The organism is Candidatus Methylobacter oryzae, assembly GCF_003994235.2.
In the GTDB taxonomy this organism is placed as follows: domain Bacteria; phylum Pseudomonadota; class Gammaproteobacteria; order Methylococcales; family Methylomonadaceae; genus Methylobacter_A; species Methylobacter_A oryzae.
Genome location: NZ_RYFG02000010.1, coordinates 57,935 through 115,605 on the forward strand (window position 1 = coordinate 57,935; position 57,671 = coordinate 115,605).

The 57,671-nt window shown below is 50.4% G+C and carries 46 protein-coding genes (2 of these 46 running past the window's edge); 28 read left to right on the forward strand and 18 right to left on the reverse strand.

From position 1 onward, the window contains the following. The 4 genes from EKO24_RS02155 to EKO24_RS02170 all read left to right on the forward strand — a co-directional run. Positions 1-484: the 3' end of a hypothetical protein gene (locus EKO24_RS02155; RefSeq protein ID WP_127027065.1), read on the forward strand. The gene continues 521 nt to the left of window position 1, outside the view; 484 of the gene's 1,005 nt are visible here — the last part of the coding sequence; the start codon falls outside the window, past its left edge; its stop codon occupies positions 482-484. Continuing rightward, positions 481-1,518: a virulence RhuM family protein gene (locus EKO24_RS02160; RefSeq protein WP_127027066.1), complete on the forward strand. Its 1,038-nt coding sequence runs from the start codon at positions 481-483 to the stop codon at positions 1,516-1,518. The genes EKO24_RS02155 and EKO24_RS02160 overlap by 4 nt, the downstream gene beginning before the upstream one ends. Next, a complete protein-coding gene (locus EKO24_RS02165; protein WP_127027067.1) occupies positions 1,515-4,532 on the forward strand; it encodes a type I restriction endonuclease subunit R in 3,018 nt (1,005 codons plus the stop codon). The genes EKO24_RS02160 and EKO24_RS02165 overlap by 4 nt, the downstream gene beginning before the upstream one ends. A 325-nt stretch (positions 4,533-4,857) precedes the next feature. Beyond that, positions 4,858-5,061, forward strand: a complete 204-nt coding sequence (locus EKO24_RS02170; RefSeq protein ID WP_127027068.1) for a hypothetical protein — start codon at positions 4,858-4,860, stop codon at positions 5,059-5,061. Here EKO24_RS02170 and EKO24_RS02175 read toward each other — a convergent pair. Both EKO24_RS02175 and EKO24_RS02180 read right to left on the reverse strand, forming a co-directional pair. Further along, positions 5,058-7,295, reverse strand: a complete 2,238-nt coding sequence (locus tag EKO24_RS02175; RefSeq protein WP_127027069.1) for a heavy metal translocating P-type ATPase — start codon at positions 7,293-7,295, stop codon at positions 5,058-5,060. The genes EKO24_RS02170 and EKO24_RS02175 overlap by 4 nt on opposite strands. Before the next feature lie 12 nt (positions 7,296-7,307). Beyond that, entirely contained in the window at positions 7,308-7,523 is a 216-nt protein-coding gene (locus EKO24_RS02180; protein ID WP_127027070.1) for a heavy-metal-associated domain-containing protein, read from the reverse strand. A 201-nt stretch (positions 7,524-7,724) separates the two neighbouring features. Between EKO24_RS02180 and EKO24_RS02185 the strand changes: the two genes are divergently transcribed. The 5 genes from EKO24_RS02185 (at position 7,725) to EKO24_RS02205 (ending at position 12,783) form a co-directional block, all read left to right on the forward strand. Continuing rightward, a complete protein-coding gene (locus tag EKO24_RS02185; protein WP_127027071.1) occupies positions 7,725-8,924 on the forward strand; it encodes an EAL and HDOD domain-containing protein in 1,200 nt (399 codons plus the stop codon). A 2-nt stretch (positions 8,925-8,926) separates the two neighbouring features. Further along, on the forward strand, positions 8,927-9,550 hold the full coding sequence (gene hflD, locus EKO24_RS02190) for a high frequency lysogenization protein HflD (RefSeq protein ID WP_127027072.1): 624 nt from the start codon (positions 8,927-8,929) through the stop codon (positions 9,548-9,550). An 8-nt stretch (positions 9,551-9,558) separates the two neighbouring features. Further along, positions 9,559-10,488 (forward strand): ABC transporter ATP-binding protein, encoded by a 930-nt coding sequence (locus tag EKO24_RS02195; protein WP_127027073.1) that lies wholly within the window; start codon positions 9,559-9,561, stop codon positions 10,486-10,488. Between the two features lie 190 nt (positions 10,489-10,678). Beyond that, entirely contained in the window at positions 10,679-11,431 is a 753-nt protein-coding gene (locus EKO24_RS02200; RefSeq protein WP_196239985.1) for an ABC transporter permease, read from the forward strand. Continuing rightward, on the forward strand, positions 11,428-12,783 hold the full coding sequence (locus EKO24_RS02205) for a GldG family protein (protein ID WP_127027075.1): 1,356 nt from the start codon (positions 11,428-11,430) through the stop codon (positions 12,781-12,783). Before EKO24_RS02200 ends, EKO24_RS02205 begins: the two co-directional genes overlap by 4 nt. Before the next feature lie 138 nt (positions 12,784-12,921). Here the strand turns inward: EKO24_RS02205 and EKO24_RS02210 are convergent, their stop codons facing one another. The 9 genes from EKO24_RS02210 to EKO24_RS02245 all read right to left on the reverse strand — a co-directional run bounded on the left by EKO24_RS02210 (position 12,922) and on the right by EKO24_RS02245 (position 20,472). Next, a complete protein-coding gene (locus tag EKO24_RS02210; protein WP_127027076.1) occupies positions 12,922-13,509 on the reverse strand; it encodes a hypothetical protein in 588 nt (195 codons plus the stop codon). Positions 13,510-14,347: 838 nt separating this feature from the next. Continuing rightward, entirely contained in the window at positions 14,348-14,638 is a 291-nt protein-coding gene (locus EKO24_RS02215) for a cupin domain-containing protein (RefSeq protein ID WP_127027077.1), read from the reverse strand. Positions 14,639-14,756: 118 nt separating this feature from the next. Beyond that, positions 14,757-15,878: a toxic anion resistance protein gene (locus EKO24_RS02220; RefSeq protein WP_127027078.1), complete on the reverse strand. Its 1,122-nt coding sequence runs from the start codon at positions 15,876-15,878 to the stop codon at positions 14,757-14,759. 27 nt (positions 15,879-15,905) lie between these two features. Continuing rightward, positions 15,906-16,754 carry a 5-bromo-4-chloroindolyl phosphate hydrolysis family protein gene (locus EKO24_RS02225; RefSeq protein ID WP_127027079.1) on the reverse strand — a complete coding sequence of 283 codons (849 nt, stop codon included), beginning with the start codon at positions 16,752-16,754 and terminating at the stop codon, positions 15,906-15,908. Continuing rightward, positions 16,751-16,879, reverse strand: coding sequence for a hypothetical protein (locus tag EKO24_RS23375; RefSeq protein ID WP_277752482.1), 129 nt, complete (start codon positions 16,877-16,879; stop codon positions 16,751-16,753). Before EKO24_RS23375 ends, EKO24_RS02225 begins: the two co-directional genes overlap by 4 nt. 276 nt (positions 16,880-17,155) lie before the next feature. Then, positions 17,156-18,505 carry a glutathione-disulfide reductase gene (gene gorA, locus EKO24_RS02230; protein WP_127027080.1) on the reverse strand — a complete coding sequence of 450 codons (1,350 nt, stop codon included), beginning with the start codon at positions 18,503-18,505 and terminating at the stop codon, positions 17,156-17,158. Between the two features lie 27 nt (positions 18,506-18,532). Continuing rightward, complete coding sequence (locus EKO24_RS02235; protein WP_127027081.1) at positions 18,533-19,060, reverse strand: peroxiredoxin; 528 nt, start codon at positions 19,058-19,060, stop codon at positions 18,533-18,535. A 194-nt stretch (positions 19,061-19,254) separates the two neighbouring features. Beyond that, positions 19,255-19,701 carry a DUF2383 domain-containing protein gene (locus tag EKO24_RS02240; protein ID WP_127027082.1) on the reverse strand — a complete coding sequence of 149 codons (447 nt, stop codon included), beginning with the start codon at positions 19,699-19,701 and terminating at the stop codon, positions 19,255-19,257. A 249-nt stretch (positions 19,702-19,950) separates the two neighbouring features. Further along, positions 19,951-20,472 (reverse strand): hypothetical protein, encoded by a 522-nt coding sequence (locus EKO24_RS02245; protein ID WP_127027083.1) that lies wholly within the window; start codon positions 20,470-20,472, stop codon positions 19,951-19,953. Positions 20,473-21,250: 778 nt separating this feature from the next. Between EKO24_RS02245 and EKO24_RS02250 the strand changes: the two genes are divergently transcribed. From EKO24_RS02250 to EKO24_RS02330, 15 genes are all read left to right on the forward strand, one after another. Continuing rightward, positions 21,251-23,146, forward strand: coding sequence for a sigma-54-dependent Fis family transcriptional regulator (locus tag EKO24_RS02250; RefSeq protein WP_127027084.1), 1,896 nt, complete (start codon positions 21,251-21,253; stop codon positions 23,144-23,146). 42 nt (positions 23,147-23,188) lie between these two features. Beyond that, positions 23,189-24,601 (forward strand): aldehyde dehydrogenase family protein, encoded by a 1,413-nt coding sequence (locus EKO24_RS02255; protein WP_127027085.1) that lies wholly within the window; start codon positions 23,189-23,191, stop codon positions 24,599-24,601. A gap of 240 nt (positions 24,602-24,841) precedes the next feature. After that, positions 24,842-25,057, forward strand: a complete 216-nt coding sequence (locus tag EKO24_RS02260; protein WP_127027086.1) for a zinc ribbon domain-containing protein — start codon at positions 24,842-24,844, stop codon at positions 25,055-25,057. A gap of 140 nt (positions 25,058-25,197) precedes the next feature. Continuing rightward, positions 25,198-26,301, forward strand: a complete 1,104-nt coding sequence (locus EKO24_RS02265; RefSeq protein WP_277752483.1) for a cobalamin-independent methionine synthase II family protein — start codon at positions 25,198-25,200, stop codon at positions 26,299-26,301. A gap of 158 nt (positions 26,302-26,459) precedes the next feature. Beyond that, positions 26,460-28,025, forward strand: a complete 1,566-nt coding sequence (locus tag EKO24_RS02270; RefSeq protein WP_127027087.1) for an FAD-dependent oxidoreductase — start codon at positions 26,460-26,462, stop codon at positions 28,023-28,025. A 10-nt stretch (positions 28,026-28,035) separates the two neighbouring features. Beyond that, the gene (locus EKO24_RS02275; protein WP_241674368.1) at positions 28,036-28,803 is read left to right on the forward strand and encodes an SDR family NAD(P)-dependent oxidoreductase; all 768 of its coding nucleotides are present in this window, start codon (positions 28,036-28,038) and stop codon (positions 28,801-28,803) included. Positions 28,804-28,814: 11 nt separating this feature from the next. Then, complete coding sequence (locus EKO24_RS02280; protein ID WP_127027088.1) at positions 28,815-29,735, forward strand: CoA transferase subunit A; 921 nt, start codon at positions 28,815-28,817, stop codon at positions 29,733-29,735. Beyond that, complete coding sequence (locus EKO24_RS02285) at positions 29,728-30,591, forward strand: CoA transferase (protein WP_127027089.1); 864 nt, start codon at positions 29,728-29,730, stop codon at positions 30,589-30,591. Before EKO24_RS02280 ends, EKO24_RS02285 begins: the two co-directional genes overlap by 8 nt. Before the next feature lie 3 nt (positions 30,592-30,594). After that, on the forward strand, positions 30,595-31,509 hold the full coding sequence (locus tag EKO24_RS02290; protein ID WP_127027090.1) for an XcbA family protein: 915 nt from the start codon (positions 30,595-30,597) through the stop codon (positions 31,507-31,509). After that, positions 31,502-32,371: a phosphosulfolactate synthase gene (comA, locus tag EKO24_RS02295; RefSeq protein WP_479680435.1), complete on the forward strand. Its 870-nt coding sequence runs from the start codon at positions 31,502-31,504 to the stop codon at positions 32,369-32,371. The genes EKO24_RS02290 and comA overlap by 8 nt, the downstream gene beginning before the upstream one ends. Beyond that, entirely contained in the window at positions 32,371-33,885 is a 1,515-nt protein-coding gene (xcbC, locus tag EKO24_RS02300) for a 2-phosphosulfolactate phosphatase XcbC (protein ID WP_127027091.1), read from the forward strand. Before comA ends, xcbC begins: the two co-directional genes overlap by 1 nt. 638 nt (positions 33,886-34,523) lie before the next feature. Continuing rightward, positions 34,524-36,113, forward strand: coding sequence for a GMC family oxidoreductase (locus EKO24_RS02310; protein ID WP_127027092.1), 1,590 nt, complete (start codon positions 34,524-34,526; stop codon positions 36,111-36,113). Between the two features lie 328 nt (positions 36,114-36,441). Further along, entirely contained in the window at positions 36,442-37,809 is a 1,368-nt protein-coding gene (gene xcbD, locus EKO24_RS02320) for a 3-sulfopropionylcysteine synthase XcbD (protein ID WP_127027093.1), read from the forward strand. A gap of 14 nt (positions 37,810-37,823) precedes the next feature. Next, positions 37,824-38,870: a coenzyme M biosynthesis enzyme XcbE gene (gene xcbE, locus EKO24_RS02325; RefSeq protein ID WP_127027094.1), complete on the forward strand. Its 1,047-nt coding sequence runs from the start codon at positions 37,824-37,826 to the stop codon at positions 38,868-38,870. Between the two features lie 178 nt (positions 38,871-39,048). Continuing rightward, positions 39,049-40,404 carry an FAD-dependent oxidoreductase gene (locus EKO24_RS02330; RefSeq protein WP_127027095.1) on the forward strand — a complete coding sequence of 452 codons (1,356 nt, stop codon included), beginning with the start codon at positions 39,049-39,051 and terminating at the stop codon, positions 40,402-40,404. A gap of 159 nt (positions 40,405-40,563) precedes the next feature. Here EKO24_RS02330 and EKO24_RS02335 read toward each other — a convergent pair whose 3' ends face one another. From EKO24_RS02335 to EKO24_RS02350, 4 genes are all read right to left on the reverse strand, one after another. Beyond that, positions 40,564-41,730: a response regulator gene (locus tag EKO24_RS02335; protein ID WP_143733140.1), complete on the reverse strand. Its 1,167-nt coding sequence runs from the start codon at positions 41,728-41,730 to the stop codon at positions 40,564-40,566. Between the two features lie 9 nt (positions 41,731-41,739). Beyond that, positions 41,740-47,277 (reverse strand): PAS domain S-box protein, encoded by a 5,538-nt coding sequence (locus EKO24_RS02340; RefSeq protein ID WP_127027097.1) that lies wholly within the window; start codon positions 47,275-47,277, stop codon positions 41,740-41,742. Between the two features lie 360 nt (positions 47,278-47,637). Then, positions 47,638-49,068, reverse strand: coding sequence for a chemotaxis protein CheB (locus EKO24_RS02345; protein ID WP_127027098.1), 1,431 nt, complete (start codon positions 49,066-49,068; stop codon positions 47,638-47,640). A 206-nt stretch (positions 49,069-49,274) separates the two neighbouring features. Continuing rightward, a complete protein-coding gene (locus EKO24_RS02350; RefSeq protein WP_143733141.1) occupies positions 49,275-50,267 on the reverse strand; it encodes an alpha/beta hydrolase in 993 nt (330 codons plus the stop codon). A 215-nt stretch (positions 50,268-50,482) separates the two neighbouring features. Between EKO24_RS02350 and mtgA the strand changes: the two genes are divergently transcribed. From mtgA to mepA, 3 genes are all read left to right on the forward strand, one after another. Continuing rightward, positions 50,483-51,196: a monofunctional biosynthetic peptidoglycan transglycosylase gene (gene mtgA, locus EKO24_RS02355; RefSeq protein ID WP_241674369.1), complete on the forward strand. Its 714-nt coding sequence runs from the start codon at positions 50,483-50,485 to the stop codon at positions 51,194-51,196. 98 nt (positions 51,197-51,294) lie between these two features. Further along, the gene (locus EKO24_RS02360; RefSeq protein WP_127027100.1) at positions 51,295-52,188 is read left to right on the forward strand and encodes an MlaA family lipoprotein; all 894 of its coding nucleotides are present in this window, start codon (positions 51,295-51,297) and stop codon (positions 52,186-52,188) included. 53 nt (positions 52,189-52,241) lie between these two features. Next, positions 52,242-53,081 (forward strand): penicillin-insensitive murein endopeptidase, encoded by an 840-nt coding sequence (gene mepA / locus EKO24_RS02365; protein WP_127027101.1) that lies wholly within the window; start codon positions 52,242-52,244, stop codon positions 53,079-53,081. A gap of 15 nt (positions 53,082-53,096) precedes the next feature. On the opposite strand, the gene EKO24_RS02370 is transcribed toward mepA, so the two are convergent. Both EKO24_RS02370 and yfbR read right to left on the reverse strand, forming a co-directional pair. Then, positions 53,097-53,312, reverse strand: a complete 216-nt coding sequence (locus EKO24_RS02370) for a hypothetical protein (protein ID WP_127027102.1) — start codon at positions 53,310-53,312, stop codon at positions 53,097-53,099. A gap of 236 nt (positions 53,313-53,548) precedes the next feature. Then, positions 53,549-54,148: a 5'-deoxynucleotidase gene (yfbR, locus tag EKO24_RS02375; protein WP_127027141.1), complete on the reverse strand. Its 600-nt coding sequence runs from the start codon at positions 54,146-54,148 to the stop codon at positions 53,549-53,551. Positions 54,149-54,394: 246 nt separating this feature from the next. On the opposite strand from yfbR, the gene ylqF reads away from it, so the two are divergent. Then, the gene (gene ylqF / locus EKO24_RS02380; protein ID WP_127027103.1) at positions 54,395-55,315 is read left to right on the forward strand and encodes a ribosome biogenesis GTPase YlqF; all 921 of its coding nucleotides are present in this window, start codon (positions 54,395-54,397) and stop codon (positions 55,313-55,315) included. 1 nt (position 55,316) lies between these two features. Here ylqF and EKO24_RS02385 read toward each other — a convergent pair whose 3' ends face one another. Beyond that, positions 55,317-57,671, reverse strand: partial view of a CHASE domain-containing protein gene (locus EKO24_RS02385; RefSeq protein WP_127027104.1) — the 3' portion only. 3 nt of this gene lie beyond the right edge of the window; the window shows 2,355 of its 2,358 coding nt (coding positions 4-2,358); the start codon falls outside the window, past its right edge; it ends in the stop codon at positions 55,317-55,319.

The following is a 57,671-nucleotide window of genomic DNA, read 5'->3' on the forward strand; positions in this document are numbered from 1 at the left end:
GCGCTTTCAACAACTATTGATAGACGAAGACAAATTGGATTCCAAGCTGGATATGGAACCGTTGAAGTTACTGCGGGAGATTGCTTTAGATTCGAGTATTCGCGCAGTTGGAGGAAGCTTGCAAATAGCTAAAGTTTACAAATCCAGCCGCACCGAATTTTTTGGTATTACTTGGCCTTCCAGCGATTCACCACCCTATTTTCAAGGCAGAAAATATAATCAAGCCTCTAAACCACCCGTGCGTTACCTAAATCCGGACACTTTTGAAATTATGGACATGGATTTGCCTCGCACGATCAAGCTTGATGATGAGGAAATTTATGGTTCCCACATAGATTTTGTACGCGAATGCTATCCAAACGGCGAAGTAAGCGAAACTATATCGGAACGGGACAGGCTCAGGATAAAGAGCATTCTAAAAGAAGTTGCTTACACCCAGTTTCTGCAACGTCAACAAAGTATTGGAGAGGAGCTTGAAGAATGAGCGAACTAACGCCAAACAATGCCTCCCAATTCATCATTTATCAAACCGAAGGCGGCCAAACCAAAATTGAGGTGCGGCTGGAAAACGAAACGGTTTGGCTGACGCAACAGTTAATGGCCGATCTTTTCCAAACCAGTAAACAGAACATTAGCCACCACATTAATCGTATTTACGAAGAAGGCGAGTTAGCGCCGGAAGCAACTGTCAAAAATTATTTGACAGTTCGACAGGAAGGCAAGCGCCAAGTGAATCGGCCTCTCGATTATTACAATCTGGATATGATTATTTCCGTGGGCTATCGAGTGAAAAGCCATGTCGCAACCAAATTCCGTATCTGGGCGACACAGCACTTGCAAGAATACATCATCAAAGGCTTTGTATTGGATGACGAACGCCTAAAAAATCCGGATCAGCCGTTCGATTATTTCGACGAACTGCTTAAACGCATTCAGGATATTCGCACTTCGGAAAAGCGTTTTTACCAAAAGATTACCGATATTTACGCAACCAGCGTCGATTACGATCCCACCCTGGACGCCAGCATTACTTTTTTTAAAACGGTACAAAACAAATTGCATTGGGCAATTACCGGCCAGACCGCAGCCGAAATCATTAAAGCGCGGGCCAATGCCGAATCTCCGAATATGGGACTGACTAATTTTCGCGGCGAAAAAGTCCGTAAACAAGACGTCGTCATAGCCAAAAACTATCTGGATGGAAACGAATTATCGGCATTGAACAACCTAGTGGAACAATATCTGGTCTTTGCCGAAGGCCAGGCAATGCGCCGTATCCCTATGACCATGCAAGACTGGACCAAAAAGCTGGACGGTTTTTTAGGACTGAATGACCGGGAAATTTTAACCCATGCCGGAAAAGTCTCTCAGCAGTTGGCTAAACAGATTGCCGAGCAGGAATATGATAAGTTTCATCAATGGCGGATACAGCAAACCAACCAACAAGATGGCGCTTTCGAAAAACTCATCAATCAATTAGCCAAAAGCAAAAGCCCACACAATAAGGATTCAAAATGAACATCACATCGGAAAACACCTTCGAAACGGCGATTATTGAATCCTTATTGCAAACAGGCGGTTACACTGAAGGCAATGCCGACGGCTACAGTCCGGAACTGGGTATGTTCAAAGCCGAAGTATTAAGCTTTCTACGAGACAGCCAGCCCAAGCAATGGAACAAACTCGCTGCCATTCACGGCGACGACATAGAAAACCGCCTTATCCAGCGCTTATATAAGGAAATGGACTTGCGCGGCGCACTGGACGTGATCCGCAACGGCATTGTCGATTACGGCGTGCGTTTTAAGCTGGCGTTTTTTGAACCGGAATCAGGCTTGAACCCGGATACCCTCGCGTTGTACGAACAAAACCGGCTGAAAGTGATTCGTCAGGTTTATTACAGCAAGAAGAATAAAAATTCGGTGGATTTGGTTTTGTCGCTAAACGGTTTGCCGGTGGCGACGCTGGAGCTGAAAAACCGCTTTACAGGGCAAAATACGGCTCATGCCAAAAGGCAATATGCCACCACCCGCGATAATAAAGAGCTGTTGTTTACTTTTAAAAAACGCGCCTTGGTGCATTTTGCCGTCGATGATGAGGAGGTTTACATGACCACTCGAATCGACAGCAGCCAAACCTATTGGCTGCCTTTTAACAAAGGCCATAACTTTGGCTCAGGCAATCCTCCAAATCTGTCAGGCTATCGCAGCGATTACCTGTGGCGGGACATCCTAAAAAAAGACAGCTGGCTGGAGATCATAGGCCGTTTTGTCCACTTACAGGTCGAAGAATTCAATTTTGAGGGCCGCGCCCATAAGAAAGAAAAATTGATTTTCCCACGCTTCCACCAGTTGGATGCGGTTCATAAAATCACCGCTCACGCGCTAATTCACGGCGCGGGACATAATTATCTGGTGCAACATTCGGCAGGTTCTGGCAAGAGCAATTCCATTGCTTGGCTCGCTTACCGTTTGTCCAGCCTGCACGATGCACAGGATCAACGCATTTTTGACAGCGTCATCGTGGTCACGGATCGGCGGGTACTGGACTCGCAATTGCAGAATACTATTTATCAATTTGAGCATAAATCGGGCGTGGTCCAGCGCATCGATAAAGACTCCCAGCAATTAGCCGACGCCATTAGCGGCGGCAGCCATATTATTATCACCACCTTGCAGAAATTCCCTTTTGTCGTCGACAAGGTGGGCGAGCTGCCTAAGCGCAAATACGCCGTCATTATCGATGAAGCCCACAGCTCGCAAGGCGGCGAAGCCAGCAAAAAAATGAAGGCAGTGCTGGCTGGCGGGGAGTCGGAAGTCAAGGAGCCTTACCCTGAATACGATAACGATGACGGCGAAGTCGTCGATACGCAGGAACTGGTGAATCGGTATGTGGAACGTTCCGCCGCGGCTCGAGGGCGCCAACCCAATCTGTCTTTCTTCGCTTTTACCGCTACGCCGAAATATAGAACGTTAACGGTATTCGGGTATAAGGATGCGGAAGGCAAACCTGGGCCTTTTCATCTTTATTCCATGCGCCAGGCGATTGAGGAAAGTTTTATCCTGGATGTATTGCAGAACTACACCACTTATCAACTGTATTTCAAGCTGTCCAAAGCCATTGAAGACGATCCGAAAATCAATAAGAAAAAGGCGGCCAAAGCAATCGGGCGTTTTGTTTCGTTACATCCGTACAATCTGGCTCAAAAAACCGAAATCATTATTGAGCATTTCCGCCAAGTGGTCGCCGCTAAAATAGGCGGAAGGGCCAAAGCTATGCTGGTGTCCGGCTCCAGGCTGCACGCCAAGCGCTATTTCGAGGAGTTCAATCGCTACATCAAAGAAAAAGGCTACGAGCAAAATATCAAAATTCTGGTGGCTTTTTCCGGCAAGGTGACTGACGACAATTTCCCTGACGGGGTAACAGAGCCGCAACTGACCGGTTTTGGCGAAAAAGAGCTGCCGCAAGTATTTGCCGAGGATGAATATAAAATCCTGATTGTCGCCGACAAATACCAAACAGGATTTGATCAACCTCTGCTCCATACTATGTATGTAGATAAAAAGCTATCCGGCGTTAAGGCAGTGCAAACACTGTCGCGCTTGAACCGGACCGCTCCCGGAAAAGAGGACACGTTTGTACTGGATTTTGTCAATGACAGGCAAACTATTCTTGATGCTTTCCAGCCCTACTATGAAATCACCACGGTTAATGAAGAGCCCGATCCCAACCATTTATATGACTTAAAAGCCAAACTGGATGAACGGCAAATTTACTTAAGTTCTGAAATCGATGCGTTTGCCAAAGTCTATTTCAACCCGACCACGCAAATAACCGCCCGAACACAAGCACTGCTTTACAGTTTTATCGATCCGGCAATTGATCGCTTTAAGGCCGTAGAAACAGACGATGAAAAGGAAGAGTTTAAAAAAAGCCTACGCACCTGGACAAATCTGTACGCTTTTCTTGCCCAGATTATGCCCTTCCGCGAGCCTGACTTTGAAAAGTTTTATGCTTACGCCAAACTGCTGCTAACCAAACTGCCTAAACGCGACTTGGCCGAAACCATGAAACTGACGGATGAAATAGCAATGGAATATTACCGCCTGCAAAAAATCAAGGACGGCTCCATTGATTTAATCACTGGGGAAGAAGGCGAACTGGATGGATTAACCGAGGCCGGAATTAAACGCGCTAAGGAAGAGAAAGCAGCTTTATCGGAAATCATCGATGTACTGAACGACCGCTTCGGCACCGAATTTGAAGAGGCGGACCGTCTTTTCTTTTCCCAGATCGAAGCCGAATTGGTCGGCGATGCTACCCTGCAAATTCAGGCTAAAGTTAACAAACTGGATACGTTTAAATACGCCTTTGAAGCTATGTTTATTGATAAGCTGATTGAGCGGATGGATCAAAACCAGGAGATTTTTGAAAAAATACTTGAAAACCAGTCTTTTGGTGGCTTAGTAAAAGAATTGATGATGAAAAAAGTGTATGTAAGGCTAAATGAAGAAGCGGAACATCGCACGTAACCCTGCCGTAGTCGACAGATGCAGCAACCGTACTGACCAAGTCAACCTAATAAGAGATCTACTTGCTAATTGGGGCCACGCTCGTCGATAAATTACATAACGCCTTGCCATTAATCTAAGCTGCTAAAATCTCGTCATCCTTTAAAAAAAACCACACCTGCCGATAACCCAATCAAGGAAAATAATTGCCGGTTTGTTGACATCTCTTTCCAACACCGACAAAGAGAAACAAATCAACATACTGTTATATAAAACAATTTTTAAACCGGCACTGTTTATGCTCTATGCAAATTGAAATTAATTCAATTGTTTTAGGAATGCCGCCATGACAACACAAAACACAAATACAGCAGATTCATCCTGGACAATATTTATCGAAATCTTAAGCGATGAATTTACCGCAAAAACAGGATTCGGGGTCTATGCCCATATCACACCGGTGGATGTCGACCAGGCTTACCGGCAATATCAACTCCGCAACGCACCAATGCGGCTATTCGTCCGTGAATATGTCAAACATTATGCTTAACGCTCAGCAAATTTTGTCCAGCGCAAACGATTGGCGTTGCTGACAACCGTCACCGAAGACAACGCCATCGCCGCGCCGGCAATCATCGGGTTTAACAGTACGCCGAACAGCGGATACAACAAACCCGCCGCAACCGGAATGCTGATCGTGTTATAGAAAAACGCTCCAAGCAGGTTTTGTTTGATATTGACAACCGTCGCTTTGGATAATTCAATGGCTTCCGGAACTTTCAGCAAGGAACCTTGCAGGATAACCACATCGGCGCTTTCTATCGCAACATCGGTGCCGGTGCCGATCGCAAAACCAACATTCGCCTGAGCCAACGCCGGCGCATCGTTAATACCGTCGCCAACCATGCCGACAATTTCGCCGGCTTGTTGCAGCTCTTTAACCACCTCGGCCTTATCTTGAGGCAATACCTGCGCCCGCACTTCGGTAATACCGGCCTGCTTGGCAATGGCTTGAGCGGTTATTGGATTGTCGCCGGTCACCATGATGATGCGCACATCCTGATTTTTTAACAGTTGCACAGCGTGCGCCGAATCTTTTTTAATCGGATCGGAAACGGCAATAATGCCGGTTATTTTGTTATCGACAGCCAGCAGCATCGGCGTTTGTCCCGAAGCAGCCAATTTTTCCAGCCTATCGTTAAAGCGTGTAAAGCTAACGCCTTGCTGATCCATCAACGCTTTATTGCCGAACAGTACGCGCTGTTCGTTAATCGTTGCCATCACGCCATGACCTGCGACCGCAACAAACTGCTTAACTTTTTCTAGCTTGATTTGCTTATCTTCGGCTGCCGATAGAATCGCCGACGCCAACGGATGTTCCGAACCGGACTCGATACTTGCCGCTAATTGCAACACCTGTTCTTCGCTAATCTCGCCAACGGTTTCAATAACGGACACTGTCGGCTTGCCTTCGGTTACGGTGCCGGTCTTATCGAGTATTAAGCAGGTTAATTTTCCGGCTGTTTGCAAGGCTTCGCCCTTACGAATCAGAATCCCCGATTGCGCAGCCCTACCCACCACAACCATCACCGAAATCGGCGTTGCCAAGCCCAACGCGCAAGGACAAGCGATAACCAGCACCGTCATCGACGTAACAAAAGCGTAACCCAGTGAAGGCTCGGGACCGAAAATATACCAGATCATAAAAGTCAGCATTGAAACCGCAACCACAGCCGGTACGAAAACGCTGGAAATTTTATCCGCCAGACGGGCAATCTCCGGTTTGCTGCTTTGCGCCTGCCGGACACTTTTAATGATTTGCGCCAACGCGGTATCGCGGCCGATGCGGGTCGCGGTAAACAGGAAGCTTCCCGCTTGGTTCATGGTTCCGCCAGCCACTTCCGCGCCGACGGTTTTTTCTACCGGCAACGGCTCACCGGTCAGCATCGACTCGTCAACCGTCGAATGGCCTTCCAGCAATACGCCGTCAACGGGGATTTTTTCGCCGGGCCTGACCCTGATCGTTTCTCCCAACCCGACTTGCTCGATAGCAATATCGGTTTCCTCGCCATTCCTGATCACCCTCGCCGTACGCGGCTGCAAACCGATCAACTGACGGATTGCGCTGGAAGTTTTGCCTCGGGCCAATGTTTCCAAACCGGAACCCAGGTTAATAAAAGCCAGGATCATCACCGCAGCTTCAAAATAAGCATGTTTTGCCAAGGACGGCAGGGTTTGGTAATAATCGATCACAATACAGGAATATAACCACGCCGAGCCTGTGCCCAGGGCAATCAGCGTATCCATATTCGCCTGGCCGAGCGTTAACGATTTATACGCGCCGCTGTAAAAATGCCAACCTGAATAGAACAGTACGCTGACGGTGATAAGGGCGATTTCCGGCCATACCCATAGCCCTGCCGGTGAACCGATTTCCGGCAACCAGCCGAGATGTTCGGCTGCCATCAGCGCCAGTCCGAACGCTCCCGCCACGGCAGCTTTTTTCATCAGTCCACGGTAGCGCTGCAACTCTTGCGCTTCTTGTTCGGAAGGATCTTCAAAACCCTCCATCACTGCGGCATCGAAGCCGGCCTCCTTAACAGCCTGCTTTAGCTGTTCAGGATCGGCCTGTCCTTTAACCACGGCGGAATGATCGGCGAAGTTGACGCTAACCGAAGTGACTCCTTCCACCTCCGCCAGGGCGCCTTCAACGGCGCTGACGCACCCGGCGCAACGCATACCTAAAATGGACAGCCGTGTCTCGTCGGAAGTTTTCGTAGTCATAAAATCCTCTTATTACGATGTTTCGACGGTAAAACCCGCACCGGTGATAGCCTCGGTAATTTCATCCAGGCTGGTTTTTTCAGCATCGAATTCAACCTCGACTTCTTTATTTTTACTTGACGCGTTAACCGATAATACGCCGTCGATTTCTTTCAGTTTATTCGTTACATTAGCTTCACAACCACCGCATTTCATACCGGTGACGTTTAACAATACAGATTCAGTCATTTCAATCTCCTTAATGTTGACAAAGAGCCGCGCTGCAACGTCTCTACAATGAAGCAAGCATTTATATCACACTCGACTGATAGTCGGTAATCATGGTATAAATTCAGCAATATTTAAGGTTGTACTTACGTTCTGAGCTGTTACTCGGACAAATCCCGCCTAACAACAATCTAAATTTAATATCTATCTTAAGCAATTCAAATGTCAGACATTATAATTGGGCGTCAACAGATCTTTGATCGAAAACTGGACATCTACGCCTATGAACTTCTTTTTAGAGGTAACGACTTCGACTTAAACCACAAAGATGGCGCCACACAAGCAACTAATCAAGTCATCACCGACACCATATTAGAGCTTGGGCTCAACACGATAGTAGGCCCTCACAGGGCCTTTATTAACTTTACAACCCAAAACATTCTGGACAAAACGCCTTTACACTTGCCTAAAGACCGGATTGTTATCGAAGTTCTCGAAAATGTTGAAATTGACGAAAGAATCGTTGCCAATTTAAAAGAACTATCGCAACTAGGCTACATCATTGCCCTGGATGATTTTGTATTTACTGATGAATGGCGGCCATTGGTTGAGTTTGCCGACATCATTAAGCTTGATGTGTTGGCAATGGGAGAAGCCGGAACGCGAGAACTGGTTAATCGCCTTAAAGCCTACAAGGTGCAACTGCTTGCGGAAAAAGTGGAAACTTACGCCGAGTATCAATACCTGCTCGAACTGGGCTGCGATTATTTTCAGGGGTTCTTTTTCAATAAACCTAACACCGTTTCAGGTAAACGCGTCAGCGTCAATCAAGCAGCCGCGATTGAATTGTTAAGCACGGTTAATAACCCGGATGTTGAATTTGAAGACCTGACCAAGATAATATCCCTGGACGTAGGGCTCAGCTATAAACTGTTGCACTATATAAACTCAGCATTTTTCTCGTTACCCAATAAAGTTTCATCGATCAGCCATGCTATTTCTTATCTGGGACTAAAAGAAGTCAAACGTTGGATAAACATATTGACGCTGGCTTCGTTATCCGACAAACCGGAAGCAGTCATGCAAAATGCGTTGATCCGCGGCAAAATGTGTGAAGAACTGGCCGACCTGAGCGGCAATAAATCGGACAACTTTTTCCTGATCGGCATATTATCCAGCCTCGATAGCTTGCTGGATATGTCGCTGGATGACGCGCTGAGCCAGTTGCCTTTGGCCGATGATATTGTTTCCTCCATCCTGTACAAAAAAGGTTTGGGCGGAGAAGCACTTAAATGCGTTATTAGTTATGAACATTGGGATTTTTCATCAATATCGTTTAAAGGTATTGATCAATCCATTATCGGCGATACTTATATCCACAGTATCAACTGGGCAAAAGATATTATGAGCAATATAAAATAGCTATGTCGCTAAATACCATTACCAACCAAACTATAGCACTTGCGGGCATTGCCCAGGCCGCGGCACTGGTACAGCAACTGGCAACAGACGGTAGCGCCGACTCGTCAGCCCTTGAGGCCAGCATCGCCAGTCTTTTTACCAATGACGAGCATGGAGTAGAAAATGTTTACGGAGGATTACCAAGCCTTAGACTGGGTATTGAACAGCTTAACAATCAAATGAGCGGCCTGACAATAGCCAATCCCGAACAAGCGCGTTACGCCGCTTCACTGGTTTTTCTGGAAAACCAGCTATCGAAACAACCGGCCATGCTGAAAACCATCTTTGCCGGAATCGAACGCGCCCAGGCACAATCCGAACATTTCGGCCTACTGCATGAAAATGTGCTGGCAAATCTCGGCAACATTTATCACACCACGATCAGCACCATGCAACCTAGAATCATGGTTAACGGCGAACAGGAATATTTATCCAGGCCCGACATTGTCAATAAAATACGCGCGTGCCTGCTGGCCGGAATACGTGCCGCAATCCTTTGGAAGCATTGCGGCGGCGCGCGTTGGAAATTCCTGTTTTACCGTAAAAAAATTCAGGCCGAATTACAAATCCTGCAGCAGCGAATTTAACGGATTGCATGACTACTCTTATCGAAGCCGACCGTCTAAGCCGCTATTACGGCAGCCATTGTGCCGTTAAGGATGTCAGTTTTACGCTAGCCAAAGGCGAAGTCCTCGGCTTTTTAGGCGCCAACGGCGCCGGCAAAACCACCACGATGCAAATGCTGTGCGGCAACCTGGCGCCCAGTGCCGGACAAATCAAAATCAACGGTTTCGACTTATTGGACCAGCCCAAAGCCGCCAAACTGAATCTCGGCTATTTGCCCGACACGCCGCCTTTATACAAAGAACTTACCGTGCAGGAATTCCTGCTCTATTGCGCGCAGTTGCACGGCATCGCCAAGAATTCGGTCGCTGATGCGATCAAGCGTGCACAAGAGCGTTGCGGTTTAACCGATGTCGCCGGCCGGTTGATCGCTAATTTATCGAAAGGTTTCCAGCAACGCGTCGGCATTGCTCAAGCTATTTTGCATAATCCGGAAGTCATCGTGCTTGATGAGCCGACAGTCGGCCTCGACCCGATTCAAATCCGCGAAATCCGCGCCCTAATCCGGGAACTGGGACAGGATCACGGCGTCATCCTCTCTACCCATATACTGACGGAAGTGCAGGAATCCTGCACTCACGTACAAATCATCGATCAAGGCCGGCTGATCTTCAATGAAACCATAGCCGGACTCAATCGGCAAATGGATACCGGCACGCTGCAAATTACCACCCGGCTGGCGCCTGATATTGAAAACCTGTTGAAAATCCCCGGCATCAGTTCTATCGAAAATATCACCGAAAACCGGATCAAAATCCACCATAGCGTAACCGCTAACCCGGCAGAACAGATTGCCGAATACATCATTACCGCCGGCTGGGGCTTACAGGAACTAACGCCGGTAAAACGCTCAATGGAAGATATTTTTATCAGCTTGACTAAAGAACATCGCGAGTTATGAGCGCGATTTGTAACTTACTGTTCAGTACGCAGAAAAATGGAACACGGATGGCGCGGATAAACACGGATTTAGAAACGCTAACAAACAGGGAGTCGATTAAAAATCCGTTTAAATCCGTCCTATCCCTGTCATACGCGTTCTATTAAGCATACGCTGAACAGTTACACTTCTTGCAGGTTACCTATTCATTATGATTTTAACCATTGCCTCCCGTGAATTCAGAACGCTCTTCCTGTCCCCGATGGCCTGGACGATACTGGCTATTTTGCAATTTATCCTGGCCTTCCTGTTTTTAACGCAAGTTGAAGCTTTCGCCGAGCTCCAACCCAAACTGGCGACGATTGAAGGCGCTCCGGGCCTGACCGACATTATCGTGCCGCCGTTATTCGGCAACGCGGGCATTATTCTGCTGCTGGTCACGCCGCTGTTAACGATGCGCTTGATTTGCGAAGAACGACGTAATAAAACCTTATCCCTGCTGCTTTCAGCACCAATCTCCAATATCGACGTTATTCTCGGCAAGTATTTCGGCATTCTCGGGCTGCTGCTGCTGATCATTGCGCTGATTACGCTGATGCCGCTGTCGTTGCTGTCCGGCGCCGAGCTGGACCTGGGCAAATTATTCGCGAATATCCTGGGCTTGCTGCTGCTGGTTAGCGCGTTTACCGCCATCGGCCTGTTTATGTCTTGTATTGCAGGTCATCCCACCATCGCGGCAATGGGCGCTTTCGGCATGTTATTGCTGTTATGGATTTTAGATTGGTCGGCCGGCATGAGCGACCAACGAAGCGAACTGTTCGCATACTTATCGATGCTGAAACACTTCCAGAATGTTCAAAGCGGCCTGATCAGCTCCGCCGATATCGGCTATTTCCTGTTGTTTATCATAACCTTCATCACTCTCAGCATTCGCAGCCTCGATAACGACCGTCTACAAAAATGAGAATATCGCCGCATAAACATCAGCAAATCCGCTTAAAAAACTGGAGTATCACTCTGGCTATTTTATGTTTGGTCGGCGCACTGGCCTGGCTGAGCAACCGCTATAGCGCTGAAGCCGACATTACCCGGAACAGCAGCAACAGCTTGTCGCAAGCCTCGCAAAAACTGCTGGGCTCGCTGCCGGACCAAATACACCTGACCGCCTATATTAAAAAAGACCCCGGCCTAAGAAGCCAGATTACGCAATTGGTCGACCGCTATAAGCGCCGTAAAGCCGACCTGACCCTGACTTTTGTAGACCCTGACTCGCAACCGGAGAAAATCCGGGAACTAAATATAGACGCAACAGGCGCTGTTATTGTCGAGTACCAAACCCGCACTGAAAAACTGAACTTTATCGACGAATCGTCGCTAACCAACGCACTCTTGCAACTGGCGAATGCGAACGAACGCTGGATCACGTTCCTGAGCGGCCACGGCGAACGCGCTGCCGACGGCATCGCCAATTTCGACTTCGGACAGTTCGGCAAAGAGCTGGATCGCCGTAAAATCAAGGCTCAATCGATCAATCTCGCTACAGTGCCGGCCATTCCCGACAACTCCGCGTTGCTGGTACTGAGCGCCCCCTCCGTACCGTTACTGGCAGGCGAAATCGAATTAATCAAAGGCTATATCCGTCAAGGCGGCAATCTGCTGTTACTGACCGATCCGGCCAACCATAACCTGGAAGAATTGCTACAGGTTTTAGGACTGCGCCAACTGCCCGGAACGCTGGTGGACAGCAATTCCAAGCTTTACGGCATTAACGACCCCAGTTTCGTAGTCACCGGCGACTATCCGCCGCATCAAATTACCCAAGGCTTCCAGACCATCACCGTCTATCCGGTGACCGCCGCGCTGGAAATCAGCGAGGAAACGGATTATCACCCCGTCGCATTGATGAAAAGCGGTGCAAAATCATGGACCGAAACCGGCCCGGTCGCAGGAAAAATCCTGTTTGACGCCGACGGCGATGAAAAGCAAGGCCCGTTTGCTTTTGCTTATTCCTTGACCCGGCCTTCTGCAAATTCAAAACAGGCTCAGGAGCAGCGCATCGTCGTAATCGGCGACGGCGACTTTCTCTCCAACGCCTATCTCGGCAATGTCGGCAATTTGGATATGGGCTTGAGGATGATCAATTGGCTGATCCACGACGACCGCTTTATCGACATCCCGGCCAAAATCGCAAGCGATAAAAACCTGCAATTAAGCCAAATAGGCGTTGCCGTTATCGGCTTCGGCTTTTTGATTGTGATTCCAGTTCTGCTGCTAGGTAGCGGCTTTTATATCTGGCGCAAACGCAGGCAACGCTAATAAAGAATTCGTCACGAAGGCACGAAGTTTTCAATGCGTTTACTTTTCTTCGTGTACCTTCCGTGTCTTCGTGGTGAAAAATACTTTTAGCGTAATTTGGATAATACTTTCACAGCCATCAGCGTTCCAACTCACCCATTAAGCCAGAAACACAAAAATAAACGCAATTGAATAGCTCAGCGTACCGAAAAACATCGGGTCGTTTAAAAACCGTTTAAACATACCTGTCAGTATAGCGCCGCCCAAAAGATAAAAAGGGAAAACAAAGATAGTAGTCAAGTGACCGATGTCTCCGGGAATGTAGTAAAAAACAAACGTATCGAGGAAAAAATTGCTGGATACATTGACGAACATTTCCAGCAGCAACGCATCTACGGACAACAAGAAAGCGAAAATATATTCTTCATATTTAAGTTCAAAGGAGCGAATTTTTTTATGAACAAAATATAGATGGTAACCATAAAGCGACCACTGGAAAAACGCAAAAATCGAAGTATCGCCATAATGTACAGGTGTTACATGGTATATCCAGAGCGGCGAGTCGAAGACAGCCCGGCAAAAACTGTTGATAGCGACCTCGCTAATGCCCCCTATCATCGCGAGCACTCCACACCACATGAACAGCTCTCTAATATTAACCTTCGTTGATCTATCGGCGATAGCAAGGCCGGCTATATAAACAGCGGCAACCAAATACAGGAAAAAAAGGACAAGTTTTGTATCCATAAGGCAGTTCTATAAACGAGAGTGTAAAAAATTCCGCGCAAACCGCCGCAAAGAAATCTCCGGCGGATAACTCTCATCAAGAATCATAAACTGTGATTTAAAGCTGAGCGGCTTATCCGCTCAAACGAAACTTACGCCCTTTGCGCATAAGACAAACTTAAGCTGCCTGTTCGATAGCCAAATCATGGTTAATTGGCAGATTTAGCTTTGTAGAACCCGAACTCATCCTTGGTGAGATGGAAGACGCAGAAATTGCGTTAGTTCTAAGAGACAAATGAATGACACCAAGACCACGCTTCCCCATACAAAGCGTTTTCGCGTCAATTCATTCTTTGATGATTGTTTTAAATAACATTTTTATTATGTATAAAGCTGAGTTGAGCAGGCTTGTCCGCTCAAACCCTACTTATTCCCTTCGGGTATAAAAAAAGCCCACATAAAGTGGGCTTCGTCCTATTTTTGTTTTTTTATTTTTATATGGACTAACTACCTAAAACGGCAGCCTAATTTGTTGCGTTTATTATTGTTGTTTTACGGTGATTACCGTTCACAATTTCTTCCTCATAATTAAGAGAACAATTTTTTCAAACCGTCTCTACCTCTTTCAAGGTGCGCGCATTTTATTGGATAAAAAACGTATTGTCCAGAAAAAGTGCGACAGTTTGTCGCAGATTAAATATCCGGATCGAAATTAGACTTTGCAGCCAAGATAACCAACTGTATTTGCAAGCATTTCATCTTAAACCGCAGGGCGCAATGGCTGTATCTTGCGCCCTACAGTTGCTCCAAACAGCTCTTCCTTCAACGGCCGGGATAGCTCATGAAGCAAAAACCAACATTAAATGCCGTTTGGGTAATCGTAGCTGTAATGCTTGCGTAATGGTTTAACGACTTCCCATTGGCTATCCAGGCCCGCGTGGAACGACACTAAATCGCCGGGCAAGATGCGTACCGGCTCTCCGTCGGCCGGCGTTACCAGAATTTCGCCTTCCAAAACATAGGCGCATTCGGTTTCATCAAAATCTATCGGAAACTTTGAAACTTCTTTTTCCCAGATTTCCCAGTTAGATACGCCTAATTCTTTTAACCGCTCTTCGCTAGGATTATGCTCGATGGTAATTTTGCTCATGTTATTCCTAAAAATTAAAATTGTTGAGCCGGCGATTCTATCATCAGGCTTGCCTTCGCGCTATTTACCTCAACCCGACCAGTTTGGAATATCGAGCACAAACAACCAGCCTGCCGCCTTAGCCGCTAGCCTTCGCCTGTGCCGAAGCCAAAGTTTTGCGTAGCTCGGTTTCGCATTGTTCCAGTTGCGCGACCGCTTCCCGGCGCATCTTCTTGCCTTGATCGGCAATTTGCAGGCTTTCCTCTATCGTCGCAATCAGCGCTTCGTTGGCTTTTTTAACCGTTTCGATATCGAACACGCCGCGCTCTAACTGTTTGCAGGTTTCGGCGTTCGCTTGCTTCAAACTCTCGGCATTCGCGGCCAGCAGCTCATTGGTCAGGTCGGTCGCGGCCTTGACCGTCTCCGCTGCCTGCGAGGAACGATAGATCGTCACCGCCGTCGCCAACTGCTGGCGCCACAGCGGCACGGTGTTGACAATGGTCGAGTTGATCTTGTTGACCAAGCCTTTATCGTTTTCCTGCACCAGCCGAATACCCGGCAGGCTTTGCATCGCCACCTGCCGGGTCAGGCGCAGGTCATGCACGCGCCGCTCCAGGTCGTCGCGGACAGCGCGCAGATCGCGCAGGTTTTGCGCGGCGATAACTTCGTTAGCCGTGTCGGCCCGCCTCGCCTGCTCTGGAATAACCGCCTCATCGAGTTGCCGCAATTTCTCTTCGCCGGCGGCAATATAATCCTCAAGCGTATGAAAATACTCCAAGTTGGCCTGGTAAAGACGGTCCAGCGAGGTGATGTCGGTCAACAGATGGATTTTGTGCCGCTCCAACTTGTCGGTGATCATATCGATCTGTTTCCGCACTTCTTCATATTGCTGCAAAAACTTGACGATAGGCTTGGTCTTGCCGAGCAAGCGCCCGAACAAACCCTGTTTTTTATTCGGGTCCAGGTTATCGATTTCAAAACCGCGCAAAGTCGCAACCATGTCGTTCAAGTCTTCTCCGGCCGGGCCGATTTCCTTATTCTTAACGCCTTCCAGCATGCGATCGGAAATTGTCGTCAACTGTTCCTGGGCTTTGCTGCCGAAAAAAAGGATCGATTGGCTATTTCCGATGTCAATTTCATTCAGCAGTTTATTAATGAGCTGCCGCCTCTCCGCCGGCGCCTCGGCAAGCGGGGCCATTTCGGCTTTGACGCCGGGGACGATTTCCTTATCGGACAAACTGGCTGTGCGCTGTTCACTCATATTTGAATCCTCGGTAAGGAAACAACATCAAAGAATGCCTTCCTGTTTGAGCTGCGTGTTTAAAACTTCGATTTTTACGTCCAGATCAAAAACATCTTCTTCCAGTAATTTTTGCCGTTGCTCCTGGAATACCGTTTCGATCGTATTCAACACATTGCGGAAATTCTGTTCCAATTCCCCCGAATGGGTTTGCTGGTGGGTTTTAGCGTAACCTTGCGTTACTTGCAGGACGCCGTCCAGGTAAACATTAAGAAACTTGCGCGCACGCCGGAAGTCGCGCGGATCGGCGGCAATTTCCGCCAGGATAGTGTCGGCAACTTTACAGATACGCTCGATGCGCCGGTTTAATTCGGTATTTCGAATGCGTTCGTTAGCCTGCTCGATATTGCGGATGATCCGCGACGAACCTTCAAGGGCTTTTTGGATTTCATCGCCCGAATAACCGTAGGCAGCGATAATTTTCTTGCTATCGCGCGGATCGAAACCATAGCTCAGATACATGCCCAAAAAAGCCGCTCCGGCAAACAGCAGCGCGACCGGCAACGGTTGTCCCGCGCCCAGCCAGGCTATCATTCCGGTCGTCAACGCGGTAATGACGGCGGCGATTGTTTTTAACGGTTTTGGCGGCGGACTGGCGATCCGGCTCTTCTCGTAAACATACTCGGCTTGCAGTCCCCGGCGTACGCACCAGGCGGCCAGCATGTAAAACGTAAAACCGGCGGCATTGACCAACACATCCAGCACATGGCCTTTCCCCAACGCGATAAACGTCGCCGGAATCAGCGCGACAGGCAGGAAATACAGCAACAAGCCTCGCGGAGAATAAGGCTGTAAGGCATCCAACGCGGACTGTTTGAAGTTTTCGAACAGGCTCATTGCGTTACCTGCTGACGGCTGGCTGAACCGGATGGCTCTGCATTTACCAGCGATTGGCAGGTTGCAAGACCTATTGTTGCAACCAATATGATAAAACCGAGCAAGCTGCGTAATAGTCCGGGCATCGTTTTCATCTCCTATCAATATTACTTGTAACTATTCAGCGTATTCTCAATAGAACACGGATGACACGGACAGGACGGATTTACACGGATTTTTAGTTCGAATCCGGTTTGTTTGTGTTTTTATACCCAAAAAGCATAAGTAGGATTTGAGCAGACAAGCTGCCCAACTCAGCTTTAAATCCGTGTGTATCCGCTTAATCCGTGTCATCTGTATTCCATTTTCTATATGCTGAATAGTTACTATTAATTAAGCCGTCAATTTATTGAATGCACTTCTCAACATTTCCTGCGCAACGTAACCAATTCTTCAGCAGCAGTCGGATGCACGCCGAGAGTAGTATCGAAAACCGCCTTCGTCGCGCCGGCGCGCATCGCAACAGCCATACCCTGGATAATTTCAGGAGCGTCAGGCCCTGCCATATGTATACCGACGACCTGACCGGTACCGGGCACCACTATCATCTTGATCAAGAATTTTTCATCGATGCCTGTCAGGGTATTTCTCATCGGTGTGAACCGGGCCTTATAAATATCAATGTCTGAATATTTTTCGCGCGCCTGCGCTTCGGTCAAACCGACAGTGCCGATATTAGGCTGGCAGAAAACAGCCGTGGGAACAGTCTCGTAATCGACGATTCTTGATCGGTCACCGTATAATTTATTGGCTAAAGCCGTGCCCTCGGCCAACGCTACCGGAGTTAGGCTAACCCGGTTAGTGACGTCGCCCAATGCGTAGACAGACGGCACATTGGTTTGATAGTCGGCATTCACTTTAATAGCGCGCTGGCTGTCCAATTCAACGCCAAGGCCTTCGAGCCCGAACCCGGTTGAATTCGGCATTCTGCCGGTAGCGTACATAACCAGCTGGGTGTTTATTTTGCTGCCATCGATAAACCGTGCGGTAAAGCAATCGGCTGTGCTTTCAACGGCTTCAATGTCGGTATTCAGCAGCACATTAATCCCTTTCCTGGCCAGCTCGTTGGTTAAAAAATCTCGTAAATCCTCATCAAAACCGCGAAGCAGTTTATGCCCCCGATGACAAAGCGTCGTACGAACGCCAAAGCTATGAAAAATGCTGGCGAATTCCACCGCAATGTAACCGCCGCCGACAATAACGATACTTTTGGGTAACCGCTTTAGAAAAAACATCTCGTTCGAGGTCGCGATATATTGCTTGCCGTGCATATCGGGGACGGACGGCCAGCCGCCGGTTGCGATTACGATGCGCTCGGCAGTGTATTTCGCGCCATCGACAACGACAGTATGGGCATCGAGCAAATTTGCCCTGCCGGTAATAATCTCGGCTCCCGACTGCTGCAACTGGTTGCCGTAAATAGCTTGCAACCGCCCTATTTCCTGGTTTTTGTTGGCGATCAAACTGGGCCAATTGAAAGTGGACTTACCCACCGTCCAGCCAAAACCGGCTGCCGCCTGGAAATGCTCTTTGAATTGAGAGGCATAGACCAATAATTTTTTGGGCACGCAGCCCACATTGACGCAGGTGCCGCCTAAATAGCGTTCCTCGGCAATAGCGACTTTTACACCGTAATCCGCCGCCGTGCGCGCTGTTCGCATACCTCCCGAACCTGCGCCAATCACAAACAGATCGTAGTTGTACTGAGCCATTAACGTTACCCGGCTATAAAATCAGGTTTATTTGTTGTGTTGCAAATAATCCAGCATCGTATCGACATCACTGATCACAAATGGATCGTCGGGGCAATTGTCAGCCATGCCCGGCTCGCTGAATAGCTTGATAATCTTTTTATCATCCACCAGCATCGAATAACGCCAGGAGCGGTAGCCAAACCCCAGGTTCTCTTTTTTCGCCATCATCCCCAGTCCACGGGTAAAATCGCCGTTGCCGTCAGGCAGCATTTTTACGTGTTTGATGCCCAGGTGTTGGCTCCATTGATACATAACAAAGGCGTCATTCACACTCACGCAATAAACCTCATCAATACCCAAATCGATCAGTTGCCGGTATTTGGCATCGTAGCCCGGCAAATGCCGGTTTGAGCAGGTCGGCGTAAAAGCGCCCGGAAGCCCGATAACGACAACTCTTTTACCTTTAAAAATATCGTCGGTACTGACGTCCTGCCAGCGAAAAGGATTATCGCCAGCGACGCTTTCGTCCCGAACGCGGGTTTTAAAGATTACTTCAGGCACAGTTGTAAGCATGTTGAAACTCCTTTGAGTTAGTAAGTAACAAGGAGATTAAAAGCTAACACTTGATGCTTTAGGTACCGCCTATCGGTAGAAAAATCTTGTAAATTTATTGCTAATGGTGATTGAGCCGAATCCCGGCGACATCGTAAATAAAGACAGCGTGGGCAAAAAACGCGCCACGCTGTAATGCCAGCTGAACTAAAAACTTAAGCCGCTTGAGCGTCCAGCAATCTATCCAACGTACGGATATGCGATTGTTGAGCGGGCAACAGCTTTGTTTCAATCAACGAGCGGACATTTGCAGGCAAGTCGGATTCCTGCAACGCTTCTTCATAATCCTCTATACCGTTTCTTTCGCCTTCCTGCAGCGCTTTTAGCGCGGTTGTCTTGCCCAGCATATTGGCGCCTCCCTGCACTATTTCCGCCCATTTACCCCAGGCGCCTGAATCCCCGGATGGCGTGCCGCCCATCTGGCGGATTTCTTCCTGCAACGTGGAAACCGCCTCTTTATGATCTTCATAAATTGGCTTTAAATATTCCATTTCACTCATTGCCGGTGCTTTTTCCTGAAGTGCACTCATCGCTTGCTGGTAAGTTTCTGTTGCCGACAATTCGTCTTGTAGAAGTTTGTCAACCATTTCAATGTTATTCATGATCTACTCTCCTAATTGATTATTGCTTGATTAGATAAATTAACAGCCTAAAACTTAATTTAAGGTAACTATTCAGCGAAAGAAGAAATAGAACACGGATGACACGGATAAGACTGATTTACACGGATTTTTAACCCAAGCTAAATTTGATTATGCTTTTAAAATCAGTGATTATCCGTGTCATCCGTGTTCCATTAATCATTTCTAGCATACGCTGAATAGCTACAATTTAAGTTTTAGCTAGATTACTTAAGTGTGTACCGATTCTTCCTCTGTCGAGGCAATATCTTCGGCATGAGCCCGTTTGAAAATATCTTTCGCCCTGTCCCGCTCGTCGCTGTTTTCCGTATGAACAGAGATCAAAGCGCTTCCGCCCCTGATCTTTTCCTCATAGCGCTTGGCCTCATACTCAGGCATGCCCAGCCCGATCAAAGCACCGGCCAAACCGCCGGTTGCAGCCCCGACAGCCGCCCCGCCCAAGGCTCCCATGATCGGCCCGGCCGCTATAAACGGCCCGATGCCGGGAATAGCCAAGCTGCCGATTCCGGCCAGCCAACCAAGCACAGCCCCGGTGCCCAAACCGACAGTGCCGCCGATAGCCGTTCCTTCCGGTGCTTTAGTGTGCTTTTCATGGGCAAAATCCTTGCTAGTCGATTTGTCCGGAAACAACACCGATATATCGTTGTTTGAAAAATTGGCTGTCTTCAATTCACCGACAATGGTTTCAGCCTGTTCAATACTTTTGGCAATACCAAAAACTGCTTTAGTCATGACATTCTCCTAGGCCTTTAAGGCGCTTTAATTTCAAGTTGATTAACCGTGTACACATAACAATACCCTTAACAATGAATTATTAAATTGAACGACATCTCTTTACCTTTCTGAATCACCGATTCGCTTTAAACCGGCTTAGATTCAAACATACAGCGGCAAGGAACGATGCAAACCAGTAAAAAGCATAGCGAAAAACTTTTTTAGAGTCGGTACGGCATCGCACACAGAAATGGTGCTTCCATCATCCGCATCGACGGAGATTGGAAGCGGCGGAAAAAACTCCGTAAATGCGGCATAGAAATCGGGATGACGTTCTATGTAGTCATGGACATGGCTTGTCCAACCCGAACCGTATCGCCATGGAACACCTGTCACGAAATGACACAGCCCGACACCCCCTGATTTATCAAAAAACGCGAAAATCCCCTTCCCTAATCAAAGTTATAGTGAGCCTTATAGCGGTAAACAGTGATTATTTAGATATTTGGCACGGACAATGCTTTATCTCTTGGCATTCAGCTTGGATGCAACGGCTTAAGCTTGATAATTGAGATTATTGTCCTGCTTGTAAGCCGGATATCGGGCCTTTAATTTCTGGGATTTAGCTAAAGAAGCGTGCCTGGCTAGGTATAACTACTATTTTCAGCTAATTAAGATTGAGCGTAAGATGATGAAAAAGAAAAACGCCAGTGTAAGTGATTGTAAAACCTGCCTAAAAGATTAGCAGGGCAGCAAAAACTACGCCATCTGATCAAGTGAAATATTAGGAATCAGTATGTTGACCAAATCGACCGACACAACTTTACGCAAAGCACGTCATTTAATGGTTGAGCGTGGGGAGCTGCCGCCCCCCGAGTTGGTAGGAACCACCGTTTTGCAATCGTGGAGCCGCTGCCTGAATGCGGGTCTTGTTCCCATTGGCGGCCCCGAGGACGCGCCTTGCCTTGAAGGTTTCGAATTTGCCCGCGCCGTCGACCGGCAGCGCTTGCTTATCGCTCATGCCCGGCCGGTCATGGAGTATTTGTATTCCCAGACCCGTGATTCAGCCAGCATGGTTATTCTTGCCGATGATTGCGGGGTGCTGCTCGAAATCCTGGGCGACGCCGATTTTTTGAGTCGTGCCGAACGGGTCTCCCTAAGGCAAGGTGCATCGTGGCTCGAACAACATCGGGGCACCAGTGGTATCGGTACGGCACTGGCCGTAGAAGGCCCGGTAGTTGTACATGGCTACGAACATTTTCTCGAACGTCATGGCTTTCTTTCCTGCGCCGCCGCGCCGATAGCGTCGCCGAACGGACGTTTTCAGGGCGTCCTTAACATATCCGGCGATTACCGGGCGCGGCATCCTCATACTTTCGGGTTTGTGCGCGCGGCAGCGCAGATGATCGAGAACCGCTTATTCAATGCGCTTCATGGCGACGCATTGCGGTTAAGATTTCATCCGCTTGCCGAAGGTATCGGCACGATTGCCGAAGGTAAAGTCGCCCTGTCGGAAGACGGTTGGATAGTCGGCGCCAACCAGGCCGCGCTGGCCTTGCTGGGCTTAAATCCTTCCGACCTTGGGGCAACGCCGGTTGCCCATGTGTTGCAGGTGTATCTTAAGGACCTGGTCCACTGGGGGCTGCAACGCGGCAGGGAACCGATGCCGGTCATGCGGCACACCGGCGAATGCTTGTTTGTCCGCGTCGAGCTGGGCCGTAAGACGTTCCAGAGTTTCGTTCCTCGCGAACCCGAAGCCAAGGACGATGCGCTGTCGGCTCTGGATACCGGCGACGCACAGATGAAAACCGCCATCCATAAGGCGCGCCGGCTGGTCGGAAAGTCCATAGCGCTGTTGCTGCGGGGCGAATCGGGCGTCGGCAAGGAGCTTTTCGCGAATGCTTTCCACAATGCCGGATTGCGCCAGGGGAAACCGTTCGTTGCGGTCAATTGCGCAACGCTGCCGGAAAGCCTGGTTGAGACGGAGTTGTTCGGCTACGTTCCCGGTACTTTCACCGGCGCCCGCAAGGAAGGCTCTCCCGGCCGCATACGTTCGGCGGACGGCGGCACGCTGTTCCTCGACGAGATCGGCGATATGCCGCTGGCTCAGCAAGCACGGCTGCTGCGTGTGTTGCAGGAGCGCGAGGTAGTGCCTGTTGGCGGCATCAAGCCTATGCCTGTCGACTTCGACTTGGTCTGCGCGACGCACCGCGACTTAAAAGCCGAAATGGAAGCCGGCCGCTTCCGTGAAGATTTGTATTACCGCATCAACGGCTTCAACCTTAAATTGCCGGCCTTGCGCGAACGCAGCGATTTCGATGTGTTGGCGGCGCGCATATTGCAGGAAATGGCCCCGGACCGGAATGTGATGCTCGAAGACAGTATTGCGGCCGCTTTCGCCGCTTACGCCTGGCCCGGCAACTTGCGGCAATTGGTCAATGTACTGCGGACCGCTACCGCTTTGCTCGACGAAGGCGAAAACATCATCGGCTGGCAGCATCTGCCCGACGACCTCGCCGAAGAACTGCTGACGGACCGGCATACGGCTGCATTGCCCGATACGGCAGAAAACCTGAAAGAATTGTCCGAAGCCGCTGTCGCGCGCGTGATTGCCGCAAGCCGCGGCAACATGTCCGAAGCCGCGCGGCGCCTCGGCATTAGTAGAAACACCCTGTATCGCAGGGTGAAATAGGGCCAACACAATCATCATACACAACGTGGATAAATATACTTTATGAGCGCAGATACAAAACCCGAACTGGATGAAATCGCTATTTATGTTCAAAAAGCGCGCAACGCCCAACAACAAATTGCGGACTACACGCAAGATCAAGTCGACGAGCTGGTCACCGCGATATGCTGGGCTATCGTCCGGCAGGATCGCGCCGAAGAACTGGCCAAACTGGCGGTTGACGAAGGCGGTTTCGGCAATTATGCCGATAAAGTCAGCAAGATCCGCAACCGCTGCATGGGAACCTTGCGCGATATGCAGACCGTGAAAACGGTCGGCATTGTCGAAGAAATTCCCGAAAAAGGCTTGGTAAAAATAGCCAAACCGGTCGGCGTGGTTGCCGCGCTGATTCCGACGACCGGCCCTGACGCGACCCCGCCGTTAAAAACGCTGCTGGCCTTGAAAGGCCGCAATGCGATCATCGTCGCCGCCCATCCCCGGACGCAACTTACCACGGAGCTGACCGTCAAGTACATGCGCGAAGCTTGCGAACAGGTCGGAGCGCCGGCGGACCTGGTCCAGATTATTGAAAAACCTTCGCTGCCGAAAACCCAAAAACTGATGCAGCAAGCGGACTTGATCGTCGCAACCGGCGGCGCGGCAATGGTCAAAGCGGCATACAGTTCAGGAACGCCGGCTTACGGCGTCGGCGTCGGCAATTCGGTCCATGTGATCGATGAAACCGCCGATCTGGACGATGCGGCCAATACCATTGTGACTGCGAAGAAATTCGATTATGCGACCAGTTGCCTGGCCGATAATTCGGTGGTGGCGCATGAGTCGATTTATGGCGATTTAAGCGAACGCCTGCAACAACTGGGCGCTTATCTTTGCAGCGCCGATGAAAAAGACCAATTGCAACGGCTGATGTGGCCGACGCCTGAGAACCATATTCCGAACGTCGACGTGATCGCAAAATCGCCGGCCCATATCGCAAAGTTAGCCGGTTTCAATGTGCCGGAAGATTGCAGTTGTTTGGTCGTCGAAGAAAACGGCGTGGGGCCTGAGCATCCTTTTTCAGGGGAAAAACTGTCGCCGGTGCTGTCGCTATATCGATACGCCGGCGGCATCAACGATGCGATAAATCAAGTCAACGCTATTACCGACTATCAAGGCCATGGCCACACCTGCGGCATCCATACACTCAGTGACGACCATGCGCTGGCCTTGGCCATGCAAACCAAGACCGGCCGGGTGATGGTCAACCAAAGCCTGAACGAAGGCGCGGGCAGCCCGCGAAACGGCTTGCCTTATACGCTCAGCTTAAGCTGCGGCACCTGGGGCGGGAATATAACGACGGAAAACGTCAATGCCCGGCACATGATTAATCTGACCTGGGTTTCCAGGCCGATCCAGCCGAGACCGATTGATGAAAAGAATCTTTTTGAAAGTCATTGGCAAAAATACAGCCGTTAAGCGGTTAAAAACTTGTTTTAAGTTACAGAATTTTCAAATTCAGTTAGTTACTAAAGATGTGACTGGAGTGCAAGCTATGCTTGCCAGCGCAGGCGACATAGCCATCACTCATTACACTGGTTCCCAAGCTCCTGCTTAGGCCCCCCAGTGAGCAAAGCTCTAGCTTCCCGTACTGAATTCCCAAGCGGGACCTTGGAAACTAGCACGCAATAGAAATATCTAAATGGAGGTCTTGAGCAAATGCCGGTTTATCTAATCCGATGCGATGAATGCGATCACCAATTCAGAAGCTTGGTATTGGCCAATACGCAGGAACCCAAGGAATGGGTGTGTTCCCAATGCGGCAGTCACGACGCCAAACCGGCTCATGTCTATGACGATCCGCATCCGCTGGAAAACGACCATGGCGCAGGTTGCCCGTGTTGCGGCGGTATAGGTAGAAAGCATGAGCGATAACACATGATGTCATGCATACGATGAAAAAAGTACTTCGTTAATTATGAGGTGTTCTTGTATAGCTTTGATTTATGGGTTGATGAAACCAACTGAGCATTCTTAAAAACCGAAAACAACAACTATAAATTAGGAGGAGCAGCGTGAATAAGGTACTGATTCCAACAAGTATGGTCGGCAATTATCCCAATCCAAGATGGTGGGATGCTGAATTTGCAAGACATTTCAACGGCGACCGGCAGCCGCCGGATGCTATCTGGCGGGAGGCGTTGGAAGACGCGATGGCGGCCATCGCGACAGATCAGGTCAACGCCGGCCTGGACATAATCTCGGACGGCCGGTTGCAAGCCGATAATTATGCCGACGCTGCACTTTATTATTATTTTAATCGCTTAGGCTACGACCTAAGCGGCAGCCATCTCGGTTTTCCGATCTACAGCCGATTGCATTCGGCCACCGTTACGCAGGAAATCAAACGCCGCGGACAAATCATGGTCGAACAGGCCCGTGCCCTGAAGCGGGCGACCGATAAACCGGTCAAAGTCCAGTACACCGGTATCCAGGTGTTAGCCCAATGCACCAACGACCTGCATTATTCAAACAGCCGCGACCGTGCGATGGCCATTGCCGCCGCGATTAATGAAGATATTTTGGCCGTTGACGAATTGGGTGTCGAGTATATCCAGCTTGACGAATTTACCTGGCCTTACTTTTATGAAGATTGGGCAATCGAAGCGTTCAACCGCGCCGTTGCAGGCGTCAAAAACGCCAAGATTGTCTGCCATATCTGTTGGGGTAATTGGGGCGGCACGCCGGCTTATTATCCCGACGATACCGCCAGTGCCGGTGAGGTTTTCGACCTGACCAAACGCGCCCAAGACGCTAAAGCCCCGAATCCGACCGCATCGGTCGTGCCTAAATCTTACGAGGCAAAAATCGATGTTTTTAACATTGAAGGCATCGGCCGCATGTCGTTTGACGAATCGGGACTTGAACTGCTCAAAACCCATCCAATACCCAAGAACATGATGTTCTGGGCCGGCGTTATCGACGTCAAAAGCACCGTCACCGAAACCGCCGAACAGGTTGCGGCAAAGATTCGCCAATTACTGACCGTGGTTCCTGCCGAACAGTTAGGCGTTACCACCGATTGCGGACTGATCCTGCTGCAACGCTATATCTGCCAAGACAAGCTGCATGCGATGGTTGAAGGGACAAAAATAGTTCGTGATGAACTGGCGAAATGATTAATGGAACACGGATGACACGGATTAAACGGATGATCACGGGTAAAAGTACAGAATACTTTAAGAATCCGTGTAAATCCGTCCTATCCGTTTAATCCGTGTTCCATTTCTTTTTCGGTGAATAGTTTACCTATGAAATTACTTTAACAACACACGAGATGGCAACTGCAATAGATATTTGGGAAAACTACTTGACTATCGCAAAGTGGCAAGACTTTGTGAACGGAACGCTGGAATCCGGCAGTAGCTCTCCCATTTTCAACATAAATCCAAACGACGACCGCGAATTCGACGCGATTTACCTGGGCGGCGGCGCTGCCGGTCGCTTTGGCGCGGCTTATTTGCGGGCCATGGGCGGGCGCGTGCTGATTATCGACCGCTGGCCGTTCCTCGGCGGTTCCTGCCCCCATCAAGCCTGCGTGCCTCATCATCTGTTTTCGGACTGTGCGGCGCAATTGATGCTGGAGCGCACTTTTTCCGGCCAGCTCTGGTTTCAAGAGATGATCGGCAAAACGGTTTCCATCAAGCCCATCGTCGAGCTGTTTCGCAGCGGCAGGACGGGCCCTCACGCGATGATGAACTATCAAAGCAAAGAACAGCTCGGCCTGGAGTTTGTGCTGAATGCGGAAGCCAAAATCATCGATGCCCACACGATACAAGTCAACGGCAGTCAATTCCAGGCAAAAAACCTGGTGCTGGCGCTGGGCGCGAAGCCGATAGTGCCGGATGTTCCGGGCATTCAGTTACAAGGCGTATTTACTTCCCAAAGCCTGGTTGAAAAATTGGATGATGAGCCGGGCAACACGGCTGTAGTGATCGGCGGCGGTAAAACAGCCATTGAATACGGCTGCTTTTTTAACGCCACGGGCCGGCGCACGATTATTGTTGCCCGGCATCAAGCGATGCCGATGCTGAAAGACGCCGAATCCCGTGCTTACGCGATCCTTATGATGGAAGAGCAAGGCATGGAGTTTCTGGAAAATGCGGAATTATCGGTTATCCACGGCGACGCGCAAGGCAAGGTAAAAACGGTTTCGATAAAAACTGCCGGCGGCATCGTCAACATCGATACCGACTTTGTTTTTATCGCAATTGGCGAGCAGGCCAATTCGGAACAGGTGGCCCAAACATTGGGATTGGAATTGGACGATAAAAGCTTTATCAAAGTGAATCGGCGCATGCAGACCTCGATAGCCAATGTCTATGCCGTCGGCGACGTGACCGGGCCGCCGATGGAAATGTTTAAAGCCCGGAAAGAAGGCGTATGCGCCGCCAAAAATATCATGGGGCAAGCGAGTGAATATAAAGCGGCCGACTACCCCGATTTCATGCATACGCATTACGAGGTCAGTTGGTTGGGGCTAAGCGAAACACAAGCGCGTCAACGCTATGCCAACGTAAAAATCCTGAAATTACCGCCGGATAACCCGAACGGCTTCGATGTCGGCTTGCCGGCAGGCGACCGGATGATGTTGTACTTGATGGCGAAGCCGCGCATGTCGGGTTTTCAGAAACTGATTATCGACGGCGACACGCGAAAAATAGTCGGCGCGATTCATATCGGCTATGGCGCGAAAGACGGTTTTCAATACCTGAATTACCTGGTTAAAAACGGGCTGACGATAGACGATTTAGCCGATATGGATGAGCTGTTTATCAGTCCGAGTTATTTCATTCAATTGTGCCGTTTACGTGCCGGCGATATTCATTTCAACGATATGTAGAGCCCCAATAATGATGAATCGATTTCAAGGAAAACACGCCGTTATAACCGGCGGCGCTACCGGCATGGGCTATGACATCGCTAGGCGTCTTGGCATGGAAGGGGCTTCGCTTTCGATTTTGGACATTAATGAAGCCGCATTATCCGATGCAACCCAAGCGCTCCGTGCCGACGGCATCGCCGTCAACGCTTATCAAGTTGACGTCGCCGACCCTCGCGAAGTTGCCGAAACTTTCTCCAAACTGATTGCAGACTGTTCCGGAACGCTCGACATCTTGATTAACAATGCCGGCATTGCCGATTTCGGTACCGTTGAAACCACCGAATTCGATGCTTGGAATAAAGTGATGGCCGTCAATTTGAACGGGACCTACCTGTGCTCGAAAGCCGCATTGCCGGCGATGAAACAACGCGGCGGCACCATCGTTAACTTCGGCTCGATAGCCGGCATGGTCGGCATTCCGAATATGGCCGCTTATTGCACGTCCAAAGCCGCGGTCATCGGTTTGACCAAACAAATGGCGGTCGACTATTCAAAGCTGGGCATACGCGTCAACTGCATTTGCCCAGGCATGATTGCCGATACCGACATGGGGCGGGAAATTCTCGGAACCGACGTGTCCGAACAGCTAATGAAATTACGGCTCAGCAAATATCCGATCGGGCGCTTCGGTAAATCCGAGGAAATCGTCGCGGCGGTATTGTTTTTGGCTTCCGACGAAGCCAGTTTCGTCTGCGGCTCGGCATTTACCGTCGACGGCGCGATGACAGCGATTTAAGGTTAAAACTTATGTATACACAAAACGATAAACGATGTTCGTTAACCGAACTCGTTGCACAGATACAAAACGGCGATTGTTTGGCGATTGGCGGCGGCTTGTCCTGGCGCGAACCGATGGCGGCTTTGCGGGAACTGGTCCGGCAAAACATTAAAGACCTTAAACTGGTCGGCTCAGCGCACGGCATCGATGTCGATTTGTTGTGCGGAGCGGGAAGCGTTACCGTCAGTGCCGAATCCTATGTCGGCTTCGAGCAGGATTTCGGCATGGCGCTGAACTACCGTCGCGCCTGTGAATCGGGCACGGTAAAAGTGGAAGATAACTGCTGTTACACCTTAGTCCAGCAACTTCGGGCGGCCATTCAAGGCTTGCCTTTCATGCCGATCCGCTCGGTGCAAGGAACGGATTTCTTAAAGTTGCACCCTGAATTTAAAACGATGGCCTGCCCTTTTACCGGCGAACAACTGGTTTTAGTGCCCGCGTTGAAACCCGACGTTGCGCTTATTCATGCCCACTATGCCGACCAGCACGGCAATTTGCATATTGATGGGCCGCCGGTGGCCGACGTTCTGTTTGCCAAGGCGTCCAAAAAAGTCCTCGTTACGGTTGAAGAAGTGATTCCTCATGACGAATTGGCAAAAAAAGGCGTAACGATTCCGTATTTTTATGTCACCGGCGTTTGCGAAACACCTTACGGCGCTCACCCGACGTCATGCTACCCGCGTTATGCCTATGACCGGGAACATACCGCCTGTTATTACCAAGCCGCCAAACAGGGCGTAGACAGTTTTCATCAAAACTACCTGACGCCTTTCGTTTACGGCTGCGAGGATCATGACGCTTATCTAACAGCCGTCGGCGGCAAAGCCAGATTGGCTTGTCTGGAACAGTGGGATCAGAGCACCGAAAAATGGATGCAACTTTATGAATAATCAAAATAAGATTCAAACTTGTACGCTCGGCGAATTGATGATCTACCAGATCGCATTGTCGATAGAAGACGGGATTTTAGCGTTTCACGGCTTCGGATCGCCGTTGGTGCAGTTAGCTTTGCACCTGGCCAAACGCAATCATGCACCCAATTTGGTGTTGGTGGCCGGTGCGACCTACGGCATCAATCCGACTCCGGCATTTTTAACGCCGACGACCAACGATTTTGCGATGAACCGCGATGCCGAATGCCATTTATCGATTGAAGAACTCTTCGACCTGGCCGCGAGCGGACGATTAGGCCGGATGTTTTTGTCGGGTTTGCAGATCGACTGCTGGGGCAATATGAACGTGACCCGCCTGGGAAATGACGAGCGGATTTCGTTAAAACTGCCCGGCGGTGGCGGCGGCTGTAATTTATCGGCCGATGCCGGCCACGTAACCATCTGGACGGCAGCGCATCGCACTCATGCCGACGAAAAAGGCCGCCGTCGTTATCGCTTGGCTAACCGTTGCGATTTTATCACCAGCGTTGGTCATCGCACCTCGGAAGGCTTGCCGCGCACCGCTATGCCTTATCGCGGAGGCGGGCCGGATTGCATAGTGACCGACTTAGGGGTATTCGGTTTTAACCAGGAAGGCCACATGCAATTACGCGCCCTTTATCCCGATACCAGCGTCGAATTGATCGCTGAAAGCACGGAATTCGATCTGCCTGTTGCCGCAAACCTTTCGACAGCCGCTTTGCCTGAACCCGCTTTGGTCGAATTCATCCGCCGTATGGATCCTTTAAAAATCCATCAGCGAGAGCTCAGTCCCGCCGATCGCGGGCGCTTTTTTCAATTGAGCGGAGCCTAACCGATGAATGGTCAAATTCTACAGGTCGGGTCTCTAAAGCAGCAGCTTAACTTCGTACCGTTGCCGTACCGTTGCGTCAGCTTCCAGCCGTATGAAGGGAAAATGGATGCAGACGTGATAACGCAGTATCTATTGGGCCGGGAAGTCTATCGGCGCACCGACATCATCATTTTGCATAATTCGCGGCAGCAATACGCCGTTGCCGCCGTGCAGCGCAGAACCTCGGAAACGTTATTCAGTCCGGTCGATAAAGCGGAAGTCTTGGCGCTTCCCGATGACTGCGTGTTTATTACCGATCCCGCTACCGACCCGGCCAACCGATCCGCATTGGCTCAATTAGCCGTTAGGCATCGTGTTTCTTCCGAGCAGACCGCGATAGTGGCCGGCACGTTCGATCATATCAATATCATTCATCGTCCCAAGCCGTTGGTTGTGCGCGTGATTGAAGTCGTGCCGCCGGAACCGCCAAAGCTTTATCACCTGATCGAACAAGTGTTGAGTTATGCCGACTTGCCGCCGATCCTGCTGGAATTGGAGACGATCGATTTACGCGATCTCGCCGCTACGGTCAGCCCGGAAGCTTATTTGGTGCCCTGCCGTTCGGGAGGACTGACGGATTTGAGCGCGCCGGTTCATTTTCTTGACGAACGGCCGGCACAACGCCAAAACTGGACCTTGCTCGGATGCGAGCGCAGTTTGCAATTTCATCGCCATTACTACGGAGACGAACCGCCCCGTGTGGAGATGTGTCCGCGCAAGCTGTACAACCCCGACGCCAATCCGGCCATGCTGAAATGCTGCCTGCTTGAGTACGATATTGAACAGCAGGAGAACTTGACGGTGGTGCCTTGGGGATCGGACTTGCCGATGATCGAAAAGGCCTTGCGCCAACTGGTGGAGAACAATCCGTATGTTTGAATGCGCGTGGGAAAACATTATAAAAAGCATGCGGGATCCGCGAATCGAAAAACCGCGCAAGACCGGCTGCACGATGGTCATGGATGTCGGCAAGAGCCTAGACGAAACCAAACATATCCTGGAGGTAGCTGCCCGCTATATCGATCATTGGAAGTTCGGTTTCGGCACATCCGTGTTCATGGACAAAGCCTTGTTGCAGCAAAAACTGCAATTGCTGGCATCCCATAACATCCTGACTTTTCCGGGCGGTACTTTGCTTGAGGTCGCGTTGCTGGAACATCATTGCCGCGTGTATATGACCCATGCCAAGGAGTTGGGCTTTAGCGCGGTGGAAATTTCCGACGGCACATTGCCGATTCCTCGTTTCAGGCGCAACAAAATTATCGAATGCGCGTTAAACGCCGGCTTGATTCCGATCACCGAAGTCGGCAAGAAAGATCCCAAACGCCAGCCGACGATTGATCAAGTCGCCGAAGAAGTTCTGGAGGATATCGAGTGGGGCGCGGCTTGGGTAGTCTTGGAAGGGCGCGAAAGCGGTCAAGGCGTAGGCGTCTTCGATGACGCGGGCAATGTCGACGATTTCGATGTCGGCATGATTGTCGACCTGATAGGCGACAAACAAGACGCGCTGATATGGGAAGCGCCTCTTAAATCCCAACAGGCTTTTTTTATCGAAAAATTCGGCGCGAATGTCGGGCTGGGCAATATCCCGACCGACCAGGTTCTGGCGTTGGAAGCACTGCGCAACGGTTTGCGCTTCGACACGCTGAACCGTGTCAGCGGCAAGTTGATGCGCGAAGGCGTTTGGGATCCTAACCAGGTGGAAAGCAACTGTTTAAACAACCGGGCCGGAAAACTCTGATGCCGAACGATAAACAACAACCGGCATCGATACAGGAAAAAGTGCTGGAAATCGGCGGCAGACTGAAAAGCGCGCCGTCCAAGCGATTAATTAATGCCGTGTTCGCGTCCGAATTAAGCCATCAAAACCATTTATTCGAAGCTTTGGGACTCGTCGATATTGCGCATACGCTGTGCGCGATCGACGCACAGACGATCCCGGCCAAAGAAGGGCGTGATTTATTGGCGCACTTGCTCGAACTGCAAGACCGGCCCGACACTTTTTCGATGACGCCGGACAGAGGCGATATTTATACCAACCGCGAAGCTTGGCTGGCGGAACGGACCGACGCCACCGGCTGGCTTGGCGCGGGCCGGGCGCGGCGGGAAGCGATCACGACCGCGTTCGTCCTGGTTACCCGGCAATGCCTGCTTGAATTCAGCGAAACATTAATCGACCTATGCCGAACTATGGTTCAGCAAGCGGAGCGCCACGGGCTGACGCTGATGCCGGATTACACCTACCTACAGGCGGCGCAGCCGACCACGTTCGGGCATTATTTATTGGCTTTCACCTATCCGTTATTGCGCGACCTGGACCGGCTGAAAGCCTTGCTGGCCCGGCTTAACCTTAGCCCGATGGGATGCGGCAGCACCAATGGCTCAAGGTTGTTGCAGGAACGAAAGCAGTTGGCGGATTTACTGGGCTTCAACGGTTTGATCGCCCATGCCCGCGACGCGATGTGGCAAGCGGACTTGTTCATCGAAACCGCGTCCATATTGACCACGTGCAGTATCAGTCTCAGCCGTCTGGCCGAGGATTTGCAAGTTTACAGTACCCAAGAATTTGCCCTGGTCGAGCTGGACGACCGACATGCCCGCGCCAGCAAAATCATGCCGCAAAAAAAGAACCCGTTCGCGTTAACGCATATCCGGGGCGTCGCCAATAAAACGACCGGACTGTTAACTTCCGTCGCGGCAGCGGCCAGAACGCCTTCCGGCCAACCCGACAATCGATTGCTGATCTACGGCGACCTGCCCGAAGCCCTGCAAACCGTCAACGATGCCGCGGGATTAATGGCGGAAGTGTTGCAGAGCATCAGTTTCAATACAGCCAGAGGCGAAGCCTTGGTGAATGTCGGCTGGGCTCTATCGACCGATCTGGCCGAATCGCTGGTGTTGGAATGCGGGCTGGATTTTAGGAGCGCGCATCATTTAGTGGCTTTTCTGGCTAGCGAATACCGGGGTAAAAGTATACGGGAGCTTAGTTATGAAAACCTGATGCAAGCCGTCGTTACCGTTCTGGGGCGATCTATCGAATTGACTGAACAACAGTTTAAAGCTGCCTTGGACGCTAATCTGGCCTTGCAAGCACGAACACAACCGGGCGGTACTTCGATGGACAGCATGAATACAATGATCGCCGAATGCCGCGAACAACTGGCGAAACATCATCAAAAAAACCAGGCCAATAAAACTTATATTGCAGACAAGCAACGCGATTTACTGGAACAAGCAATAAAGGCGATTGGCTGATGATAAATAACTGATGTTACGCACCGTCCACGAAAGGCACGAAAAATATCAGCCGTAGATTGGCCGCTTGCTGGCGATTAGACCTTCCAGGTTTTACGACTGCCATGGATGGTGGAAGTGCTGGAGCCGCCGGGACCGGCTCCAGTGAAAACCTGGAAGGTCTGCCTATCGGATTGTTCTCTGCATAACGCCAGTTCCGGTTGCCGGAAACGCCCGCCCTTGCTGCCGCCGGGCGGTCTTATTTCGGCCTAAATCTGAGAATGAGCAGAGAGTTAGTGCCGATGGCATGGATTAAATCCCGTTTGCCGCGCCGAGCACCGGAGCTTTTGTCGAGGATAGCCCGTGAGGGGTGCGGCAGGGATGCCGCACGTCAGCAGAGGGGCAGAAGCCACTTCTGCTGACCCTCGGCAAAAGCGAGGAGCGCAGGAAGCAAGCGGTAACCGGGCCGCCTTTCTTTTGGATACTTTTCTTTGGCGGAGCACAAATTCGCCTGGAGCGAATTTGAACAGCCGATAAGGCTGGCCCGCAGGGCGAAAACCATGGATGGTTTTCGTAGCGAAAGTATCTCGCCCTCGGGTGCGAGAACCCGATTCAAATAACCGTCGCGCTAGCGACACATTAGTATAAGGAATTGAGCAATGTCCAAATCGACCTTTGACTACATCATCGTTGGCGCCGGTTCCGCCGGTTGCGTCCTTGCCAATCGCCTGAGCGAGGATTCAAATTGCCAAGTTCTGCTGCTTGAGGCCGGCGGCGAAGACGATGCCGCGACTATCCGCACTCCGGCATTGTTTTCACAATTGCAGGACAGCCCCTACGATTGGAGCGACCGGACCGTGCCGCAACAACATATGAACGGCCGCCGCATTTACATCCCGCAAGGAAAAGTCTTGGGCGGCTCAAGTTCGATCAATTACATGATTTATATCCGCGGCCATCGCAACGATTACGATCATTGGGCCAGCCTCGGCAACACCGGCTGGAGTTATGACGAGGTGCTGCCTTATTTCATCAAATCGGAAACGAATGAAACGTTTACCGACCGTTATCACGGCCAATCCGGACCGCTGGCAGTTTCCAGCCACTCGAAATTAAGCCCGGTATCCGAGCGTTATCTTGCGGCCGCGCAACAAGCGGGTATTGCTTTCAATGCCGATTTTAACGGCGAGCGGCAGGAAGGCTGCGGACCGTTGCAAAGAAATATTGTCAACGGCACACGAAGCAGCACCGCTGCGGCTTATCTGAATCCGGCCCGGACTCGCACTAACCTTACAGTGATCAGCCATGCGCAAGCCACGAAACTGCTGTTCACCGGTAACCGGGTAAGCGGCGTGCAATATCTGCGTTTCGGCATGACCGAACAGGCTCATGCCGGTGCCGAAGTCATCTTATCCGGCGGGGCTTTCCGCTCGCCGCAATTACTGATGCTGTCGGGGTTGGGGCCGGCTTCGGAGCTTGAAAAACTCGGCATCGACGTGCGCATGGATTTGCCCGAAGTCGGCAAAAACCTGCAAGACCATATACATGCCCGAGTGCGTTGCGAACTGACCCAAGCTTTAACTTTCGCGCCGCTGCCGGAAGACGAAAAAATGGCGGCCGCTCGCAGTTACGAATACGCCAAAACCGGTCCTTTGGCTTCGAATTTTCTGGAAGCTGGAGCTTTCGTCAATAGCCGTCCCGACGTGACTCATCCCGACCTGCAATTGTTTTTATTCGGCAACTTAACGCCCGAGTATCCTGAAGCCGGATCGACGAACCGTCACGGCATAGCCCTGACCGCTTACGTCAACAGGCCGCGCAGCACCGGCGAGATAACGCTGTCTTCGGCCGATCCGTTGGACCGTCCGCGCATCGATCCTCGTTATTTCAGCGATCCGGACGACCTTCGTTGCTTGGTCGAAGGCGTACGTTGGAATCTTAAAATCCTGCACGGGCATGCTTTTGACGACATCAGGGGCGTTGAGTTATCGCCGGGCATCACTGTCCGCGACGACGCGGGCTTGGAGGATTTCGTACGGCGCACGGCATCGACCACCTGGCATCCGACCTCGACCTGCCGAATGGGAACCGATGCGACGGCGGTGGTCGACCCAAGGCTACGAGTCAATGGCGTCAACGGTCTGCGTGTAGTTGACGCGTCCATCATGCCCTCCATAGTCAGCGGCAACACCAACGCCCCGGTCATCATGATCGCGGAAAAAGCGGCCGACTTGATTCGGCAAGACTAAGGATTTAATAACCGATGTTACGTACAGAGCGTACTTCTCCCGTTTGCCGCGCCGAGTACCTGAGCTTTTGCCGAGAATGGCCCGTAAGGGGTGCGGCAGGGATGCCGCACGTCAGCAGAGGGGCAGGAGCCCCTTCTGCTGACCCTCGGCAAAAGCGAGGAGCGCAGGATAAAAGCGGCAACCGGGCCGCCACTTTTCTTTGGCGGAGCAAAGAAAAGTATCTCGCCTTCGGGTGCGAGAACCCGATTCAAGCAAACTGTCGCGCTAGCGACGCCTTAAATCTAAATTCGACTGAATGCGTAACATCAGTTAATAAGGAAATCAGTTTATGATTGATTCAGTCCATATCAATGATTCGACGATTTACGGCCCGTCCTGGGCCGACCCGGAGTTACGCCCTTTATTTACCGAGCAAAACAAAATCAAAGGCTGGCTTGAAGTCATGACCGTACTGGCTGAGGTGCAGGCCGAGTTCGGCTTGATTCCGGCACAAGCCGCAACAGAGATCAGACGGGCTTACGAAAACATCGACATAGACGAAGCTTTTTTACAGGAAGCGGCCGAAGGCTTTGCAAAAACCAATCATTCCCTGGTGGGCCTGATCAATGCGTTCAAACAGCGCTACGGAGCCGCGGGCGGCGAATGGCTCTGTTACGGCGCAACCGTTCAGGATATTACCGATATCCATACCGTCCGTACTTTACTAAAAGTTCACGAGCATTTTTTAGCGCAGATTATCGAAATAGAGCGGATCCTGATCGATCTGGCGCGGCTGCACCGGCAGACCGTGATGTGCGGGCGCACGCATGCTCAGCCGGGGTTATTGATCACGTTCGGTTTTAAAGCCGCCACTTGGCTGGACGAGCTGGAGCGTCATCGCCAACGTTTAACTGAGCTTAAATCGCGCCTTAATGTCGGCCAACTTTGCGGGGGCGTCGGCAGCCTGTCGTCCTTGGGCCCCGACGCGCTGGCCTTGCAACTTACCGTGTTACAGCGTTTGGGCTTGAATGCGCCGGCCATCTCCTGGACCAGCACCCGCGATCGCTATGCCGAATGGGTTAATCTATTAGCAATGATGACTGCCACAGGCGATCGGATCGGCCAGGAAGTCGTCAATCTGCAACGGCCTGAAATCGGCGAATTGAGCGAAGGATTTGTCAGCGGGGCGGTCGGCAGCATCACGATGCCGCAGAAACGCAACCCGGAAATTTCCGAGCATCTCGGCACCTTATCGCGGGTAGTCAGGCATCACGCCGCGCATATGGCGGAAAATCTCGTTCACAGCCATGAACGGGACGGACGGTCATGGAAAGGCGAATGGATTATTATTCCCGACGCAACGCTGGCGACCGGCAAATCCCTGGCGTTGCTGAAGCTGCTGCTGAAGGATTTGCAGATCAATCCGCAGCGGATGCTCGCCAATATCCAGACAACCCAAGGCTTTGTCCATGCCGAAGCGGTGATGCTGGCGCTGGCGAAGGCGCTGGGCAAGCAAAGCGCGCACCGGCTTGTCTACGATCTGGCGATGCAAGCCCAAAGCGAAGAACTGCATCTTAAACAGGCGCTTCTGAATAATCCGCAAATCGGCGCTATTTTAAGACATGACGAGATAGAGGCGCTGTTCAATCCCGAACACAGCACTGGAGTTTGCGAAACCATGGTTGAGCAAGTCGTTGCACGGATATCTTTACCTTAGAAAAGTCGATTGCCATGAATACCCACCAACATCTTGTTATCGAACGTGTCGCCGGCCAAATACCCCGGCATATTCTCGCCCATTATCCAACCCATCTGATGCGGGCGAACCGGTTGACGGAAACGCTTGGCGACGCCGAGCTCTGGTTTAAACGCGACGACCTGATCAGTTTCGGTTTGGGCGGCAATAAGATACGCGGTTTGGAAGTGATGCTGGCCGAGGCTTTGGCGCTGAACGCCGATTACCTGGTAACAGGCGCCGGCGTACAGTCCAACCATGTGCGGGCGACAGCGGCAACCGCGGCTCATGCAGGGCTCGGTTGTACGGCGGTGTATTGGGGAAAGCCGCCTGCGGTGATGGACGGAAATTACCGCCTGACCAATATGTTGAATGCCCAATTCCATTTTACCGGTGACGATGACAGAGCGTCGGTCGATACCCATATTCATCAGGTTGCGGCTAACTTGCGCGAGCAGGGTCACAGGCCTTATAAAATCCCACGCGGAGGCGCTTGTGCGATGGGTGTGTTGGGCCATGTGCTGGCGGTTTTCGAGCTTTACCAGCAATGTCTGAGTCAAGGTATGGAACCCGATGCGATCGTACTGGCAGTGGGTTCCGGCGGAACCTATGCCGGTTGGCTGCTGGGCATCAGGTTGTTGAAGCTGCACTGGAAAATGCTCTGTTATACCGTCAGCCGGGAGCCGGAAGAGGTCAGCCGGCAAGTTGCCGATTTGGCGACACAAGCCGCCGCTTTATTGAAACTGGATTGGACCTTTCATAAAGAAGATGTGCCCGTTCTTGGCGGATTTATCGGCCAAGGTTACGGCATCCCAAGCCCGGAAGCCGCAGAAGCGATCAAGCAAGTCGGCCGTAGCGAAGGCATTTTGCTCGATCCTGTCTATACCGGTAAAGCAATGGCCGGATTCCTGCACGGTCTACAAAACAGACAGTTTGAACAATATAAAAAAATAGTTTTTATGCATACCGGCGGCGAGCCGGCGTTTTTTGCCGGGAACGGCGATTGGTTGAATTCCGGATATAGAGAAATGGAACACGGATGACACGGATGGGACTGATTTACACGGATTTTTAGTTCGAGCCAAGTTTATTTGCGCTTTTAAATCCGTGTTTATCCGTTTAATCCGTGTCATCCGTGTTCTATTAAGCATGCGCTGAATAGTTAGCAATCGTTAAAAATATTTTCAAAGCCTTAACCGCAATTGAACAACAGGGGAATATATGAGAATCATCGTCATAGGCGGGGTCGCGGCAGGTACCAAAGCAGCGGCAAAAGCGCATCGGGTCGATCCGAATAATGAAATCATCCTGTACCAGGATGAATCCGAAGTGTCCTACTCCGCTTGCGGAATGCCTTATGTGATCAGCGGGGTCATTGCCGACGAACGGAAAGTCATCATCAGGCAGCCTGAAGATTTTGCGAAGGACGGTATCCGGGTTTTTATACGGCACCGCGTGCTTGGCATCGATACCGGCAAACAACAACTCAGCGTAAGGAACCTGCAAGACAATACGAATTTTACCGTTAGCTATGATCGATTGATTATCGCGACCGGCGCTCGTCCGATAGTGCCGAATCTTGAAGGCATAACGCTGGAAGGCGTGCTGACTTTGCGCAATATCTCCGACCTGGCGCAATTCAAAGCGCTGTTACCTGCATTGCTGCCGCAAAAGGCGGTTATCATCGGGGCCGGCTATATTGGCCTGGAACTAGCCGAAACTTTTCATGCACTAAATATAAAAACCACCATTATCGAAAAGGCGCCCCGTATTCTGCCGAAATTCGACCCGGAAATGGCTCAGCGCGTACATGACCATTTGCTGGAAAACCAGGTTGAAATAATACTCGGCGACGGTCTAGCCAAACTTAACGGCAGCAATGGCAGGATAACTTCCGTGGAGACTGAACTCGGAAAAACCGTGCCTGCCGATCTCGTCGTGATCGCGATTGGCGTGAAACCCAATACGGAACTGGCGAAACAGGCCGGCATTGAACTCGGAGTCACCGGAGCCGTTAAAGTTGATTCAAGCATGGCAACCAACGTAGCGGGCGTTTATGCGGCCGGCGATTGTTGCGAAACCATCAACCGGATAACAGGCGCGGCAACATGGATGCCTTTGGGCGATATCGCCAATCTACAAGGCCGCGTCGCCGGGGAAAACGTTGCCGGAGGAGACGCCCGTTTCCCCGGCATTTTCGGCACGGCCATCTTCAAGACCTTTAAATTGACCGTCGCAATGACCGGCTTATCCGAGCAATCCGCGCTGGAATCAGACTTCGATCCGATTTCGATTGTGACCGAAGGCAGCGACCGGGCGCGCTACTACCCCGGCAGACAAGGCTTTTCGTTAAAACTGATCGCCGACCGGAAAGACGGCAGGCTATTGGGCGCCCAGGCGGTTGGTTTTGAGGGTGTCGATAAAATGATCGACATCGCCGCCACCGCATTACTGGGTAAGCTGACGTGTTCCGATCTTGAGAATGCAGACCTTGCTTACTCGCCGCCTTTCAGTCCGGTACTATCGCCGATCATCGTAGCGGCAGGCGTTTTAAACGGTAAATTGGCGGCTCGGTAAATAGGCTTGGGAAATCCCTCGACGGACGTAAGCAGAAACTCCGATCACTACACTCTGAATTGGCTTGATATTACCGCGATGGGTTGTTTATCGTCGACAACGAGAAAACGTGTGTGCTTGGTGATTAACGTCATTCTTCCGGCAGAAGCAGCATTTAACTTAGAGCTTGATTTGTTCGGCGATAGCCTGTTCCAGATATTGGGCTTTCTTATCTATGTCCGCGTCCGAGTCGGCAAAGCGCGCCGCAATTGCCTTGAATTCTTCCTGTAAATCTAAAAAGGCATCCACCATGTCCGGATCGAAATGCTTGCCCTTGCCTTCAATGATGATGTGTACCGCTTGTTCGTGCGGCATGCCGTTCTTATAGACGCGGCGGCTGATCAGGGCATCGTACACATCCGCCACCGCCATCAGCCGCGCCGAAATCGGGATGTCGTCCCCGCAAAGTCCCAGCGGATAACCGCTGCCGTCCCATTTTTCCTGATGGCTGTAGGCAATTTCCTTGGCCATTTTCAAAAACCCGACTTCGATGCCGAGCGCGTCCTCGGCCTGCTGGATCGCATCCCTGCCTAAGGTAGTATGCGTTTTCATGATGTCCATTTCATGCGCTTCAAAACGTCCCGGCTTCAGCAAGATGCGGTCCGGAATGCCCACTTTGCCGATGTCGTGCAAGGGCGCCGATTTAAACAGCATATTAATATTGTGCTCAGTCAGGAAATGCGCAAAACGCGGATGATTTTTCAGCTTATTCGCTAACGCCCTGACGTAATATTGAGTACGGCGAATATGGTTACCGGTATCGGAATCGCGCGTTTCCGCCAACGAGGCCATCGCCAATATCGTCACATCCTGAATGGCTGTGATCTCTTTGGTGCGCTCGGAAACTTCATTTTCAAGAAATGCGGAATGATCTTTCAAAAAATCATGCATTTTTTTCATGCCGAGATGGGTTTTGACCCGCGCCATGACAATCGGAGGGCTAATAGGCTTGGTAATGTAATCGACCGCGCCCAGTTCAAAACCTTTGGTTTCATCGTTAACCTCGGATTTTGCCGTCAAAAAAATTACCGGAATGTCTCGCGTTTTTGCCTCAGTCCGTAGCCGCCGGCATACTTCGTACCCGTCCATCTCCGGCATCATAATATCCAGTAAAATCAGGTCGGGGGGCGTGTCGGACCGCGCAATCTTGAGCGCCCTTTCGCCACTGTTGGCAAGCCTGACAATGTAGTCGTCCTCAAGCAATCCGCTCATTAAGGCCAGGTTGTCCGGGGTATCGTCCACTACCAACACAGTTGCTTTTTCCAGAGAGCCGGGTGCGTCTATCATGGTTTTTCCTTACTTGATTTGGATGTTGTCGATATGTTGCAGGGCCAGCTCAAAATCGAATTGCTTGATGGCCTGGTCCGCCTTGGCGAACGCTTCCGCTCCCAGCACAACGTGCAACAGGTCGAAGTTTTCTTCAAAAACCTCTTTGGATTTGCTGTCGTCGAAAGCCAGCAATTTTTTAAGCCGGGTTAATACGTCAGCCGCCTTGGACATGTCTACGTTTTCTGCTGGATTCTGGGCCTTCTCCGTTGGCAAATTCGCTTTCAGCGCTTTAATCATGTCCGATTGCTGTCGGCTAAACAGGGCCAGTTTGGCGCGCAGGTCGCCGCTCCCGGCACCTCCCGCGATCATTGCTTCCAGTTCCCCGGCAATTTCTTGTAATCCGGTAGCGCCGATGTTGCCGCTGACCCCTTTCGCCGAATGAGCAATGCGTTCCGCCGAGGCACGGTCGCCGGCATCGAGCGCCGCCCGAAGTTCGGAAGGCGTGTTTTCTTGATTGACCGCGTAGTTGCGGAGCATCTTCAGGTAAGACGATTTTTTACCCAGGACACGGCGCATGCCGAGTTCGACGTCCAACCCGTCGATAACAGGTAAATCGCCATCCTGCTTTTCAGCAGTTGCTTTTTTAGCGATATCCGTTTTTTCCGATATTACCGCAGCATGCTTGGGTTTTATCCATTTGAGCAAGGCGAGGAACAATTCATCGGGATCAATCGGCTTGGCAATATGGTCGACCATGCCGGCTTTTGCGCATTTTTCTTTATCTTGCTGCATCGCATTGGCGGTCATTGCGACAATGGGCAGCTCCCGGTATCTCGGATTCTTACGAATCTCGATAGTGGCGGTTATGCCGTCCATGATCGGCATCTGCATATCCATCAACACAATATCGTAAGCCCGTTGGGCCAACATTGCCACCGCCTCCCGGCCATCATTGGCAATATCCACGTCGAATCCGGCATCGGTCAGCAGTTCCATGGCGACTTCCTGATTGAGTTCATTATCTTCCGCAACCAGAATAACGGCGCCTTTGACCACGGCCAAATCTTCCATGATGTTTGAAACGTGGCGGTCGCCACTGATGCGTTCTTCATCCACCTGCCCGCCAAGCAGCCGGATGGCGGTATCGAACAACACCGAAGCATTGACCGGTTTAATCAGAAAGTCTTCCAGCCCGGTGTTTTCCGCCTCTTTAATCACCTCTTCCCGTCCGTGGGCCGTCACCATGACCAGATGCGGAAGCGCTGACAATGGCAGCGAACGAATTTCCCTGGCAACCTGAATACCGTCCATATCGGGCATTTGCCAGTCGAGGAAGACGATTTCGTAGGGTTGACCGGACTTGGCTGCTTCCTGCACTGCGGCTATGGCTTCCTTGCCGCCTGTGGCTTGAGCGACCTTGAATGACATGCCGGACAGCATGTCGTCCATCACGTTGCGCGCCATCTCGTGATCGTCGACCACCAGTACGCGCCGGCCGCGTAAATCCGGTGTCGGCATCAGCTTTCTGCCTTGGCTGCTGGCTTTGCCAAGCCGCGCCGTGAACCAGAAAGTGCTGCCTTTGCCGGGTTCGCTGTCAACGCCGACCTCGCCGTGCATCAGCGCGGCAAGCTGTTTGGCAATCGCCAGTCCCAGGCCGGTACCGCCGAATTTGCGGCTGGTCGACGTATCGGCCTGCTGGAACGACTGGAACAACTTGTCTATTTGCTCTTTGCTAAGCCCGATGCCGGTGTCGCGCACGCCAAAATGCAAGAATACATCGTGGTCGGTTTCTTCAAGCACCTTGGCGGTAATGACGATTTCGCCCTGTTCCGTGAACTTGACGGCGTTGTTGGCGTAATTGATCAGGATCTGTCCCAGCCGTAACGAATCGCCGTTGAGATGGATCGGCACATTTTGGGCAATGTCGAACACCAGTTCCAGCGCTTTCGCGCTGGTTTTTTCCGAAATCAGGTTGGCAACGTTGTCCAGCACCTTGTACAGCTCAAAATCGCTTTGTTCGACAATGAGTTTACCGGCCTCGATCTTCGAAAAGTCCAGAATGTCGTTGATAAGACCGAGCAAATGCTGGCCGGAACTCTGTACTTTCTTGATGTAATCCCGCTGCCGGGGCGTGAGATCGGTTTTCAGCGCCAAGTGCGACATGCCGATGATCGCGTTCATCGGCGTCCGGATTTCGTGGCTCATATTGGCGAGGAAGTCGGACTTCATCTTGGTCGCATCTTCCGCTATTTCCTTGGCAAGACGCAATTCGGTCACGTCGAAAAACCAGCCCAGAATGCACTGCTCGCCACCGTAAACAACGTGGAAATAAGAGGCCAGTACCCAGATAGCCTCGCCGTCCAGCCTCTTTAGCCCAACCGATTGGTTGACGATGTTCTCGCCAGCCGTGAGACGTTCATTGATCGCGTGCAGTTCTTCGGTATTTTGGTAAAACACCGAGGGTTCCATGCCGAGCGTTTGCTCCAGGGGCGCATGGAGCATATCGGCATAGGACCGGTTGGCGAATACGATCTTGCGGCTGGCGCTGCTTGCCACCCTTACTGCCACCGGACTCGATTCGAGCATGAAGCGCACCTGGCGTTCGCTCTCGGCCATCGCCAATTCCGCCATTTTTTGCTCGGTGATGTCCATCGTCACGCCATACATGTCGGTCGGTTTGCCATCGGCATCCCTGACAACATGGCCGCTGTCGCGCATCCAGACGACTCGGCCATCGCTTGGGCGCTTGTAGGCGTAGATCGCGTCGTACCTGGGTACGGTGCCTGCAATAGAAGCCTGGAAATTTTCATAGGTAGTCCGGGCAGCCGCTTCGTCGCCCGCTTTGACGTTATCGAACCATTCCTCCATCAAGCGGTAGCGCCATTCGGGCGGACGCGGCGGGTCGCCGAACAGGGTGGCCGCACGCTTCGACGAGTTGTACCATCCGGAACCGTCAAGCGGGATATGCCAGTAACCCGCTTTCGCCAAATCGAGCGCGTAGTCGGAAAGCATGTTGGAATGGTTGACGGCATCTTCCATCTGCTTGCGTTCGGTAATATCGAGCAGCCACCCCATCACGCCTTCTTTGCCGTCATGTATCAGCGGCATGAAGGTCGTCAGGTAATCGCGAATTTCACCGCCTTTGCTGTACAATTTCATTTCACGGTTAAGCAGATAACCATCGCGCTTGACTGTCGCGATCATTTCCTTGCGATCTTCAGGGGTAAGATAAATTCTTTCTACTTCATCGCCGATATCCAGGCCGAACATTTCCTTGAACGCAGGGTTGGCATAGCCGAAATGCCCTTCAGTGGTGAACGCCGTACCGACCGGACTATGGTCGAGAATGTTCTGCAGCGCGGCGCGCTGCTCTGCCAGGGCTCCCGCAGAGGCAAGGCGTTCGGTAATGTCGTTGATCACTACCACGGTGCCGACGACGGCGTCATCCTTATATACGGGCCTGGTCGAGTACTCGACCGGCAAAGCGCTGCCGTCTTTGCGCCACAGCACCTCGTTATCGACGGTGCGCGGCTGGCTGTCGAGGGCGGTAAGGCACATCGCGCATTGCTCGAGCGGAAATTCGCGGCCGTCAGGATAGTGATGGTGCACCAGTTCGTGCATGGATTGCCCCAGCAGTTCCTGCTCGCTGTAACCGAGCAGAGCGGCCACGGCCGGATTGATGAAGGTCAGCTTTCCTTCGATATCCATGCCGGCGATGCCGCTGTTGACCGCCCCCAGGATCAGCCGGCTATGTTCTTCCAACGCGGCGAGTTTTTCTTCCGCTTTCCTGCGTTGCGTGATGTCGCTCACTGAAACGCAGACACAGGCATCTCTGGTGCCCAAAGCCGGCAATTTGCTTAAGCCGACTTCTACCGGGAATTCGCTGCCGTCCTTGCGCACTCCCAATAATTTAAGTCCGGCTCCCATGGGCCGTGCGCCTTGCTCCGACATGAATTTCGCCCGCAGGGCCGGGTGCCGTTCGCGAACATTGGACGGGACGAGTTGGTCGACGCTATGTCCAATCAGTTCAGTGCGCTCGTAGCCGAAAATTTCCTCCAGGCGCGGATTGCACAAGACAATCGCACCTTGCCCGTCCACCACCATCATACCGTCGGGCGCGGATTCGATAATGCCTCGGAACCAAGCCTCGGTTTCCATCAGTTCGGCTTGCTGCGCTTCCATTTCGACGCTCTGCTCTTCAAGCTGGGCAGCCTGGATTTCCATGCGCGTGGATTGTTCCTGCGTTTCCTTAAGCAGGCGCTGGGTGTTGATGTTGCGCTCGAGAAGCTGGATAGTTATTGCTACGCTGGGCATCAGCGCATCGAGCAACAGCAACTCCCTGGCACCGAACGGTTGCAAAGCTGCCAGCTCGAGTACGCCGACCACTTCGGTCATGTTCATGATCGGTAATACCGTTATGACGCTTGGCACGGCTTCTCCAAGCCCGGAACCGATTTTGATGTAGTCCGGAGGAGGATTGGTGAGGGTGATCGGACTCTTCTCCATTGCGCATTGGCCGACTAAACCCTCGCCGAACGCAAAACTCTGGCTGAGATTTTTGCGTTCGCGGTAGCCATAGCCGCCCAATAAACGGAGTTTATCTTCCGAAAGGATGTAAAAAACACCGTGTTCGGCATGCAGCAATGGACAGATGGCGGACATGAATTGCTGCGAAAGTTCGACAAAAGTGGCAGCCTGTTGCATTTTGGCGGATATCTGCGCCTCATGAGTCTTAACCCAGCGTTGCGATTCCATGCTGTTGCATACGGTTTGCAACACTTTGAGAGCTCTCGCCATCGCGCCGATTTCGTTGCCGTAGTCGGAATAAGGGATAGCTTCATCCAACTTGCCTGCGGCCAGTCCTTCGATAGAATCGAGCAGCCGCAAGGTAGGGCGCTGAATCGATGTACCCAGCACTAGCCCGGCACTTGCCCCAATCACTAAGCCCAGCAACATCAGAATCAGTGAAAACCGGCTGTTTTGCCCGCCCAATTCGAACAGCATATCGGCCGTTTGTTTTGCCCCTGCCTCCTTGATTTTTGTAATAGCGGTCAGCGTATCGTCAGCCGTATTGATGGTTTTTACATACTCGTCGCTGCTAATGAAGGCCGCGGCCTCGCTAGACCGGTAGCCCTCCTTGTTCATCAGCAACACTGCTTGATCGATATTGCGTTTATGCTGTTCGTAATAGCTATCGAACTGGATCAGAAGTTTTTGACTGTCTTCCCGGAAAATGCGCTTACGGGCTTCGTCGAGTTCGATTTTCAAAGTCATCATGGCTTTATCCATCCTGACTTTAGCTTTTTCCCGATCCGCCGCATTTTGCGCGAGCATCATTTGCCGCAGGTTGCGCCCTATGTATATCAGATTGATATTGGCTTCTTTGAGATGCGAAACGCCCAGTAAATCCATCTCGTAAATGTCCGAGGCTTTCTCAGTCATTACGCGCGTACTGTTGATGGCGTTAATCCCTATCAACAACGTGATAAACAGACAAATGCAAAAGCCGAGCATTAACTTGGAAACCAGTTGCCTTTTTTCCAGCATGACCTTAATACGTTTCATAATGAAAGCCAGTATAGTGTTGTTAATTTTACCGGGACGCTAATTACGCCAAGGCTGTCTCAGAAAATACCGTGCTTCGGCGGAGCTATCCGGAATCTTTACGGGTACATTTGCAGTAGCAAAGTTATTCGCCCACTGGAAATAAATGTACTATTTGAAAAATCTGTTTCTAACCCTATTCTTACAACGTTTCCAAATTCAGTTATACTGAACGTGACTACCAGAAAGCGGCGCCCGTGCAAGCTCTGCTTGCCAACGCAGGCGAGGTCTACAAGCTAGCGGCAACGACGACATGCTTAGCAACTAATTTAAGTTGAAACGCTGTAATTCAAAAAAGTCCCTACGCATAATAACTTATTTCTACTTGCGCCGGTATAGCCGGTGGTAATGATCCAGGGGTACAAACAGTGTGTTGCCTAACACCCCGATATTTTCCGATTGCCCGATGAAAAGCAGCCCTTGGGGTAATAAAGCCCGATGGAATTTTTTGAACAGCTGATCCTGTAAATTGCTTTTCATGTAGATGAGCAGGTTTCGGCAACTGACGATATCCAGGTTTTCCGGTGCATTTACGCTGACCACATCCTCCCTGATGAATTCGCAGGCCTCGCGTATCGGCTTGGTTACTTGATAATGCTGTCCCTTGGCCTCGAAATAACGCGCCAATATTTGAGGCTCGGTTTCCTTGAACGCGGTCTGTCGATAGATTCCGCTATGGGCAATCGCCAGCGCCTCCGGGTTCAGGTCGCTGCCGATGATCCGTATTTTGAATCTGTTGAAGCTCTCGCCGAGGATTTCGTTAAGCAGAATGGCGAAGGTGTAACATTCTTCTCCGGAGGCACAGCCGGGAATCCAGATTCTGATAGTTTCTTCAGGCGTTTTTTGCCCGACTGTTTCGGCCAGATGCTTTTTGAGCACCGCAAACGCTTGACTGTCGCGGAAGAACGATGATAACGACACTAGGAAAAGATGTCGCAAAGTTTTCAGCTCATCGGGATACTGCATGATATAGGCCTGATACTGTTCGAAACTGGTTATTTTCAACGCGGTCATGCGGCGGTCTATTCTGCGCAGCAAAGTTTCTTCTTTATAGCTGGAAAAATCAATGCCGGTCGCCTCGAACACGTTTTGCAGCAGTGCGGGTAGATGCCGGTTGGCCACGAGCCTCGAACCGGAAGGTGCAAAGCGCGGCAGTGCCGCCGGCCCGGTTGAAAACATCGTAACCAGATAGTGTGCTATTGCCTCGGGCTCCAACACCTCGTCTACCGCAGTGGACTGCATCGCGGCCAACGGCATGCCTGAGTAGGGGGCCGATTGCGGGTCCTGCACTAGGATCAGGCCGCCGTTTGCCTTGATGGCCTTGCAACCGGCGACGCCATCCGAACCTGCTCCGGAAAGGACAATCCCAATCGCCTTGTCGCCCATGTTTTTTGCAAGCGAAACAAACAATACATTCACCGAAGGACTCGAAATATGCTCAGGAGCGGGGGGAAACAGTTGGATAAATCCCTCCTGAACCATGCCGTTAAAACCGGAAGGAATAAGATATATCCTATCCGGCTCAAGCCGTTCACCGGCTCTTGCTTTAATGACCTTTAACCTGGACTTATGGTTGAGCAGGCGCAACACCAATTCGTCATGGCCGTCTTTCGCCATGTGTTGAGCAATGACATAGGCAACGCGGCCGTTTTCGGACAGGCTGGACAGCAGTTGCGTCAAGGATTCCAGGCCTCCGGCAGACGCGCCGATGGCGACGACGTGAAAGGCTTTTGTTGATGACTTAGTAATCATTGAAGTCGAAAATAATTAATGCAGCCCCCGGCTCGCCGCTTACGCTAAAGCGATTTTTCTTTAGCCAGAAACTTAGCCTGAGTTATTTTATAACGCAGGCATTCAGCGAAAGTGGAATTGATCTAAGCCCGTTCAACGGCATATGCCGCCCTCTAACCGCTGCTTATACCCAAAGGGCATAAGTTTCGTTTGCGCAGGCAAGCTGCTCAACTCAACTTTAACAATTGCCGAGCCCTGCTGTCCGCGCCCGATGGCAGTTTGTCCGGACTGGCATTGATCCAGGCGGTAATATCTTTCCATGTGGTGGGGGCTTCCAAGTCGCGTAACAGCATGTGGTAGCCGTTCTGGTAAATCGCCACGGTCTTTTCAGCTGGATTGGTTTCCAGAAAGCGCTGCAAGAACGCATAAGTCGGCTCTTTCGGAATGATTTCATCCTTTTCGCCGTAAAGCATCAGGGTATTGCCATGTAAGCGCGCGGCGCTGTTAAAGGCTTCATCCATTAAGTCGGTCAGGCCGTACACAGTTTCCACGCGGGTCCCTTTAATAACCAACGGATCGCGGCCCATTGCCCGAAGCATATCGATATTATCCGACGCCACCACATGTACGCCCTCCCCTGTCAGTGTCAGCCAGGGCAGACTGTGCGCCAGCGTCCAAAGCAAACCGGTTTGGTACCAAGGCATCGTCGATCTGGCCCATAACGCCGGGGCCGCCAGAATAATACCGGCAACGTCGGGCATGCCGGCTTGACTCATCGCGGTGATGACTATCGCGCCGCCCATGCTTTCGCCGAGCAAATAAACCGGGCGTTTCGGATAGCGTTGTTTGACCAGTCGTACCAAAGCTTGTAAATCGTTGGTGTAAGTCTCGCCTCCAGCCCATAAGCCACGGTTCGGCGCCATGCCGAAACCGCGCTGATCGTAAGCAAAACAGGCAATGCCTTGACTGCTGAAATACTGTCCCGGCGTATCAAAAAAACGGCTGTAATCGTTAAAACCATGCAGAGCAATAATAACGGCACGCGGTTCGTTTTTCGGCAACCAGTGCCTTAACGGCAGACGCGCCCCATCTTCGGTAAGAAAAGTATTCTCGCCAAGTTGAGCCGCATTATTTTTTGCGCCCGGCGGATAAATCGCCGGCATGCAGCCGCTTTGGCTAATGGCCAGAACAAGAACAGTCAATATGTATCGAAGTTTCATGCGTTTGAATCCAACCTGATTTAGAAAATCATTATTCTAAGGCGGCAATTAGTCCGCGAAAAATGGCATTTGTCCATTGTCGCATTTTCCGTGTTGCAGGAGAAAGCAATATACGCCATTGATTTTCTATGATTCCGTATTCACACACCTATTAAAAACGGGGCTAAGGCTTTATTATAATATGCATAAATTCCACCATTACCAATCTTTGTATTTTGGCAAGACAATCCCGTTTCCCCCGCAAATCCGGTTCACCATCCATCAAGGAAATACTCCGCAAAACAGCACTTTATTTGCTGTTTGCCTTTTTGGCTTCATCGATCGGCTTATGCGTATTGTTACGCTGGATACCGGCGCCGACATCGGCGTTTATGGTTTATCGGCATGTTGAAGACTTAATCGACGACGGCGTATTTAAGCCTATTTACTACGCCTGGATCGGGACAAAAAAAATATCGCCTTACGCCTCTTCAGCCGTTATTGCAGCAGAAGATCAGCGTTTCTTTGAACACTCGGGGTTTGATTTGGATTCGATACAATCGTCCATTGACGTTTATATGGATGGTGGACGACTTAGAGGCGCAAGCACGATTTCTCAGCAAGTAGCCAAAAACTTGTTTTTAACGCCATCGAAAAGCTTTGTCCGCAAGGGCCTGGAAGTCTGGTTTACGCTGTTGATTGAAACATTGTGGAGCAAGGAACGGATACTGACGGTTTACTTGAATATTGCTGAATTCGGCGATCACCTGTTTGGCATAGAAGCGGCCAGTCAGCATTATTTTGGCGTTCATGCAAACCAGATCAGCCGTTCACAAGCGGCATTATTGGCGGCAACACTGCCTAATCCGATCATATTGCGGGCGGCTAAACCGTCAAGCTATTTACTGAAACGGCAACACTGGGTACTCGGACAAATGCAAAATCAGTGAGTTTTTTTGAAGCTTGTGTCTGGTATAATCCGCGAAAAAAATAATAACTGTCCGAAACAGGCATCCAACCACATCAATAAAGTAAATAGAGATAATCCATGAGTATGCAAAAATCCATCATCAACACTCGTTCATTAATGAGTAGCCTGGTTATATCGAGTGTGCTTGCGGGATGTGCGACCACCTCAACGGTTAATGAAAAAGATCCTTGGGAAAACTGGAACCGCGGTGCTCAAGAATTTAATGATGATCTCGATAAGAATGTTGTAAAACCGGTGGCTAAAGGCTATTTGTCGGTTACGCCAAAATTCGTTAATGACGGTATAACTAATTTCTTTAGTAATCTTAACGACATCGGCGTGACCATCAATGACTTTATGCAGCTGAAGCTGACACAAGGCGGTATGGATGCCGGCCGTTTCCTGGTTAATACGACGGCGGGCGTTGTCGGCTTTGTCGATGTCGCAACAATGATTGATTTGCCCAAGCATAATGAGGATTTCGGACAGACTTTAGGCTTTTGGGGTGTCCCATCGGGTAATTATCTGGTCTTGCCGTTTTTGGGAGCCAGCTCGCCTAGAGAAGTCGTCGGAACTATCGGCGACGCTTTAATGAATCCTCTCACCTATACCTTTGTATTCGCCGGTAGTGGTGCTGCTGTTAGCGCAGTTAATGCAGGAGCCAAATCGGTTGACGTCGTCGATACCCGCGCCGACGTGATACCGACTGAAAAAATTGTGAATGAAGCTTCCGCCGGCGATCGCTATTCGTTTATCAAAAACGCTTATCAACAGCGCCGTGAATATTTGCTCCATGACGGTAATATTCCGGAAGAAGAGGAACTCCAGTTGGAAGACGATGCTACGGCAAAAGACACGGGCGCCACCAAAACGAACAGCGCTACACCAACCAACATCAATACCCGTCCGGGTTCTGCTCCGGTTACCAATAACTCCAAGCACTTCCTGGACTTATCAAGCCCTGTAAAGTAATAGCCCTCACAACAGGCGGCCGGCTGGCTGGGCTGGCCGCCCTCAATCTTAAAATGAGATTTTCAATATTCATCTTATTGTTAGGCATTTTCTCCGAATGTCTATCATCGCCTGCCGGCAACAATTGGGCGACCGTTAAACAAGCTGCGCAAACCGGCGCTGGCGCCCAAAGTATTGGTTCCTATACAGCCGGTTGTTTAAGCGGCGCGGTCTCGCTACCTCAGAACGGCATCGGCTATCAATTGATGCGCCCTACGCGAGGCCGGTCTTACGGCCATCCCGACTTGATACGCTTTATTGAGAATATAGCCAAAACTGCTTATTCGCAGCACTGGGGCGTCTTGCTGATCGGCGATCTGGGACAAGCTCGCGGCGGACCGACGCCAAGCGGACATCGCAGTCATCAAACCGGGCTCGACGTCGATATCTGGTATTTACTTTCACAACAAGCCGCGACCCGCAATCTGGCGTTTAGCGAACGCGAAACCTGGAGCTCGCCTTCGGTTCTTGTCTCTCAATCGGATGTTATTGATGATAGCCAATGGTCGCCGGCTCATGAAAAAATTATTGAAACTGCGGCACTCCAGCCTGAAGTAGACCGTATTTTCGTTAATCCCAGCGTTAAACGCCTGTTGTGTTCGCGTAAGTCGCCCCACGACTGGCTAAGAAAAGTCCGGCCGTGGTGGGGACACGACGATCACTTTCATGTGCGGCTCAAGTGTCCCCTGAACAGTAAAAACTGTGCAGGACAAGAGCCGCTGCCTGAAAGCGATGGCTGCGATGCTTCATTGGCATGGTGGTTTTCAGAAGAAGCAAAGGCCCCGGCGCCAAAATCCAAAAAGCCCGAAGCGCTCGTATTGCCTGCTCTATGTGACGCTGTCTTAAAAAACTAGCGTTTGAAAGCCGAACTAAATAAGGCCTTTTTCATCCCGGGTTGGAACGATAAAACCAAGTCCGTCATCGGTTGCAATAAATTCGGATAACTCCAACCGCAATTTATCCAGCGCCTCATCAAGCGTTTCCTGCTTTACTTGATGAAACGAAGGCAGCATTGTTGAGGCATTATGGTACTTCAAAATATCCAATAATATTCTGGCTTGCTCAATGGTGTATCGATGTTTCACAACTTCTCCGTGGGTACTAATTTGTTTTACTCTTCGCACAAGCTTGGACCTTCTTAGCTGCTTTGTGAATTATTCCGTCTTCGGTTTTTTAATAAAATAAATATTATAACTGAGATATCGGGACTAAAAAATCCGCTTTCCAGGTCTCTTAAAATAAAATTATTCTAAAAAATCAGCATTATGCAGAAACTTCTTTATTCTGATAGTGACTATCGAACCTATTGCTCCAGAACAACTTAGTAGGTTTTCATCAATCCATCCAGCGTCAATCCGCAGCTGGGCGCGAACGCTTTCATAAAAAAAGCAACTTCGGGCTGGTCTGAAGCGCCAATAATTAAAGCTAATTGCTCGGCGGCGGTTTCAAACTCCGAATTGCCGGCCTTTAGCTCGGTTTGGCACTTCAGGTAAGCCGATATTTTATCCGCCGCTTTAATGATCCGCACATGCTCAGCCGGCATCTTGTCGTGATGGATCAGTACCTGAAAGTCGGCCTGCAACTCTACCGGTAACAGCGCCAGTAGTTCTACCTCCGCCTGTTTTTCGATCTGTTTATAAGCCGTACTGATTTCTTCGGAATGATATTTGATCGGCGTGGGCAAATCGCCGGTAATAACTTCTGTAATGTCATGATACAAAGCCGCTGTGGCGATCGCGTTAGCGTCAACATTGCCGCCGTAATACCGGTTTCTTATCAAAGCCAGCGTATGCGCAATAACCGAAACCTCCCAGCTATGCTCCATCACATTTTCATCATGCGCATTTCTCTTTAAGCCCCAGCGCTTAATCCATCTTAGCCGTGATAAGTATGCGTAGAAACTGCTTGTTACTTCTTTCATCATATCTTTTCAATAAACCGAATTTTCTATCCGCACCTGAACATAGTGATTTTTATAAGACGCTCAAGGTAGCCTTGCTGTTATAAATCGTCATATTTTTATTGTTGAACCTGAGAAAAGCCAACCCACTAAAACACCATGGTCAAAGCTTGATTATTTTCTTCAATTAAATCTTATCGATATTTATAGCTGTTGATTATAGGGTTATGATGCTTAAATAGTCTATTTTGGTTACAGCTAAACATCATGCTTATTCAATGGTATCCCGGCCATATGCACAAGGCCAGCAAAGAGGTCAAAGAAATCCTGCCCCAGGTTGACCTGATTATCGAAATTCTGGATGCGCGTATTCCATTCAGCAGTAAAAATCCTATGCTCGAAGCCTTGCGCGGCGATAAACCGTGCATCAAAGTGCTCAGTAAAAGCGACCTCGCCGACCCAGTTGTTACGCAACAATGGCAAACCTATCTCGAACAGGAGCAAGGCGTAAAAACGCTGGCGCTGACTACCGAGCAGCCCGAGAAAATGCGCCAACTGTCCGAACTATGCCACAAGATGCTTCCGGCAAAAGCGAGCAGCGACAAGCCTATCCATACCCTGATTATGGGCATCCCCAATGTCGGCAAATCGACACTGATCAACATACTGGCTGGAAGAATAATCGCTAAAACCGGCAATGAACCAGCCATTACTAAAACTCAGCAGCGTATTGACATAGGCAACGGCATTATTCTTTTCGACACGCCCGGCATGCTTTGGCCCAACGTCGAGAATAAAAATAGCGGATACCGGTTGGCGACCACCGGCGCCATTAAAGACACCGCCATCAGTCATGATCAGGTTGCTTTCTTCGCGGCCGAATACCTGTTACAGCATTATCCGGATTTAGTGCAAACCCGCTTTCAATTGGAGCAACGTCCGCAAGACGAGCAACAGCTGCTGGAAGCTATCGGTAAAAAACGCGGCTGCCTGCGCTCGGGCGGTCATATTGAAATGGATAAGGTGTCTAAAATCCTGCTCTCTGAACTACGCGCGGGAACCATTGGCAGGATCAGCCTGGAAACGCCTGACATGATGGAAAAAGAGCTAGCCGAGCTGGTTATTATCCGTGAACGGAAAGAAGCCAAGAAAAAAGCGCGAAAAGAAAAATGGAAAAACCCAGGCTAAATTATGCAGAAAACGTTGCTTGTGCTGAATGAACTATTTCCTCATTTAAAGCTGCAAGCAATTCCGTTGCACTAACAGGCTTATAAAAAAAGCGACGGATGCCGATTGACCGGAGATCATTCTCATTAATAGCACTGCTATTTCCGCTGCATAAAAATATCGGCAAGTCGGGACGTAATGCCAGCATGACGCCGGCAATCTCGATACCTGATTTATTTGGCATCGTCTGGTCCGCGATAACCGCATCGATACGTTGCGGATTAGCTTGAAAATGATTCAGCGCTTTAACGGAGTCGGTATAAACATCTACGACATAATCCTCGCCTTCCAGCAAGTCGCCTAGATAATGGGCTAAAGCAATCTCATCATCCACGACCAGGACTCGAGCGCCTTTACCACCTGAAACAGTAGAAGAAGCTGCCGTTGCCGGCAATACTAAAGAGTCATAAGCAGCCGGGAGCAGTACCTGAACTTTAGTGCCGCCGCCGACATGTGAGTCTACTACAATACAGCCGTTAATTCGACGAACAATAGACAGGACCACCGAAAGTCCCAGCCCAGTCCCTTTGCCAGCATCCTTGGTAGAAAAAAAAGGATTGAAAATCAGTGGGAAATTGTCATCGCTAATACCGCATCCATTATCCGTTACGCTAAAGCTTACATAGTTATCGCTAATCTTACCTCTGCACAGAGCTATTCTTTTACTTTGTTTACACGAAGTACAAAACTCTTCCGCTTCTCCTGACGATGAATTACTCAGCCGAATGTCTATACATCCATTATTATCGGTCTCTATGCTATCCCGCGCGTTAATGATCAGATTCATTATAATCTGATACAACTCCACCGAATTGATGCGGATATAGCTAGCCTCGGTATCAATTTGACTTTGTAATTTAATACTGGACGGAATCGTAACGCTGAGCATTTTGAGTGCGTCTTTAACCAAAGGCAAGGGATCGATCACTTCAACCAAATTGTCGGTTTGAGCCCGGCTATAGGTCAACATGAAGGATACCAAATCTCGCGCCCGCTCTCCGGCCTTGATCGTCTCTTCTAAATGGCGTGCTAGCGTACTTTCCTTATCGGTGACGCATCGAGCCAGCGCCAGATTCGAATATCCCAGCATTATCGCCAAAATATTATTGAAATCGTGGGCAATGCCGCCGGTCAATTGCCCTAGAATTTCCATTTTATGGGCTTGTTGTAATTGCTTTTGCATTTTAGAGAATTCGGTTTCCGCTATATGGTAGCGATTTTCACTTTGCCGCAATTCCGCAATTAAGTTGTCTGCAATCAACTCTGCATTACGTTGCGTATTTCGGTAAGAATATATAAGAAAAAAGACCAACAGCGTGATAATAGAACCAGACACGGCGATTAACGCTACTTTGCCGTAATCGCTAATGAAATATTCTGTAATTGGGAAAAATTGGAAGGTCCATTCTCTCTCTCCGATGTAACTATGTAAGATCAGGGTGTCGGCAGGGAATTTATCGCCATAAGAAAAATCATCTTCGTCACTGGCATAAAGCAATGCGGAAGATGCGATACCGGAACCGTCAAATATTTTCATTCGAAGGTTTTCTTGGTTGGGAATAAGCTTAATACCCTGCATCAAATCCTTGATACGGAAAGAACTGTAGACCCAGCCCAAAAGAGCAATACGCCGTTGCTGAACGGTGTCGATGGGCATATTCTTCCGATACACGGGCACATAGATTACGACACCTGGTTGAACATCTTGTTCGGACTTCGAAATCAAAGCCACCTTGCCGGTAAAAGTAGCTTTATTTCCATCTCTTGCTTTCTCCATAGCAATTTGATGCTCCGGCTCCACCCTCATATCGTAGCCTAAAGCTTTTGAGCTATGCTCTTCGAACGGCTCCCAATAAATGACTGAAGTATAAATATCACGAGTCCCGTTTGGCCAAACGTTGTAATCAGGAAAACCTGCTCGGCGAACTTCCGCAATGTGCGCGGGCAACTGATCGGACGGTATTAACAACGCAAAGCCGAGACCTTGAAATCCTTTAAAATTATTGTCTCGTTTAACCTGTTTGGTATAACTCCGCCATTTCTGTCGATCAACATTATCGGACGCTTCAAATAGCGCGACCGCCCCTTTCAGTACCTCTTCATGTACATCTAAGCAGGCTTCCACATTAGTCTGTATCTGTTTACCAATAAACGACACTTGATTTTGTACTTTAGCATCCTCCATCGACTTGAAAGAAAAAGCCAGAAAACTGGTTATTAAAAAACCTATGAACAATAAAAACCAAGGACTCCAGTTGACTATAGCTAAGAACAACCGCTTAAAGTAATTGCACATACCAATGTTTTTTATTAATAC

Excerpts from the sequence above, each read along its gene's own strand:
- EKO24_RS02330 (WP_127027095.1), top strand. The coding sequence starts at position 39,049 with ATGAGAATCATCGTCATAGGCGGGGTCGCGGCAGGTACCAAAGCAGCG.
- EKO24_RS02255 (WP_127027085.1), top strand. The coding sequence starts at position 23,189 with ATGAGCGCAGATACAAAACCCGAACTGGATGAAATCGCTATTTATGTT.
- EKO24_RS02240 (WP_127027082.1), bottom strand. The coding sequence starts at position 19,701 with ATGAATAACATTGAAATGGTTGACAAACTTCTACAAGACGAATTGTCG.
- EKO24_RS02215 (WP_127027077.1), bottom strand. The coding sequence starts at position 14,638 with ATGAGCAAAATTACCATCGAGCATAATCCTAGCGAAGAGCGGTTAAAA.
- EKO24_RS02285 (WP_127027089.1), top strand. The coding sequence starts at position 29,728 with ATGAATAATCAAAATAAGATTCAAACTTGTACGCTCGGCGAATTGATG.
- hflD (WP_127027072.1), top strand. The coding sequence starts at position 8,927 with ATGTCGCTAAATACCATTACCAACCAAACTATAGCACTTGCGGGCATT.
- gorA (WP_127027080.1), bottom strand. The coding sequence starts at position 18,505 with ATGGCTCAGTACAACTACGATCTGTTTGTGATTGGCGCAGGTTCGGGA.
- EKO24_RS02180 (WP_127027070.1), bottom strand. The coding sequence starts at position 7,523 with ATGACTGAATCTGTATTGTTAAACGTCACCGGTATGAAATGCGGTGGT.
- comA (WP_479680435.1), top strand. The coding sequence starts at position 31,502 with ATGTTTGAATGCGCGTGGGAAAACATTATAAAAAGCATGCGGGATCCG.
- xcbC (WP_127027091.1), top strand. The coding sequence starts at position 32,371 with ATGCCGAACGATAAACAACAACCGGCATCGATACAGGAAAAAGTGCTG.
- EKO24_RS02360 (WP_127027100.1), top strand. The coding sequence starts at position 51,295 with ATGAGTATGCAAAAATCCATCATCAACACTCGTTCATTAATGAGTAGC.
- EKO24_RS02260 (WP_127027086.1), top strand. The coding sequence starts at position 24,842 with ATGCCGGTTTATCTAATCCGATGCGATGAATGCGATCACCAATTCAGA.
- EKO24_RS02170 (WP_127027068.1), top strand. The coding sequence starts at position 4,858 with ATGACAACACAAAACACAAATACAGCAGATTCATCCTGGACAATATTT.
- EKO24_RS02210 (WP_127027076.1), bottom strand. The coding sequence starts at position 13,509 with ATGGATACAAAACTTGTCCTTTTTTTCCTGTATTTGGTTGCCGCTGTT.
- mepA (WP_127027101.1), top strand. The coding sequence starts at position 52,242 with ATGAGATTTTCAATATTCATCTTATTGTTAGGCATTTTCTCCGAATGT.
- EKO24_RS02340 (WP_127027097.1), bottom strand. The coding sequence starts at position 47,277 with ATGAAACGTATTAAGGTCATGCTGGAAAAAAGGCAACTGGTTTCCAAG.
- EKO24_RS02270 (WP_127027087.1), top strand. The coding sequence starts at position 26,460 with ATGGCAACTGCAATAGATATTTGGGAAAACTACTTGACTATCGCAAAG.
- EKO24_RS02200 (WP_196239985.1), top strand. The coding sequence starts at position 10,679 with ATGATTTTAACCATTGCCTCCCGTGAATTCAGAACGCTCTTCCTGTCC.
- ylqF (WP_127027103.1), top strand. The coding sequence starts at position 54,395 with ATGCTTATTCAATGGTATCCCGGCCATATGCACAAGGCCAGCAAAGAG.
- EKO24_RS02245 (WP_127027083.1), bottom strand. The coding sequence starts at position 20,472 with ATGACTAAAGCAGTTTTTGGTATTGCCAAAAGTATTGAACAGGCTGAA.
- EKO24_RS02250 (WP_127027084.1), top strand. The coding sequence starts at position 21,251 with ATGTTGACCAAATCGACCGACACAACTTTACGCAAAGCACGTCATTTA.
- EKO24_RS02290 (WP_127027090.1), top strand. The coding sequence starts at position 30,595 with ATGAATGGTCAAATTCTACAGGTCGGGTCTCTAAAGCAGCAGCTTAAC.
- xcbE (WP_127027094.1), top strand. The coding sequence starts at position 37,824 with ATGAATACCCACCAACATCTTGTTATCGAACGTGTCGCCGGCCAAATA.
- EKO24_RS02280 (WP_127027088.1), top strand. The coding sequence starts at position 28,815 with ATGTATACACAAAACGATAAACGATGTTCGTTAACCGAACTCGTTGCA.
- EKO24_RS02310 (WP_127027092.1), top strand. The coding sequence starts at position 34,524 with ATGTCCAAATCGACCTTTGACTACATCATCGTTGGCGCCGGTTCCGCC.
- EKO24_RS02220 (WP_127027078.1), bottom strand. The coding sequence starts at position 15,878 with ATGAGTGAACAGCGCACAGCCAGTTTGTCCGATAAGGAAATCGTCCCC.
- EKO24_RS02165 (WP_127027067.1), top strand. The coding sequence starts at position 1,515 with ATGAACATCACATCGGAAAACACCTTCGAAACGGCGATTATTGAATCC.
- EKO24_RS02195 (WP_127027073.1), top strand. The coding sequence starts at position 9,559 with ATGACTACTCTTATCGAAGCCGACCGTCTAAGCCGCTATTACGGCAGC.
- EKO24_RS02185 (WP_127027071.1), top strand. The coding sequence starts at position 7,725 with ATGTCAGACATTATAATTGGGCGTCAACAGATCTTTGATCGAAAACTG.
- EKO24_RS02335 (WP_143733140.1), bottom strand. The coding sequence starts at position 41,730 with ATGATAGACGCACCCGGCTCTCTGGAAAAAGCAACTGTGTTGGTAGTG.
- EKO24_RS02175 (WP_127027069.1), bottom strand. The coding sequence starts at position 7,295 with ATGACTACGAAAACTTCCGACGAGACACGGCTGTCCATTTTAGGTATG.
- EKO24_RS02205 (WP_127027075.1), top strand. The coding sequence starts at position 11,428 with ATGAGAATATCGCCGCATAAACATCAGCAAATCCGCTTAAAAAACTGG.
- xcbD (WP_127027093.1), top strand. The coding sequence starts at position 36,442 with ATGATTGATTCAGTCCATATCAATGATTCGACGATTTACGGCCCGTCC.
- EKO24_RS02345 (WP_127027098.1), bottom strand. The coding sequence starts at position 49,068 with ATGATTACTAAGTCATCAACAAAAGCCTTTCACGTCGTCGCCATCGGC.
- EKO24_RS02235 (WP_127027081.1), bottom strand. The coding sequence starts at position 19,060 with ATGCTTACAACTGTGCCTGAAGTAATCTTTAAAACCCGCGTTCGGGAC.
- EKO24_RS02160 (WP_127027066.1), top strand. The coding sequence starts at position 481 with ATGAGCGAACTAACGCCAAACAATGCCTCCCAATTCATCATTTATCAA.
- EKO24_RS23375 (WP_277752482.1), bottom strand. The coding sequence starts at position 16,879 with ATGCCCGGACTATTACGCAGCTTGCTCGGTTTTATCATATTGGTTGCA.
- yfbR (WP_127027141.1), bottom strand. The coding sequence starts at position 54,148 with ATGAAAGAAGTAACAAGCAGTTTCTACGCATACTTATCACGGCTAAGA.
- EKO24_RS02350 (WP_143733141.1), bottom strand. The coding sequence starts at position 50,267 with ATGAAACTTCGATACATATTGACTGTTCTTGTTCTGGCCATTAGCCAA.
- EKO24_RS02275 (WP_241674368.1), top strand. The coding sequence starts at position 28,036 with ATGATGAATCGATTTCAAGGAAAACACGCCGTTATAACCGGCGGCGCT.
- EKO24_RS02225 (WP_127027079.1), bottom strand. The coding sequence starts at position 16,754 with ATGAGCCTGTTCGAAAACTTCAAACAGTCCGCGTTGGATGCCTTACAG.